The 55,459-nt window shown below is 70.6% G+C and carries 50 protein-coding genes (1 of these 50 cut by a window edge); 27 read left to right on the top strand and 23 right to left on the bottom strand.

The window, feature by feature from the left end; genetic code table 11:
• The 3 genes from B9O00_RS29110 to glgP form a co-directional block, all read left to right on the top strand.
• A protein-coding gene (locus B9O00_RS29110; RefSeq protein ID WP_085126414.1) for an NAD-dependent epimerase/dehydratase family protein crosses the window boundary here: on the top strand, window positions 1-140 show its 3' portion. It extends 655 nt beyond the left edge of the window; 140 of the gene's 795 nt are visible here — the last part of the coding sequence; the start codon falls outside the window, past its left edge; it ends in the stop codon at window positions 138-140.
• 101 nt (window positions 141-241) lie between these two features.
• A complete protein-coding gene (locus B9O00_RS32815; RefSeq protein WP_143596391.1) occupies window positions 242-1,420 on the top strand; it encodes a YaaC family protein in 1,179 nt (392 codons plus the stop codon).
• 263 nt (window positions 1,421-1,683) lie between these two features.
• A complete protein-coding gene (glgP, locus tag B9O00_RS29105) occupies window positions 1,684-3,390 on the top strand; it encodes an alpha-glucan family phosphorylase (protein ID WP_085126412.1) in 1,707 nt (568 codons plus the stop codon).
• Window positions 3,391-3,403: 13 nt separating this feature from the next.
• Here glgP and B9O00_RS29100 read toward each other — a convergent pair whose 3' ends face one another.
• Window positions 3,404-3,913: a BCAM0308 family protein gene (locus B9O00_RS29100; protein WP_085126410.1), complete on the bottom strand. Its 510-nt coding sequence runs from the start codon at window positions 3,911-3,913 to the stop codon at window positions 3,404-3,406.
• A 60-nt stretch (window positions 3,914-3,973) separates the two neighbouring features.
• Window positions 3,974-4,432, bottom strand: coding sequence for a DUF2267 domain-containing protein (locus B9O00_RS29095; protein ID WP_085126408.1), 459 nt, complete (start codon window positions 4,430-4,432; stop codon window positions 3,974-3,976).
• Window positions 4,433-4,595: 163 nt separating this feature from the next.
• Between B9O00_RS29095 and B9O00_RS29090 the strand changes: the two genes are divergently transcribed.
• Window positions 4,596-5,801, top strand: coding sequence for a winged helix-turn-helix domain-containing protein (locus tag B9O00_RS29090; RefSeq protein WP_085126407.1), 1,206 nt, complete (start codon window positions 4,596-4,598; stop codon window positions 5,799-5,801).
• A gap of 209 nt (window positions 5,802-6,010) precedes the next feature.
• Here the strand turns inward: B9O00_RS29090 and B9O00_RS29085 are convergent, their stop codons facing one another.
• Window positions 6,011-6,385 (bottom strand): MmcQ/YjbR family DNA-binding protein, encoded by a 375-nt coding sequence (locus B9O00_RS29085; protein WP_085126405.1) that lies wholly within the window; start codon window positions 6,383-6,385, stop codon window positions 6,011-6,013.
• A gap of 232 nt (window positions 6,386-6,617) precedes the next feature.
• Here B9O00_RS29085 and B9O00_RS29080 point away from each other — a divergent pair, with 232 nt between their 5' ends.
• The 5 genes from B9O00_RS29080 (at window position 6,618) to B9O00_RS29060 (ending at window position 12,931) form a co-directional block, all read left to right on the top strand.
• Window positions 6,618-8,150, top strand: coding sequence for an MBOAT family O-acyltransferase (locus B9O00_RS29080; protein ID WP_085126403.1), 1,533 nt, complete (start codon window positions 6,618-6,620; stop codon window positions 8,148-8,150).
• Window positions 8,110-9,315 (top strand): hypothetical protein, encoded by a 1,206-nt coding sequence (locus B9O00_RS33250; RefSeq protein WP_159460366.1) that lies wholly within the window; start codon window positions 8,110-8,112, stop codon window positions 9,313-9,315. The genes B9O00_RS29080 and B9O00_RS33250 overlap by 41 nt, the downstream gene beginning before the upstream one ends.
• 110 nt (window positions 9,316-9,425) lie before the next feature.
• Window positions 9,426-10,415 (top strand): TAXI family TRAP transporter solute-binding subunit, encoded by a 990-nt coding sequence (locus B9O00_RS29070; protein ID WP_085126399.1) that lies wholly within the window; start codon window positions 9,426-9,428, stop codon window positions 10,413-10,415.
• Between the two features lie 152 nt (window positions 10,416-10,567).
• Window positions 10,568-12,379, top strand: a complete 1,812-nt coding sequence (locus B9O00_RS29065; RefSeq protein WP_085126397.1) for a TRAP transporter permease — start codon at window positions 10,568-10,570, stop codon at window positions 12,377-12,379.
• 192 nt (window positions 12,380-12,571) lie between these two features.
• Complete coding sequence (locus B9O00_RS29060) at window positions 12,572-12,931, top strand: hypothetical protein (protein ID WP_085126395.1); 360 nt, start codon at window positions 12,572-12,574, stop codon at window positions 12,929-12,931.
• Between the two features lie 160 nt (window positions 12,932-13,091).
• Here B9O00_RS29060 and B9O00_RS29055 read toward each other — a convergent pair whose 3' ends face one another.
• Window positions 13,092-13,775, bottom strand: a complete 684-nt coding sequence (locus tag B9O00_RS29055; protein WP_159460365.1) for a Fe2+-dependent dioxygenase — start codon at window positions 13,773-13,775, stop codon at window positions 13,092-13,094.
• 187 nt (window positions 13,776-13,962) lie between these two features.
• On the opposite strand from B9O00_RS29055, the gene B9O00_RS29050 reads away from it, so the two are divergent.
• Both B9O00_RS29050 and B9O00_RS29045 read left to right on the top strand, forming a co-directional pair.
• A complete protein-coding gene (locus B9O00_RS29050) occupies window positions 13,963-14,433 on the top strand; it encodes a hypothetical protein (RefSeq protein WP_085126391.1) in 471 nt (156 codons plus the stop codon).
• 120 nt (window positions 14,434-14,553) lie between these two features.
• On the top strand, window positions 14,554-15,822 hold the full coding sequence (locus B9O00_RS29045; protein ID WP_085126389.1) for an EAL domain-containing protein: 1,269 nt from the start codon (window positions 14,554-14,556) through the stop codon (window positions 15,820-15,822).
• Window positions 15,823-15,892: 70 nt separating this feature from the next.
• Here B9O00_RS29045 and B9O00_RS29040 read toward each other — a convergent pair whose 3' ends face one another.
• Genes B9O00_RS29040 through B9O00_RS29030 form a run of 3 tightly spaced genes read right to left on the bottom strand, consistent with a single transcriptional unit; the run spans window position 15,893 to window position 17,491 of the window.
• On the bottom strand, window positions 15,893-16,222 hold the full coding sequence (locus B9O00_RS29040; protein ID WP_218822968.1) for a hypothetical protein: 330 nt from the start codon (window positions 16,220-16,222) through the stop codon (window positions 15,893-15,895).
• Window positions 16,206-17,048, bottom strand: a complete 843-nt coding sequence (locus tag B9O00_RS29035; RefSeq protein ID WP_085126387.1) for a competence/damage-inducible protein A — start codon at window positions 17,046-17,048, stop codon at window positions 16,206-16,208. The genes B9O00_RS29040 and B9O00_RS29035 overlap by 17 nt, the downstream gene beginning before the upstream one ends.
• Window positions 17,045-17,491, bottom strand: a complete 447-nt coding sequence (locus tag B9O00_RS29030; RefSeq protein WP_085126385.1) for a hypothetical protein — start codon at window positions 17,489-17,491, stop codon at window positions 17,045-17,047. The genes B9O00_RS29035 and B9O00_RS29030 overlap by 4 nt, the downstream gene beginning before the upstream one ends.
• A gap of 119 nt (window positions 17,492-17,610) precedes the next feature.
• Here B9O00_RS29030 and sfsA point away from each other — a divergent pair, with 119 nt between their 5' ends.
• Entirely contained in the window at window positions 17,611-18,309 is a 699-nt protein-coding gene (gene sfsA, locus B9O00_RS29025) for a DNA/RNA nuclease SfsA (RefSeq protein WP_085126418.1), read from the top strand.
• Window positions 18,310-18,325: 16 nt separating this feature from the next.
• Here the strand turns inward: sfsA and B9O00_RS29020 are convergent, their stop codons facing one another.
• On the bottom strand, window positions 18,326-19,174 hold the full coding sequence (locus B9O00_RS29020) for a polyphosphate kinase 2 family protein (RefSeq protein ID WP_085126383.1): 849 nt from the start codon (window positions 19,172-19,174) through the stop codon (window positions 18,326-18,328).
• A 194-nt stretch (window positions 19,175-19,368) separates the two neighbouring features.
• Here B9O00_RS29020 and map point away from each other — a divergent pair, with 194 nt between their 5' ends.
• Together map and radC are read left to right on the top strand one after the other, a co-directional pair.
• Window positions 19,369-20,190 (top strand): type I methionyl aminopeptidase, encoded by an 822-nt coding sequence (map, locus tag B9O00_RS33950; protein WP_235017224.1) that lies wholly within the window; start codon window positions 19,369-19,371, stop codon window positions 20,188-20,190.
• Window positions 20,191-20,207: 17 nt separating this feature from the next.
• Window positions 20,208-20,900 carry a RadC family protein gene (radC, locus tag B9O00_RS33945; RefSeq protein ID WP_235017223.1) on the top strand — a complete coding sequence of 231 codons (693 nt, stop codon included), beginning with the start codon at window positions 20,208-20,210 and terminating at the stop codon, window positions 20,898-20,900.
• A 15-nt stretch (window positions 20,901-20,915) separates the two neighbouring features.
• Here radC and B9O00_RS29010 read toward each other — a convergent pair whose 3' ends face one another.
• The 5 genes from B9O00_RS29010 to B9O00_RS28990 form a co-directional block, all read right to left on the bottom strand.
• A complete protein-coding gene (locus B9O00_RS29010; RefSeq protein WP_085126381.1) occupies window positions 20,916-21,791 on the bottom strand; it encodes an isocitrate lyase/PEP mutase family protein in 876 nt (291 codons plus the stop codon).
• 273 nt (window positions 21,792-22,064) lie between these two features.
• Window positions 22,065-23,075: a 5'-methylthioadenosine/S-adenosylhomocysteine nucleosidase family protein gene (locus B9O00_RS29005; protein WP_143598807.1), complete on the bottom strand. Its 1,011-nt coding sequence runs from the start codon at window positions 23,073-23,075 to the stop codon at window positions 22,065-22,067.
• Window positions 23,076-23,187: 112 nt separating this feature from the next.
• Window positions 23,188-23,517: a hypothetical protein gene (locus tag B9O00_RS29000; RefSeq protein WP_143596389.1), complete on the bottom strand. Its 330-nt coding sequence runs from the start codon at window positions 23,515-23,517 to the stop codon at window positions 23,188-23,190.
• A 372-nt stretch (window positions 23,518-23,889) separates the two neighbouring features.
• Window positions 23,890-25,455 (bottom strand): sensor histidine kinase, encoded by a 1,566-nt coding sequence (locus B9O00_RS28995; RefSeq protein WP_143596388.1) that lies wholly within the window; start codon window positions 25,453-25,455, stop codon window positions 23,890-23,892.
• 14 nt (window positions 25,456-25,469) lie between these two features.
• Entirely contained in the window at window positions 25,470-26,306 is an 837-nt protein-coding gene (locus tag B9O00_RS28990) for a substrate-binding periplasmic protein (RefSeq protein ID WP_085126372.1), read from the bottom strand.
• Between the two features lie 150 nt (window positions 26,307-26,456).
• Between B9O00_RS28990 and B9O00_RS28985 the strand changes: the two genes are divergently transcribed.
• From B9O00_RS28985 to B9O00_RS28970, 4 genes are all read left to right on the top strand, one after another.
• Window positions 26,457-27,407: a DMT family transporter gene (locus B9O00_RS28985; protein WP_085126370.1), complete on the top strand. Its 951-nt coding sequence runs from the start codon at window positions 26,457-26,459 to the stop codon at window positions 27,405-27,407.
• Between the two features lie 58 nt (window positions 27,408-27,465).
• Window positions 27,466-28,770 carry an adenylosuccinate lyase gene (purB, locus tag B9O00_RS28980; protein WP_085126368.1) on the top strand — a complete coding sequence of 435 codons (1,305 nt, stop codon included), beginning with the start codon at window positions 27,466-27,468 and terminating at the stop codon, window positions 28,768-28,770.
• Between the two features lie 195 nt (window positions 28,771-28,965).
• Entirely contained in the window at window positions 28,966-30,918 is a 1,953-nt protein-coding gene (locus B9O00_RS28975; protein ID WP_085126365.1) for a methyl-accepting chemotaxis protein, read from the top strand.
• Window positions 30,919-31,104: 186 nt separating this feature from the next.
• On the top strand, window positions 31,105-32,445 hold the full coding sequence (locus B9O00_RS28970; protein ID WP_085126363.1) for an NAD(P)/FAD-dependent oxidoreductase: 1,341 nt from the start codon (window positions 31,105-31,107) through the stop codon (window positions 32,443-32,445).
• 41 nt (window positions 32,446-32,486) lie between these two features.
• Here B9O00_RS28970 and B9O00_RS28965 read toward each other — a convergent pair whose 3' ends face one another.
• A complete protein-coding gene (locus tag B9O00_RS28965) occupies window positions 32,487-32,804 on the bottom strand; it encodes a DUF1476 domain-containing protein (protein ID WP_085126361.1) in 318 nt (105 codons plus the stop codon).
• Window positions 32,805-32,998: 194 nt separating this feature from the next.
• Between B9O00_RS28965 and B9O00_RS28960 the strand changes: the two genes are divergently transcribed.
• Window positions 32,999-33,763: an NRDE family protein gene (locus B9O00_RS28960; protein WP_085126359.1), complete on the top strand. Its 765-nt coding sequence runs from the start codon at window positions 32,999-33,001 to the stop codon at window positions 33,761-33,763.
• Between the two features lie 34 nt (window positions 33,764-33,797).
• On the opposite strand, the gene B9O00_RS28955 is transcribed toward B9O00_RS28960, so the two are convergent.
• The gene (locus B9O00_RS28955) at window positions 33,798-34,517 is read right to left on the bottom strand and encodes an SOS response-associated peptidase (protein WP_085126357.1); all 720 of its coding nucleotides are present in this window, start codon (window positions 34,515-34,517) and stop codon (window positions 33,798-33,800) included.
• A gap of 242 nt (window positions 34,518-34,759) precedes the next feature.
• On the opposite strand from B9O00_RS28955, the gene B9O00_RS28950 reads away from it, so the two are divergent.
• From B9O00_RS28950 to B9O00_RS28935, 4 genes are all read left to right on the top strand, one after another.
• Window positions 34,760-36,763, top strand: coding sequence for a ribonucleoside-diphosphate reductase subunit alpha (locus B9O00_RS28950; RefSeq protein WP_085126355.1), 2,004 nt, complete (start codon window positions 34,760-34,762; stop codon window positions 36,761-36,763).
• A 119-nt stretch (window positions 36,764-36,882) separates the two neighbouring features.
• On the top strand, window positions 36,883-37,842 hold the full coding sequence (locus tag B9O00_RS28945; RefSeq protein ID WP_085126353.1) for a ribonucleotide-diphosphate reductase subunit beta: 960 nt from the start codon (window positions 36,883-36,885) through the stop codon (window positions 37,840-37,842).
• 400 nt (window positions 37,843-38,242) lie between these two features.
• Window positions 38,243-38,548, top strand: a complete 306-nt coding sequence (locus B9O00_RS28940) for a hypothetical protein (protein ID WP_179243992.1) — start codon at window positions 38,243-38,245, stop codon at window positions 38,546-38,548.
• Window positions 38,549-38,695: 147 nt separating this feature from the next.
• Window positions 38,696-39,187 carry a hypothetical protein gene (locus tag B9O00_RS28935; RefSeq protein ID WP_143596386.1) on the top strand — a complete coding sequence of 164 codons (492 nt, stop codon included), beginning with the start codon at window positions 38,696-38,698 and terminating at the stop codon, window positions 39,185-39,187.
• A gap of 33 nt (window positions 39,188-39,220) precedes the next feature.
• Here the strand turns inward: B9O00_RS28935 and B9O00_RS33245 are convergent, their stop codons facing one another.
• The 3 genes from B9O00_RS33245 to B9O00_RS28925 form a co-directional block, all read right to left on the bottom strand.
• A complete protein-coding gene (locus B9O00_RS33245; RefSeq protein ID WP_089229833.1) occupies window positions 39,221-40,339 on the bottom strand; it encodes a nucleotidyltransferase domain-containing protein in 1,119 nt (372 codons plus the stop codon).
• Window positions 40,336-41,487 (bottom strand): PqqD family peptide modification chaperone, encoded by a 1,152-nt coding sequence (locus tag B9O00_RS33240; protein WP_089229834.1) that lies wholly within the window; start codon window positions 41,485-41,487, stop codon window positions 40,336-40,338. The genes B9O00_RS33245 and B9O00_RS33240 overlap by 4 nt, the downstream gene beginning before the upstream one ends.
• A 182-nt stretch (window positions 41,488-41,669) precedes the next feature.
• Complete coding sequence (locus tag B9O00_RS28925) at window positions 41,670-42,620, bottom strand: GlxA family transcriptional regulator (protein WP_085126349.1); 951 nt, start codon at window positions 42,618-42,620, stop codon at window positions 41,670-41,672.
• 106 nt (window positions 42,621-42,726) lie between these two features.
• Here B9O00_RS28925 and bcoG point away from each other — a divergent pair, with 106 nt between their 5' ends.
• Window positions 42,727-43,635 carry a 3-dehydrocarnitine:acetyl-CoA trimethylamine transferase BcoG gene (gene bcoG / locus B9O00_RS28920; RefSeq protein WP_085126347.1) on the top strand — a complete coding sequence of 303 codons (909 nt, stop codon included), beginning with the start codon at window positions 42,727-42,729 and terminating at the stop codon, window positions 43,633-43,635.
• A gap of 40 nt (window positions 43,636-43,675) precedes the next feature.
• On the opposite strand, the gene B9O00_RS28915 is transcribed toward bcoG, so the two are convergent.
• From B9O00_RS28915 to B9O00_RS28895, 5 genes are all read right to left on the bottom strand, one after another.
• Window positions 43,676-43,978 (bottom strand): YciI family protein, encoded by a 303-nt coding sequence (locus tag B9O00_RS28915; protein ID WP_085126345.1) that lies wholly within the window; start codon window positions 43,976-43,978, stop codon window positions 43,676-43,678.
• Between the two features lie 18 nt (window positions 43,979-43,996).
• The gene (locus B9O00_RS28910; protein ID WP_089229835.1) at window positions 43,997-44,860 is read right to left on the bottom strand and encodes a TauD/TfdA dioxygenase family protein; all 864 of its coding nucleotides are present in this window, start codon (window positions 44,858-44,860) and stop codon (window positions 43,997-43,999) included.
• 94 nt (window positions 44,861-44,954) lie between these two features.
• Window positions 44,955-46,199 carry a pentapeptide repeat-containing protein gene (locus tag B9O00_RS28905; protein WP_085126341.1) on the bottom strand — a complete coding sequence of 415 codons (1,245 nt, stop codon included), beginning with the start codon at window positions 46,197-46,199 and terminating at the stop codon, window positions 44,955-44,957.
• A 179-nt stretch (window positions 46,200-46,378) separates the two neighbouring features.
• Complete coding sequence (locus B9O00_RS28900; protein ID WP_085126339.1) at window positions 46,379-47,623, bottom strand: pentapeptide repeat-containing protein; 1,245 nt, start codon at window positions 47,621-47,623, stop codon at window positions 46,379-46,381.
• Between the two features lie 168 nt (window positions 47,624-47,791).
• Window positions 47,792-51,475, bottom strand: coding sequence for a hydantoinase B/oxoprolinase family protein (locus B9O00_RS28895; RefSeq protein WP_085126338.1), 3,684 nt, complete (start codon window positions 51,473-51,475; stop codon window positions 47,792-47,794).
• A 406-nt stretch (window positions 51,476-51,881) separates the two neighbouring features.
• On the opposite strand from B9O00_RS28895, the gene B9O00_RS28890 reads away from it, so the two are divergent.
• The 3 genes from B9O00_RS28890 to B9O00_RS33235 form a co-directional block, all read left to right on the top strand.
• On the top strand, window positions 51,882-52,448 hold the full coding sequence (locus tag B9O00_RS28890; RefSeq protein ID WP_143596385.1) for a hypothetical protein: 567 nt from the start codon (window positions 51,882-51,884) through the stop codon (window positions 52,446-52,448).
• 16 nt (window positions 52,449-52,464) lie between these two features.
• A complete protein-coding gene (locus B9O00_RS28885) occupies window positions 52,465-54,132 on the top strand; it encodes a methyl-accepting chemotaxis protein (RefSeq protein WP_085126333.1) in 1,668 nt (555 codons plus the stop codon).
• Window positions 54,133-54,384: 252 nt separating this feature from the next.
• On the top strand, window positions 54,385-55,459 hold a 1,075-nt coding region (locus tag B9O00_RS33235; RefSeq protein ID WP_085126331.1), incomplete at its 3' end, for a globin-coupled sensor protein.

Genomic DNA, 55,459 nt, shown 5'->3' with positions numbered 1-55,459 from the left:
TCCTCGGCTGGGTCCCGCAGGACTCGAGCGAGCAGTTCCGCGCCAAGGTCGAGGCCGCCAGCCCGCGCCAGGACCCCGAGGACCCGGCGGTGCGCTTCCAGGGCGGCGGCTTCGCCGCGGCGGGGCATTTCGAGGACTGAGACGGTCACCTCGATTGGTGGGTTGTTTCGCAGACATATGCGAGAAAAAGGGGTATTGTCCGCAAGTTAACGCCTCTTTTGAAGAACAGTAGAGTGGCTACATGACGCCCCCTCGCGTCACAAAAATCAGTCGCCCCAAGTCGGTTGAATACGCCTGGAGCGGACTCAGGCGATTTCACAACACTCGCCGCACGACGGACATATTAATCAAAAGACACAAAATACCGGTTGAGCATTTTGCAAACGCAAAGAAACAAGCCGATCAGATACGATCCTGCCTTTTGCAGGCCAAAGAATATTTTGATGCGTTCCAGATCTCATCACTTGCCACAAAACCAGTTCATTTATACTATGCTTGCATGCTTATGGCCCTAGCTGAGATCTTAACAAAAGGAAGTGGCAATCAGAGTCTCGACAAACTACGAGATACACATCGCCATCACGGGCTCCTAACTAATTTTGATATCAGAAGGACTGAGAGAGGAGGTTTAGATCCAGGGCTGTTACGCGCGAAAGCACACGTTTCAGGCGACGTTAAGCTAGGTACATTTGCAGTTTGGCAAAATCTGGCAAAACATCCACCACTTACCGGTGCTGTCATTCGTAGGTTCGCCGGGGGCGGACAGTCTGAAAGTGTCGAGACTATTCTCGAATCCGACACAAGGGTAGATCAGAATTTCCCAGTCGACGGCCTGTCACTAATCGACTGCGTTACTCACATTCCATACCTCTGGGAGCACATGAGGCCGCTTGGTATATCAGTTGATCTGGCACGAACGAGAATTCAACTCATGGCGATGGAGAGTGCCAACGAAGTCACGCTACGAGAAAGCTTCGACATACAGCCTGGAAATCCTACTAGCATAGCCCGCGCAGTGGAGAAAATTAAAATCGACCCAAACTTAGCTGCCCATACAGAGATCGTAGAATTTCGGAATGGCGGTATCTCATTCAGGGTAACGTCGCATATATACAAAAAATATACGTATGAAAATATTGAGAGATATCGAATCGAAACACCGCATGGTATGAACCTTACATCAAAAGATGTATTCTTGCTCGGCAGCCATGATTTCCTGAATGAATTTGGTTTTCTATACTGCGGCTTATATATACTAGGAATGATATCTCGATATTATCCAGATCTGTGGATGAAGGAAATTCAGGATTCGACTGATTTTTCTATCATTGCCGAATATTTTCTTGATGCAGCGTGCCATCGACTGCCGATATTAGTTCTCGAACAGTTGTCTGAGGAGATAATACTCTACGATGATTAATATGGATAAATCGCTTTCGTAGATCTGCGCACCTTGTGTCCATGTTTCGATTCGTCGATTTCTATTTCTCTGCTCCCGTTAGCTCAAGTCTTTCCGACATCAGGGTCATTGCGTATGCAGTCCGCCAGCAACCGCGCCGCGGCGAGCCACTTCGAGGACTGACAACCCGGAACCGTCGCAATTCGCCGCTGGCGAGAGCCCGCGCTACTCTGCTAGACGAGCGATCGAAATCGTCCGCCGCATCGGAAAGAGCGCAGGACCGCATGCCGCACACCCCCTTCGTCGGCCGTACGCGCATCGCCTATTTCTCCATGGAGATCGCGCTCCGCCCGGAGATCCACAGCTACGCCGGCGGCCTGGGCGTGCTCGCCGGCGACACCGTGCGCTCCTGCGCCGAGCTGGAGCTGCCGGTCGTGTTCGTCACCCTGGCCAGCCGCGCCGGCTACTTCCGCCAGACCATCGACGCCGAGGGCCGACAGGGCGAGCAGCCCGACTGGTGGCAGCCGGCCGACTGGTGCCGGCCGCTCGGTGCCATGACCGCTGTGATGATCGAGGAGCGGCCGGTCTGGGTGCGCCCCTGGCTCTATCTCCACGAGGCGCCGCACGGGCACGCCGTGCCCGTCCTGCTGCTCGACACCGACCTGGAGCAGAACGACCCGGCCGACCGCGAGATCACCCATTCCCTCTACGGCGACGGCAACGACTACCGGCTGAAGCAGGAGATCGTGCTCGGCCTCGGCGGCATCCGCATCCTGCGCGCGCTCGACTTCGAGATCCGCACCTACCATCTCAACGAAGGCCATGCGGCGCTGCTGACCCTGGAGCTGCTCAACCGCTCCCGCATCGAGCCGGAGGACCGCATCGCCGGCGAGCCCTCCTACGACGTCGCCGAGGTCCGCAGGCGCTGCGTCTTCACGACCCACACGCCGGTCGAGGCGGGCCACGACCGCTTTCCCTACGCCCTGTTCCAGCGGATGCTGCCCGACTTCGTCGAGATCGACACGCTGAAGGCGCTGGCCGGCGCCGAGCAGCTCAACATGACCCGGCTCGCCTTCAGCCTCTCCGGCTACGTCAACGGCGTCGCGCGCCGCCACGCCGAGACCACGCAGCATCTCTTCCCCGGCTACCGGGTCCACGCCGTGACCAACGGCGTCCACGCCGGCACCTGGGCGCACCCGGCCTTCGCCGCGCTGTTCGACGCGCAGATCCCGCAGTGGCAGCACGAGCCCGAGGTGCTGGTCCGCGCCCTGCAGCTCGGCAAGGACGAGATCTGGCGCTGCCACTTGGCGGCCAAGGCGGAGCTGGCCGAGCGGGTGCAGGCGATCTCCGGGACGGCGCTCGACCCCGACCTGCCGATCCTCGGCTTCGCGCGGCGCATGACCGGCTACAAGCGGCCGCTGCTGCTGTTCAGCGACCTCGACCGGCTGGCCCAGATCGCCGCCGAGCGGCCGTTCCAGCTGGTCCTGGCCGGCAAGGCGCATCCGCGCGACGACAGCGGCAAGGCGGCGATCCAGCGGATCCACCAGGTCATCAGGCAGCTGGACGGCAAGCTCCGCTGCGTCTTCCTGCCGGACTACGACATGGCCCTGGCCAGGATCCTGGTCTCCGGCTGCGACGTCTGGCTCAACACGCCGCAGCCGCCGCTCGAGGCCTCCGGCACCAGCGGCATGAAAGCGGCGCTGAACGGCGTCCTGAACCTCAGCGTGCTCGACGGCTGGTGGATCGAGGCCTGCGTCGACGGCGTCAACGGCTGGGCGATCGGCACGGACGGCTCCACCGGAACCGGCACGTCGGACGGCGACCACGCCGCCGCCCTCTATGCCCTGCTCGAGAAGACGGTGCTGCCGCTCTGGCACGACGACCCAGCGCAGTGGCGCCGGATGATGCGCCAAGCGATCGGCAGCATCGCCTACTACTTCAACAGCCAGCGCATGATGCGCCGCTACGCGACCGAGGCCTACCTGCGCTGAGCCGCGGCCGGTCTCAGTCGCGCGACCAGCGGGCCCGCAGGAAGTAGCCGTCGGGCTCGTAGTCGAGGGCCAGCTCGCCGCCGAAGGCGTGGTGCAGCGCCTCGCCGATACGCCGCGGCAGGTGGATGTCGGTCGTGGCGATCTCGATCGCCCCGGCCTCCTCCTTGACGCGCATGATGCGGTTCAGCGGATGCTCGGGCTTCTCCAGCTCCTCCTGGCGCCGGGCGAGGCCCAGGATCTCGTCCCGGTGCCCGGCGACGTAAGCTCCCGCCAGCGTCACGATGCCGGCCGGCAGGTCGTCGGCGATGCGGCGGCAGGCCGGACAGGCCTCGCTCTCCGCGCCCTCGGGCGTATCGCCCCACTGCCAGCGGCCCTGGTGGAAGATCGCGCCACAGTCCGGGCAGGCCGTCGGCTCGTGCAGCTTGCGCTGACGCTGGTAGGGGTCCGCGATGTGGTCGTCCTGGGCGTGGCCGGCGATCCGGCGTCCCGCGGGCTGCGCGCCCTGCTGTCTGCTTGCTGTCATTCGGTCCGTCCTCCTGAGGCCCGCCACCGCGGCAGGGCCGTCGTTGATCCCGCGAGCCGCTCAGGCCCGCTGCTGCGCCCGCACCTGGGCGCGCTCCGGCCAGAGATCGTGCAGCTCCTCCGGCAGGATGTGCATCAGCTTGCAGACCGCGCCCGGATCGAGCTTCTCCCAGATGACGAAGCAGACGGCGCGCGCCGCCGCCTCGGCGTCGAGCGGCAGCCGGTCCGGCATGTCGCGGCGCACGTGCTCGACGAAGGCCTGCTTGTGGCGCTCGCGGCTCGGCGCGCGGTCCGGGTGCCAGCCCTCGTAGTAGAGGCCGCGCACCAGGGTCGGCAGCTGGGCGCCGAGGTGCGCCGCGTTCTCCGGCCCGATGCGATCGCGCAGGGCGTGCAGCGTGCCGCGCAGCGCCGTCAGCGCCAGCTGGGCGTCCGGCGTGTCGAGATGGGTCATCACCGCCTTCAGCCAGAGGTTGGCGTCCTGCAGCGCACCGTCGAAGACGTGAAGCCCGCAACCGCTCATCGTCGTTTCCTCCCGCGACCCTGGCGCCATGCTCGCGCCGGCGCGGCGGCGGCGCCTTGATTCACCTCAAGCTGCCCCCTAGGGAATCGGAGCGGGATCGGCTAGTCTTCCGTACCGCTTTCGTTCCCGCCAGGCTCGCCGCTCCCGCCCATGTCCCCCGCCCATGCCCTCTGACGCCCTGCCGCTGATCGCCAACCGCCAGGCCCGGCGCCTGCTGCTGCAGGCCCAGGGGCTGGCCGAGCCGCCGAACCGCAGGCTCGACCTCGCCGGCCTGCAGGCCCTGATCGAGCAGCTCGGCTTCGTCCAGGTCGACTCGATCAACGTCGTCGAGCGGGCGCACCACCAGATCCTCTTCTCGCGCAACCAGACCTACCGGCAGAAGCAGCTGACCCGGCTGCTCGAGCGGGAGCGCAGCCTGTTCGAGAACTGGACCCACGACGCGGCGATCCTGCCGAGCCGCTTCTGGCCCTGGTGGCAGCCGCGCTTCGAGCGGGCGCGCGAGCGCCTGGCCGAGCGCTGGCGCAGCTGGCACGGCGCCGACTTCGAGGGCTACGTCGAGCATGTCGCCGCACGCATCGCTGACGAGGGCCCGCTGATGGCCCGCGACTTCGGCAGCGACCAGCCCAAGGGCAGCCAGGGCTGGTGGAACTGGCACCCGGAGAAGGTGGCGCTGGAGTACCTCTGGCGCACCGGCGTGCTGGCGGTGACCAAGCGGGTCGGCTTCCAGAAGGTCTACGACCTCTCGGAGCGGGTGATCCCCGAGGCGCACCGCGGCGCGGCGCCCGATGCCGAGGCCTTCCGCGACTGGAAGTGCCGCAGCGCCCTGGAGCGCCTGGTGTTCGCCACGCCGGGCGAGATCGCCCGCTTCTGGGACGCGCTGACGCCGGCCGAGGCGACCGACTGGTGCCGCGCGCGCCTCGCCGCCGGCGAGCTGGTCGAGGTCGCGGTCGAGAACGCCGACGGCAGCACCCGCCCGGCCTTCGCCTTCGCCGGCCTGCCCGAGCGCCTCGCCGCCGAGCCGGAGGTCTGCCAGCCGCCGGCCCGCCTGCGCGCGCTCAGCCCCTTCGACCCGCTGATCCGCGACCGCCAGCGCCTGGAGCGGATCTTCGGCTTCGACTACCGCATCGAGGTCTTCGTGCCGGCCCCGAAGCGCCAGTACGGCTACTACGTCTTCCCGCTGCTCGAGGGCGAGCGCTTCGTCGGCCGCGCCGACCTCAAGGCCGACCGCCAGGCCGGCACGCTCAGGGTCCAGGGCCTGTGGTGGGAGCCGAAGGTGCGCAGCGCCAGGGGCCGGGAGCAGGCGCTGGAGGCCGAGCTGGAGCGGCTGCGGCGCTTCGCCGGCGTCGAGCGGCTGGCGCCGCCGGGATAGCTCGTCCCTTCCCTTCTCATCCCACTTTCTTTCGTCATCCCCGCGGAAGCGGGGATCCAGAGGAAGGCGCCACGCGCGCGGACGGGTGGCGGTCCGTGCTGGTGGCTTCGTTCTCTGGATCCCTGCTTCCGCAGGGATGACGGAGAAAGGAAGCGGGATGGCGAGGGGAAGCAACGCCAGCGGACCCCGGCCAGCAGCCAGCCCCACCCCTACACCAGCGCCGCCAGCGTCTTCGGCGCGATCAGGCGGTAGCTGCGCCGGACCACGACCGCGACCTCGGCCCAGTCGACGCCGGCGTCGTCGAGGCGCATGCCGATCCAGCCCTTGGACCCGACGTAGGGCGGCACGAAGAAGCGCTCGGGGTCGGCCCCGACCAGGATCTGCTGGCTGCCCGGCGGCGCCTTGGCCCAGAGCGAGAGCCGGCCCCCTGATCTCCCACTGGCCCCGCGCTTCGGCATGGCGAAGATCCTGTCGCGGACCCGGAAGGTCGGGTCGCCCCAGGCCTGCTTCTCGACCGCCTCGGGCAGGGCGAGGCAGAGCGCGCGCAGGCGGGCGACGGGATCGGAAGGCGCAGTCTCGCTCATCACGCAAGCCTAGTCCGCGGCGCCGCCGGGGTCGACCGCCGCGGCGATCCGGAGGCATCTGCGGCGCGCCCTCCCTTGACAGGGCACCGCGCTTCGGCAAAGACCCTGGGCGGGTCCTCTCGGACCGCCTTTGCGCCAGCCCTCCGCTCGAGCCTCCGCCGCCAGGATCGGGCGACAGGGGCCCGACCCCAAGCGGAAGCGGTGCCGCCGCCACTGCCCGGGCCTGCGTCGAATGCTGTTCTATTCAGGCGTGTTCCTTCTGGCCTTCCTGCCGGCCACGCTCTACGCCTACCTGCTGCTGAAGCCCTGGCTGCGCGCCCGGATGCTGCTGCTGATCGGCGCGTCGCTGGTGTTCTACGGCTACTGGGAATGGCGCTACCTGCCGATCCTGGGCGGCTCGATCCTGGTCAACTACCTGGTCCACCACTGGCTGACGCGCACTGCCCAGGCCGGCCCGCGCGCGCACCGCGTGCCGCTGATCGTCGGCATCACCGCGAACCTGCTGCTGCTCGGCTGGTTCAAGTACGCCGGCTGGCTGGCCGCGATGGTCGGCCTGGCGGAGCGCAGCGGCGGCGGCTTCAGCCTGGCCAGCGCGGCGCTGCCGCTCGGCATCTCCTTCTTCACCTTCCAGCAGGTCTCCATGCTGGTCGACACCTGGCGCCGGCCGACGCGCTACGATCTGGCCGACATCGCCGCCTACGTCTCCTTCTTCCCCCAGCTGATCGCCGGCCCGATCGTCCGGCACAACGACCTGATCCCGCAGTTCCACAATCCGCCGGAGCGGCGGCGCCACCTCCAGATGGCGGTGCTCGGCCTGGTCTTCTTCCTGGCCGGCTACCTCAAGAAGGTCTATCTGGCGGACAACCTGGCGGTGCCGGCGAACCTGCTGTTCGCGGCGGCCCAGCACGACAACCTGAACCTGCGCGAGGCCTGGGTCGCCGCGCTGTCCTACACCTTCCAGCTCTACTTCGACTTCTCGGGCTACGCCGACATGGCGATCGGCCTGGGCCTGCTGTTCGGCTTCAAGCTGCCGACCAACTTCGACTCGCCCTATCGCGCGACCTCGATCAGCGACTTCTGGCGGCGCTGGCACCAGACCCTGTCGTCCTTCCTGCGCGACTACCTCTACATCCCGCTCGGCGGCTCGCGGCGCGGCACGCCGCGCATGCTGCTGGCCCTGATGGTCACCATGCTGCTCGGCGGCCTGTGGCACGGCGCCGGCTGGACCTTCGTGCTGTGGGGCGGCTTCCACGGCCTGCTGCTCTGCGTCAACCACCTGTGGCGCAAGCTCGGCCTCGCCCTGCCGCGGGCGCTCGCCTGGGCCGTGACCTTCTTCGCCGTGGTGCTCGGCTGGGTGCTGTTCCGCGCGCCGGATCTTTCGACCGGCTACGGCGTGCTGCGCTCGCTGTTCACGGTCAACGCCCGCCAGCTGGCCGAGGTCAGCGAGGCCTGGCACCACTTCCTGGCCCAGGCCGGCACGCTCGGCCTCGACCTGATCAGCCCCTACTGGGGCGCCGACCAGGACGTCGGCCGCTCGATCGCCTTCATCCTGCTCGGCCTGGTGATCAGCCTCGCCCTGCCGAACCTCAACCGCCTGCTCGAGGTCGAGCGGCTGCTGCCGCCCTTCCGGATGCCGCGCCTGGCCCTGGCGACGGCCTGCCTGCTCGCCTTCTGCGTGCCCCTGACCACGGTCGTCCTGGTCGTCCTCTCCGACATCTTCTCCCATGCCTTCGCACCGCCCCAGTTCATCTACTTCAACTTCTGAGCCGACCCCCTGGGGGCTGGACTGGGCCGCGCAGGGCTGGCGCCGCGCGCTGCTGGTGCTGGTCGTCGGCCTGCTGCTGGCCGGCGGCTTCCTGGCCGCCGACGGCATCGTCCGCCGGCTGATCCGCGACCTCGCCATCGCGCCCGAGGAGTTCGTCGGGCGCGAGGCCGGCGGCCGCTACGCGGTCAACGACCTGCTGACGGTGCGGCCGGGCCAGGTCGGCCGGGCCGCCGTGATGTTCTCCGACAGCACCAACGACTCGGTGCCGCCGAGCGACCCCGACAAGCGGACCCTGACCGGGATGCTGCGCGACGACCTGGCGCCGGCCGGCATCGCGGGCTACGGCGTGTCCTTCCCGGGCGCCGGCATGGACTGGATCGTCACGCTGCTGCACTACTGGACCGAGCGCTTCCCCGGGCTCGACTACGCGGTGCTGCCGATCAACCTGCGCTGGGCTTCGCCGGCCTGGCGCGGCCTCGACCTCAACGACAATGCCCGCCGCCCGCTGGAGTTCTACGCCGCGAGCCAGCGGCTGCTGCCCTGGCTGATCGACCTCGGCTACCACTCGCCGCCGGTGCGCGCCGACCACCTCGCCAAGACCGCCGGGACGGTGATCGGGCCGGTGCCCTTCGACATCGCCACGGTCGATGCCGACGACTTCGCCGAGAGCCGGCACGTCAGCCTGCACGCGGCGAAGCGCGAGCTGCACCGCCTGCGCTTCGCGCTCGCCTACGGCAACCGCCTGGCCGCCGACGACCCGATCTTCCACCTGATCGACCGCGCCCGGGCGATCTGCCGCGCGCGCGGCCTCCGCTGCCTCTTCGTCCTGCCGCCCTTCAACGAGACCCGGCTCGGCGAGCTGTCGCCGCCGGTGGCGGCGGTGCTGAAGGCCAATGTCGATCTCGTGCGCCGGCATTTCGACGGCAGCGAGGCGCCCCTGCTCGACCTCAGCGCCACGCTGCCGCCCGAGCGCTTCCACGACGTGGTCAACGAGCACGTCGACTGGCAGGGCCGCCGCTTCATCGCCGGCTGCGTCGCCGGCTATCTGATCGACGGCCGCAGCGGCGCCGGCGAATCCTGCCCCGGCGGCACGCTGGTCGGTGGCAGCCAGCCGCCGGCGCAGCAACCCCCGGACGCCGACGGTCGCCAGATCGCCAAGCCCTGAGGCCGCGCGCGCCGCGCGAGCAGCCCTGCCCGCCGGCTGCGCAGGCTTTTCCTGGCGCCGCCGAGCAGCTATGCCTGCCGGCAGGCAAGAAACCTCTGGGGAGACGTTCCATGGACAGCAGCACCGGCGCCCGCGCGCGCCGCCTCTTCGGCAGCCTCGCGCTGCTCGCCCTCGGCACCGTCGCGGTCGGCGGCATCGCGGCCGGCGCCGCGCAGGCCGAGACCCGGGTGACCTACAAGTCGGCCAAGTCGACCTCGTCCTACTACCAGATGGGCGTGCAGATCGCCGAGGCGGTCGGCAAGGCGACCGACGGCGCGGTCGTCGTCACGGTCGAGGAGAGCCAGGGCTCGGTGCAGAACGTCAAGGAGGCGCCGAAGCGCGGCGGCTCCTACGTCTTCACGACACCGCCGGGCCTGGTCAAGCTGGCGATCGCCGGCAAGGCGATGTTCAAGGACGACGACCCGGCCGGCTACAAGGCGATCCGCGGCCTGTTCCCGATCCCCTTCCTGACCATGCACATGGTCGTGCGCGCCGACGCCGGCATCGACAGCTGGGACGACCTGGCCGGCAAGACGATCCTGCTCGGCAAGGGCAGCTTCGGCGCCAAGGAGGGCGAGAAGTACCTCGAGCTGTTCGGCCTGAAGGACAAGGTCAAGCTGGCCGACGCCGAGCTGAACTCCGCCGTGCCGGCCCTGCAGAACGGCCAGATCGACGGCTTCGTGACGGCCGGCAGCTATCCGGCGCCGAACGTCATGGAGGCGGCCGCCGGCACCGGCATCAAGATCCTCTCGATGACCGACGCCCAGATCGCCGAGACCAAGCGCGACAAGCTAGTGATCCCGGCCGGCACCTACGACGGCGTCGACACGCCGGTCACGACCACGACCCTGCCGGTCGGCGCCTACGCGACCACGGCGATGGACGACGACACCGCCTACCAGCTGACCAAGGCCTTCTGGGAGACCAAGAAGGAGATGGCCGAGACGGCGCCCTGGTGGAACGCGATCACGCCGGACCAGCTGGCGGTGCTCGGCGTGCCGCTGCATCCCGGCGCGGTCAGGTACTACAAGGAAGCCGGGATCGCGATTCCCGGCATGTGAGGCACCAACCTTCCGGACGAACCGTCGGGCTTCATCCTGAGCTTGTCGAAGGGTGAAGCCCGATCCGGCGCCGGCGGCTCCGCCGACGCGCTTCATGGTTCGACAGGCTCACCATGAAGCGACCCGTGGATCCGGCGAAACCGTCAGGCCTCATGAACAGCAAAGCGGCATCCGAAGGCACCCTGCGCTGGGCGGCCGGCCTGCTGGCCCTGGCCTGCGTCGTCTTCCATCTCTGGCTGGTGTTCAGCGGGCTGGTGCCGAACCTGGTCAGCCGGCCGGTGCACCTGGCGCTCGCCCTGCCCTGGGTGTTCCTGCTGGTGCCCTACCGCAGCGCCGCCGCGCGCTGGGCGAGCGGCCTGTTCTGCCTCGCCGGCATCGCCGCCTGCGCCTGGGTCGCGCTCGACCACGCGGCCCTGGAGGACCAGTACGGCAGCCTGGAGGGCTGGCGGCAGACCGCCGTCGCCGTCCTGCTGCTGGCGGTCGTGCTGGAGATGGCGCGGCGCGCCGTCAAGCTGGCCCTGCCGGTCGCCGCCCTGGTCGCGCTGGCCTACGGCCTGTTCGGGCAGTACCTGCCGGGCCGGCTCGGCCACCCGGGTTTTCCGCTGGACTCCTTCCTCGGCACCCTGACCATCGCCGAGGGCGGCATCTGGGGCCCCCTGACCGGCATCTCGGTCAACATCGTCGCGGTCTTCGTGATCTTCGGCGCGGCGGTCAGCGCCGGCCTCGGCGGCGAGGCCTTCATGTCGCTGGCGACGAAGCTGGCGGGGCGCCTGGAGGCCGGCGCCGCCAAGGTCTCGGTCCTGGCCTCGGCCCTGTTCGGCTCGATCTCCGGCTCGGCCTCGGCCAACGTCGCCTCGACCGGGGCGATCACCCTGCCGGCGATGAAGCGGCTCGGCTATCCGGCCGCCTTCGCCGCGGCGGTCGAGGCCACGGCCTCGACCGGCGGCCAGATCATGCCGCCGCTGATGGGCGCCGGCGCCTTCGTCATGGCCGAGCTGCTGCGCCTGCGCTACACGCAGATCGTCGAGGCCGCCTTCTTCCCGGCGATCCTGTTCTTCCTGTCGGTCTGGTTCGGCATCGCGCTCTTCGCCCGGCGCTACGGCCTCAAGCCGATGGCGGCCGAGGAGATCCCGGCCTGGCGGCGGGTTCGGTGGCTCGCCCCCTTCTTCCTGATCCCCTTCGCGATCCTGGTCTGGACGATGTTCGCGGCCGGCCGCACGCCGCAGTATGCGGCCGCCCTCTCGACCTTCGCGGCGGTCGCCCTGCTGGCCGTCGACGCGCGCTGGCGGCCGGCGCTGAGCGGCCTGCCCGTGCGGCTCCGCGACGCCGCGATCGAGGCGGCGCGCCAGATCGCGGTCATCGCCTCGATCATCATCTGCGCCGGCATCGTCATCGGCGTGCTCAACCAGACCGGGCTCGGCGTCAAGATCACCTCGGCGATCCTGACGCTCTCGGGCGGCTCGCTCTACCCGGCCCTGGTGCTGACCGCGCTCGCCTGCCTGATCCTCGGCATGGAGGTGCCGACCACGGCGGCCTACGTGATCTGCGTCTCGGTCGCCGGCCCGGCCCTGCAGAAGCTCGGGCTGCCGCCCCTGCAGGCGCATCTCTTCGTGTTCTGGTACGCCCTGCTCTCGACCATCACGCCGCCGGTCTGCGGCACGGTCTTCATCGCCGCCGGCATGGCCGAGGCGCCCTGGCTGCGGGTCGCGGGGCAGGCCATGCGGCTCGGCCTGGGCCTCTACGTCGTGCCGCTCGCCTTCGTCGCCAGCCCGAGCCTGATCGACCCGCTCGGCCGGCCCTTCTGGGCGACGCTCGCCTTCCTCAAGACCGCCCTCGGCCTCTGGCTGCTGGCCCGCGCCCTGGTGCGCCGCGACGATCCCTGGTGGCTGCGCCTGCTGAGCGCCGCGGTCGGGCTCGCCATCGCCTTCCTGCCGACGCGGGGCCTGCTCGGCCTGGCCTTCTGAGATCTCGGGCCACGCTTCCGGCGGCTTCGCCCCGGGGCCATCGACCGCCGTGCTCGGGGATGCCGTCGTCGAGCGGGAGGCGCTCGGACCGAACACCCGGGCGACCGGCGACCGGACTCCTGATGCGACGCAGCCGGGCAGGAGTCACCTTGTTCTCGTTCTGTCCAACAGCTCGGGAAAGGAGACATCACCATGTCCTGCACCGGTACCGTTGCCCTTCAGGCGGTTCCCGTCCTCGGTTCCAGCCAGGCGTCCGGAACGGGCACCAACCAGGAGGTCACGCTCGTCACCGCCGAGGAGAACACGGCCGGCGTCCTGGTCGTGCTCGCCAACGTCTACGCGGAGGCCACCCCCACCGATCCCCACGTCAGCGCGACGTTCCGTACGACGGACCAGCACCTGCTGCAGGCCTTCGCCCAGGGGACGGAGACCAGCACCAGCAGCGCGTCGACCAGCGGCGGCCCCTTCATCGTCCCGGCCGGCAAGAAGCTCATCGTCAGCGGCACCACCGAGCGCTGCGGCTACAACATCAACTACGAGATCCTGAGCTGACCGCCCGGCCGATCTGACGCGAGGCTCCGGGCCGGCGGCATCGCTGCCGGCCCGGTTGCCTGGTGGGCGGAAGAACGCGTGCGGGAGCGCGCCATAGGGTTCCGTCCCGGCCTCGAAGGAAGCCGGCTTCGCGACGGTCGCAGGCGTCGGCAGGCGCCCCCTACGGCTCGCCCCACATCTGCATCAGGTTGCTGTAGACCTTCTGCAGGCGGATCGCCTGGGGATGCTCCAGGCCCTCCTTGGTCGCCTTCATGAAGAAGTCGAGCGACTGGGAGAGGTCGATCAGCACCTGGCGATGGGCGGCGGCGCGCACGGTCGACTGGATCCAGCAGAGCGCGACCCGGCGCTCGCCGGCCGTGACCGGGTTGACCCGGTGCAGCACCGTCGTCGGGTAGAGCGCGGCCGCGCCGGCCTGGAGCTTGATGGGCTGCGGCCGCATGTCGGTGTCGAGCACCAGCTCGCCGCCCTGGTAGCTGTCGGGCTCGTTCAGGAACACGGTCATCGAGAGATCGGCGCGGAAGCGGTGCGGCGGGCCGCTCATCATGACGTTGTCGCTATGGTCGCCGTAGAACTCGCCGGGCCCGTAGCTGGAGAACAGGAAGGGACCGATCAGCGAGGGCAGCGCGATCAGCTGGAAGTCGTTGCTGCGCGTCACGGCGGCCCGCACGATGGCGTCGATCTGCTCGCGCTCCGCCGAGCGCGCGACGACCTCGCGGTTGCGCTTGCGCTGCTTGATCGCCATGCCGACGGTCTGGCGGCCGTCGACGAAGGAGGCCGCGTCGAGCAGGCCGCGGATGCGGGCCAGCTCCTCGTCGCTGAGCAGCTTGGGCAGGCAGAACAGCATGGTCGTGGGCTTCCTCGAGGCCGGACGTGCCGCCTGCCTTAGCGCCGACGGCGCGAATAGGCCAGGACGATTCTCAGGCTGACGCGTCCCGACCGGCCTCGTGGTACTATCGAGGGGCGAGCGGCCGGACGCGAAGGCGCAGCGCAGACACCCCCACCGGCCGCGGTGAGGAGGACCGTCCACGACCATGCAGATCGTTCTCGAAGCCGGCGACTTCCGACGCCTTTCGGCGACCGCCCAGCAGGAGCTGCTCGCGCTGTTCGGCGGCGGCGCCGGCGCCCCCGCGCCAGACAGCGAACTGCGCTGGCGCGCACCCTATCCGCTGACCCACGAGCAGGCCGCGCGCCTGGTCCGCAGCCTGCCCGGCAACGCGCAGCGACGCCTCGCGCTGTTCGCCAACCGCAACGGCCGGGTCAAGATGAAGGAGCTGATGGCGGTCGACGAGTCCAAGGACCTGCGCACCACCACCCGCTTCGTGCGCGACATGGCGACCCGGCTGCGGCGCATGGTCGACGATCCCGAGAAGAAGGCCCAGCTGATCCAGTGGGACTTCGACGCGACGCGCTGGGACAAGACCCAGCAGACCATCGTCGACGGCGTCTACTACGTCGCGCCGGAGACCGCCCAGGCCCTGCGCGAGGCCTTCGATCAGTCCTGAGCGGCCGGCGCGGACGCCTGCAGGTCCGCGGCATTGCGGTTAAATGCTTCTTAATCGCTGGCCCCCTAGCTTCAGCGACGTTTGCCAACGCATTTCGCCGAGGAGGGAGTCGGCCGAGGCATGGACATCGCCGCCCGCTATGGACTGCAGCAGAACCGGCAGGCGACGCTGCTGCTGGAGAGCGTGCAACGCTTGGCCAAGCGCCGGCACGGCCGTCTCGCCGTGCATCTGCGGCTGTCGCAGCTGGTCTCCGATTCGACGCCGCCGCAGCACATGCGCATCGCCGTCTCGGTCTTCGAGACCGGCATCCAGGGCCTGCAGGGCGAGCTCTTCGTGCTCGACAACTTCGACGTCGTGTTCATCGGCCTCGCGCGCGAGGCGACGGCCCTGCAGAAGGCCGTCGAGAAGGTCGATTTCCTGCTCCAGGGCGATCCCCTGGCCGACAGCATGCGCAAGGCCAACGGCCTGGCGCGCTGGTTCGACCTCGGCCTCGACTACGAGGAGTTCCTGAGCTACGCCCGCCAGCTGGCGGTCGAGGAGGAGCAGCGCCGGCTCAGCCGGGCCAGCATCGAGGCCCAGAGCACGCGCCGCCAGCCGCGCCAGGAGCTCGACCTCAGCGGCCTCGCCCAGCTGGAGCGCGCGCTCAACTCGGCGGACATCTCCTCGCTGGTCCGCCAGCAGGCGGTCTGCGCCATCGGCAAGAACATGCGGCCGAGCCGCGTGCTGACCGAGTTCTTCACCTCGATCCGCGAGGTCGAGAAGGTGCTGTCGCCGGACACGGACCTGGCCCAGAACCGCCTGCTGTTCCAGTATCTGACCCAGATCCTGGACAAGCGCATGCTGGCCTATCTGCGCCATGCCGGCGACCGCCGCTTCGGCCGCTACATCTCGCTCAACCTCAACGTCGCCTCGCTGCTCAGCCCGTCGTTCCTGTCGTTCGACGCGGACCTGCCGGTCGGCGTGCGCGGCAAGATCATCATCGAGCTGCAGCAGCCCGACGTCTATGCCGACCTGCGCGCCTACAGCTTCGCGCGCGACCTGGCGCGCCAGCAGGGCTACCGCCTGTGCCTCGACGGCGTGACCCGCCACAGCCTGCCGCTGATCGACCGCGCCCACCTGGACATGGAGTTCGTCAAGCTGGTCTGGAACGACGAGCTGCGCGGCGCCGTGGAAGGCAAGGGCCGCGCCGAGATCCGGGCCGCGGTCGAGCGGGTCGGCCTGCAGCACCTGATCCTGCACCGCTGCGAGACCGAGGAGGTCGTGCGCCAGGGCCAGGAGCTCGGTATCCAGCTGTTCCAGGGCCACTACATCGACGCGCTGCTGCCGCTCGAGGAGCAGAGGGCGGGCCGCTCGGCACTCGACGAGCCGCAGAGCAGCCGGAAGGCCTGACCCGCGCAGCGGGGCCGTGGCCGCTGCGGGATGCGTGGCTGCGGGGTGCGTGGCTGCGGGGCGCAGCGGGTCAGGCGCGCGGATCGCGCTCCAGGCCCATCACGCCGATGCCCATGGCGACCGAGCCGAAGGTCACGGCCAGGCCGAACAGCAGCAGCCCGCCCGCCAGCCAGCCCTCGGCGTCGCCGAGCAGCAGGCCGCGCAGCCCGAACAGGTCGAAGGCCAGCAGCGCGGCGCAGAACAGCACGGCGGCAAGCAGCCCGACGACCAGGTGGCCACCGAGGTAGAGCAGCAGCTGCGCGCCGCTCTCGGGCCGGCCGGCGCCCTGCCTGCGAATCCCGGGCCTGCGAATCCCGGCCCTGCGAAGCCGGGCCTTCCAGATCTCAGACGGTTTCGCCATCGGCTTCCGCCCCGGCGCCCGCCCCACCGGGCGCGGTCGGCTCCGGCAGCCGCTCGGCCCGGAGCTCCTGCAGCAGCAGCTGCAGCTCCGCCTCGGCCTGGTCGAGCAGGGCCGGATCGGTCGCGCGCAGCACCAGGGAGGTGCCGAAGCGGCCGCCGCGCTGGAAGGGGTAGCTGCCCATCTCGACCTTCGAGAAGCGGGCCTGCAGCGCGGTCAGGCCCGGCGCGATCACCGATTCCGGCACCGCCACCGGGAAGCTGCGCGACAGCAGCGGCCGGCCGCCGACCAGCTCGTGGGCCAGGCTGTCGAACTGCGCCTGCATGATGCGCGGGATGCCGGCCAGCACATAGACGTTCTCGATCTTCAGCCCCGGCGCGATCGACACCGGGTTGTCGACCAGAGAGGCGCCCTCGGGCGCGCGCGCCATGCGCATCCGCGCCTCGTTGATGTCGGCGCCGTAGTGCGCCTCGAGCAGGCGCCGCGCGTCGGGGTGCACCACGACCGGCCGGCCGAAGGCGGCGGCGACGCAGTCGACCGTGATGTCGTCGTGGGTCGGCCCGATGCCGCCGGTCGTGAAGACGTAGTCGTAGCGCGCGCGCAGCGTGTTGACCGCCTCGACGATCGCCGCCTCCAGGTCGGCGACGACCCGGCCCTCCATCAGCCGCACGCCGAGCGCGTTCAGCCGCTCGCCGAGGAAGGCCAGGTTGGCGTCCTTGGTCCGCCCGGACAGGATCTCGTTGCCGATGATCACCACGCCGGCGGTCACGGTGCGCTCGCCGGCGCCCTCTCCAGCCGCCCCCGGCGCCCCGGCCTCGGCCGCGGTCATTGCTTGCCGTAGCCCTTGGCGGCCATGCAGGAGGCGTAGGCCCGGTCGAAGGTCGAGCCCTCGCCGACCCTGGACAGCTGCGACGAGATGGCGCCGACGTCCGAGCCCAGGCTGCCGAAGCCGAACGAGCTGCCGCGGTCGCGCTCGATGCGCCGGTCGTGCTCGACCGTCGCCTTGGCGTAGCGATAGCAGTCGGCGACGTCCTCCTCGCTCGGCTGGCCCGGCTTGGCCGGCGCAGCCTGCCCAGTGTCCGGGGCCGGTGCTGCGGCAGGGGCGGTGCCGCTGCCCGCCGGTTCGGCGGCGCCGGGCGGCGGCGCCACCTTCGCGGGTGCGGAGGGCGGCGGCACGGCAGTGCCGGCCGGGCGGGTCGGACCGCGTTCGGCGCAGGCCGTCAGGCCGGCGACGAGCAGGATCGCGAGGAGCGGGGTAAGGACAGCGCGCATGACTGATAACCTGTAACGCCCGCGCCGCTTGGACAAGCGCGGATTTGTGACGCTCGTCCCGCGGCAGGCGCTCGGCTGTGGCCTTGCAGGCCCGGCACGGCCGTGCCAACAAGCCGGCGATGCTCTTCGCCGAACCCCTGGTGGCAGCCCTCCTGCTGCGCCGCTACAAGCGCTTCCTCGCCGACGTCGTGCTGGCCGACGGCACGGAGCTCACCGCGCACTGCCCGAATCCGGGCGCCATGCTCGGACTGCGCGAGCCCGGCTCCCGCGTCTGGCTGGCGCCGGCGCGGCCCGGCAACAAGCTCGCCTTCTCCTGGGAGCTGGTCGAGGCCGACGGCACGCTGGTCGGCATCAACACCGGCCGGCCGAACCGCCTGGCCGAGGAGGCGATCGCCGGCGGCCTGATCCCGGCCCTCGCCGGCTATTCGAGCCTGCGCCGCGAGGTCCGCTACGGCCGCAACAGCCGGATCGACCTGCTGCTCGAGGAGGCGGGCCGGCCGCCCTGCTACATCGAGATCAAGAACGTCCACCTGCGCCGCGAGGCCGGCCTGGCCGAGTTCCCGGACTGCGTCACGGCACGCGGCGCCAAGCATCTGGTCGAGCTGGCCGAAGCGGTCGAGGCCGGCGCCCGCGCGGTCATGCTCTACGTCGTGCAGCGCGGCGACTGCGAGCGCCTCCGACTCGCCGCCGACCTCGACCCCGGCTACGCCCGCGCCTTCGCCGAGGCCCGGGCCCGCGGCGTCGAGGCGCTGTGCTGGGCCTGCGAGGTCTCGACCGACGGCATCGCCCTGGTCCGCCCGCTCGCCCTCGAGTCGTGAGCCGCGGCGTGGGCGGCTAGCCGCGGGCCTTCTTCTGCTTCGCCGCCGCCTTGTGGTAGCGGCGGCGGATGTCAGCGAGATCGACGGCGGTCGGCGGCAGCTTCAGGTCGAGCTCCTCCATGGTCTTCGTCAGGATCTGCGAGATCGCCAGGTTGCGGAACCACTTGTGGTTCGCCGGGACGACGTACCAGGGCGCCCAGTCGCTGCTGGTGCGGGCCAGCGCCTCCTCGTAGGCCTCGAGGTACTGCGGCCAGCGCTCGCGCTCCGTGTAATCGCTCTCGCTGATCTTCCAGCGGCGCGTCGGGTCGTCGAGCCGCTGCTTGAAGCGGCGCAGCTGCTCCTCGGGGCTGATGTGCAGATAGAACTTCAGCACGCGCGTGCCGTTCCGGGTCAGCATTCGCTCGAAGTCGTTGATCAGCTCGTAGCGCTGCGACCAGACGGCCTCGGGGACCAGGTCGTGGACGCGCACGACCAGGACGTCCTCGTAGTGCGAGCGGTTGAAGATCACCACCTCGCCGCGCCCCGGTGCCCGCCGGTGGGCGCGCCACAGGAAGTCGTGGGCCAGTTCCTCCGGGCTCGGCTGCTTGAAGCAGGCGACCGAGACGCCCTGCGGGTTCATGCCGCTGAACAGGTGGCGGACCGTGCCGTCCTTGCCGGCCGCGTCGAGGCCCTGCAGGACGACCAGCAGCGACTGCCTGCCATCGGCGTAGAGCAGGTACTGCAGCGCGTCCATGCGCTCGACGTGCCGGCGGATCTCGGGCTTCGCCTTGTCGTGCGACCTGTGCCCGCCGGTGAAGCCGGGGTCGATGTCGGCGAGGCGGACGCCGATGCCCGGCCTGACGACGAAGTCCCTGCGATAGTCCATCGGCTCCCTCCTGCCGGCCACTGCGCGGCGGCCATGATCGCCCGGCGGCGCGCCGCGCGACAGGCGGCATGGCGTCCCGTCCTGCCATCCAGGCTTGAAGACGCGGCCAGCCGTGGCAAACTAGACAGATCACATGGGCCGCCGAGCGTCACCTGCGCCGGTGGCTGGCGTCGTTTCTTTCGGAAAGAAGTGCCATGCAGGATCAAGCCGCCGCCCTCCAGGAGTCCCGGCGGATCACGCTTCACACGGCCGACGAGTTCGAGGCCATGCGCCGTGCCGGCCGCCTCGCCGCCGAGGTGCTGGACTTCATCACGCCGCACGTCGAGCCGGGCGTGACCACCGAGGCCCTCGACCGGCTGTGCCACGACTACATCGTCGAGCACGGCGCGGTGCCGGCGCCGCTCGGCTACCGGGGCTTCCCGAAGTCGATCTGCACCTCGGTCAACCACGTCGTCTGCCACGGCATTCCCAGCGAGTCGAAGCGCCTCGCCAACGGCGACATCCTGAACATCGACATCACGGTGATCCTCGACGGCTGGCACGGCGACACGAGCCGCATGTTCTTCGTCGGCGACCGGGTACCGGTGAAGGCCAAGCGCCTCGTCGACGTGACCTTCGAGGCGATGTGGCGCGGCATCGAGATGGTCAGGCCGGGCGCCACGCTCGGCGACGTCGGCCACGCCATCCAGTCCTTCGTCGAGAAGCAGCGCTTCTCGGTCGTGCGCGATTTCTGCGGCCACGGCCTGGGCCGCGTCTTCCACGACGCGCCCAGCGTGCTGCACTACGGCAAGCCCGGCACCGGCGTGGTCCTGCGCGAGGGCATGTTCTTCACCATCGAGCCGATGGTGAACAGCGGCACCTGGCAGGTGAAGCTGCTCGACGACGGCTGGACGGCGGTGACCCGCGACCGCCAGCTCTCGGCGCAGTTCGAGCACTCGATCGGCGTCACCGCCGAGGGTTACGAGGTCTTCACGGCTTCGCCCAAGGGCTGGGACCGCCCGCCCTACCCGGCCTGAGCCGCCCGGCCCGTCCCGTGGGCGAGGCCGAGACCAAGCCCGACTATCTGAAGCACCGCAGCCGGGTGCGCGACCGCCTGCTGAACGGCGGCGCGGAGACGCTGGCCGACTACGAGATCCTGGAGCTGCTGCTCGCCGCCGGGAATCCGCGCGGCGACACCAAGCCCCTGGCCAAGGAGCTGCTGCGGCAGTTTGACAACGACCTGGCGGCCGTGCTGACCGCCCCGCCCGACCGCCTGCGCGCGATCAAGGGCCTGGGCGAGGCCGGCATCGGCGCGCTGCGCATCGTCTCGGTCGCCGCGGCGCGTCTCGCCCACGCGCAGGCGCGCGAGCAGCCGGTCATCGGCTCCTGGGACCGGCTGCTCGACTACCTGACGATCCGCCTCGCCCACGAGCCGGTCGAGTGCTTCCACGTGCTGTTCCTCGACCGCAAGAACAAGCTGATCGCCGACGAGCGCCAGCAGCGCGGCACGGTCGACCACACCCCGGTCTACCCGCGCGAGGTCGTCAAGCGCGCCCTCGAGCTCAACGCCTCGGCGCTGATCCTGGTGCACAACCACCCGAGCGGCGACCCGACGCCGAGCCGCGCCGACATCGAGATGACCCGCGAGCTGGCCGAGGCGGCGGCCAAGCTCGGCATCGTGCTCCACGACCACGTCGTGATCGCCCGCGGCGGCCATGCGAGCTTCCGGGCCAAGGGGCTGATCTGAGTCCGGCTCTCGGCGTCAGCCCATGCGCCGGACCGACGAGCGGTAGGCGGCCGAGGTCGCGTAGTAGTCCTCGAAGCCGATGCGCCGCCTGAGCTCGGCGAAGTCCATCAGCCGCTCCGGGCCGACCGGCCCCTGCTTCAGGGCCGCCAGCGCCTCGACCATCGCCTGCATCGCGGCGGCCATCAGGGTCAGCGGATAGGCGGCGATGCGGTAGCCGATCCCGGCGAGGACCTCGTGGGGCAGGGTCGGCGTCTCGCCACCCTCGAGCAGGTTCGCCATCTTGGGGCCGGGCAGCGCGGCGCAGATCTCGCGCATCTCGGCCTCGCTCTTCGGCGCCTCGACGAACAGGATGTCGGCGCCCAGCTCGTGGAAGCGGGCCGCGCGCTCGATGGCCTCCGACAGGCCGTGCTCATGGCGCGCGTCGGTGCGGGCCAGGATCAGGATGTCGTCCTCGGCGCGGGCGTCGACCGCCGCTCTGATCCGGTCGAAGGCCTCGTCGCGCCCCACGACTTCCTTGCCCGGCGTGTGGCCGCAGCGCTTGGGCGCCAGCTGGTCCTCGATCATCACCGCCGCGCAGCCGGCACGCGCGAAGCCGCGCACCGTGCGGCGCACGTTCATGGCGTTGCCGTAGCCGGTGTCGCCGTCGCCGATCACCGGGATGTCCACGGCCTCGCAGATCGCCCGCGCCTGGTCGACGACCTCGCCGTAGCTCATCAGGCCGAGGTCCGGCGCGCCGATCCGCGAGGCCGAGGCGGCGAAGCCCGACATGAAGGTCAGCGGGAAGCCTGCCTGCGCGATCAGCTTGGCCGAGAGCGCGTCGAAGCAGCAGGGCATGACGAGCAGCTCGTCCCCGGCCAGCAGCCGGCGCAGCTCGTCCGCTTTCTGATTCATGGGTCGGGACTCGCGGCTCGAGAGGACCGCGGCGGCTCTGCCGTCACCACCGCAGGTGAAAGGCAGGCAGAGTGGCCGCCGGACCATCCGAAATCAACGAGCTTTCCGAATCCGGCAGCGCCGTTCGCAGCACGCCCGCGAGATGCGCCCAGCTAGAGCCTGATCCGATCGCATCGCCGCGATGCGATCGGTGAATCAGTCTCTAATCAGATGATTCTAGAGGGCGATTCACCGATCAGGTCAATTCGACCTGATCGGATCGCGCTCTAGATCTCACCGCCGAAAATCGTCCGGCGAAAGCCTCTTCAGAAAATCAATCACCGCCTGTGCCGCATTGAACATCGCGACCTCACGCCATTCCTGCGGCTCGCTGCCCTTGTCGTGACAAAGGTCGGTGATGCCCCTGAAGACGAAGCCGACCGTATCGCTCTCGATCACCTGTCGTGCGGCTCGAGCCCTCCGAGTGACCTCCTCGTTTCGGCGCGCGACCGCAGCTGCGAACCCCGCACCTTCCATCTCGATCGCCTTGCCACCGTAGGGATCGTGGAAGATCGCATCGCGGACTTCCGAGTCACTCAGCACATACTCCCAGGAAACGATGTCGCCACAATGGAGACGATTGCTGTAGGGCTCGTCGGCCTGCAGCTCGCTGCGAAGCGCCAGCAGCCTCCGATCGATGTTCGACCGGAGCAGGTCCTGATGATCGTCCACGAAGCGAGCCAGACGACGATCCCAGAACTTGTCCTGCTTGCCTTCGGCCCGTATATCCTTTCGGAAGAAATGATCGCCCAGCGAAAGATACTTGGCCGGCCCCTCTTCCTCGACCTTCGCGGCCTCCCGAGTGAGTTTGTTCAGGTTCCACCAGTTGATTTGTCTCGCGACGACGACATCGCCCAGCCGGATCCTGTCCGGGCAGAGAGATCCGGCAATGCCGCAGAGGAAGATGAACTTCGGGGAGATGCGCTCGAGGAACAGCAGCGTCTCCATGGCGCTGCGCGCGTTGCCCATGCCGTTGATAAAGGCCGTGGCGACCTCGAAACTGAGCTTCGGGCCGACCTTGAGGTGCCATCGCTCGATCTCGAGCAGTCTGTCGGTCTCTGTTTCCGGCTCCCTCTGAAGCCCCGCCTGGGGCAGGAGATCGCAGATCCGCCTGTGCTCGGGATCGATGATGACAGAGAGGATGAGAACGGGGACACGGAGTGCAGGCCGCCCGGGCTTCACCGCTCTCCTCACCCGGGTGGTCGTCGCTCTGTTCGGCACCGCCTCGATCCAGCCGATAGGCACAACTTCCAGATGATAGGGATCGGGGTCGACACCCGCAACCCCAACCTCCGCACACGGAACAGCACCGTCAGGTCAGCGCCAGCATGCCGTCACGAATCGACGGCTTCGGCTTTCATCCTGGCAGGCTAAGTCCGCAGGTCGGCGCCTCGCCGTAGTCCACCGTCAGCTGGATGGCGTGGCCTGGAAAGTTGAACAGCGTGACCGTAATGATGCGGTATTTCGCGACGAGGTCGTCGAAATCCGACTCCTGCATGACCCGCCGGACAACACCTTCGAGCGCCTCAGGCCTGCGGTCGGACGGTTCGAAGTCGGCTTCAAAACAGCCGTAGTAGGCGTCGGTGATCCGTAAAGCCTGACCAAACACCGGAAGCGCATCGTGATCGAAATCACGAACGAGATTGACCATGTCCCAGCTCGGCTCGTGGTCGAAGGTGACTCGCATGATCGGCCGATCCGTCGGCAGTCGAAGCCGGTGGTGCTCGATCGAATGCTCAACCGCGCTCAGGGCTCTGTCGAAATACGAGCTAGCCAACCGCCAAGCTCCCCGTCGACGTGATCCGATGCCTACCTACGACTTTACGGCACGGCAGACCGTAGGCTACAGGGCCAATCCTTCCCGACTCGCTAACGTTGCAGCGATCTGCATCGCGAGCCGTTCCCGCCACCGCCCGCCGAGACCAGACACCCGGCGACTGCCCCGGCACCGTCGCATGGGTTGTAGCCCACCTGCCTAGGTTGCGGCGCGACATGAGCTTACGACGGCAGTTAGCAGGCCGCAAGGGCAGTGCTCCTCGGACGCCGCTTCGCCCTCCGGTCACGCCCGGCGGATCACCGCGACCTTGGCGCCGCCGGCCGGCCGGCCCGGAAAGACCAGGCTGGCGCAGGTGCCGCGGCCGGGCGCGCTGTCGATCTCCAGCCGGCCGCCGTGCAGCTCGATCAGCGCCTTGACCAGCGGCAGGCCGAGGCCGGAACCCTCGCGGCGGTGGAGCGGGTCGTGGTCGGCCTGCTGGAACGGCAGCATCGCGGTCTCCAGCTGCTCGGCGGTCATGCCGACCCCCTCGTCGGTGACCGAGACCCGGACCGCATCGTCCTCGGCCGCGAAGCCGAGCCGGCAGGACCGGCCGGGGGGCGAGAACTTGCAGGCGTTGCTCAGCAGGTTGACCAGCATCTGGCGGGCCGCGCGGCTGTCGGCCAGCAGCGGCGGCAGGTCGCTCGGGATCTCGACCGTGATCGGCACGCCGTGCCGATCGGCCGTCGCCTGGGTCAGCGTCAGGCAGGCGTCGGCCAGCTCCCGCGCGTCGATCGGCTCGACCTTGAGCGCCAGGTGCCGGGCGTCGATCTTCGAGAGGTCGAGCAGATCGTTGATCAGGCCGAGCAGGTGCAGCCCGGCCTCGCGGATGTTGTCCGCCGGCTCGCCGTAGGTCGACTCGACGCCGGCCGCGCGTGCGCGCCGTTCGATCAGCTCCGCGAAGCCGATGATGGCGTTGAGCGGCGTGCGCAGCTCGTGGCTCATGTTGGCGAGGAAGCGGCTCTTCGCCTGATTCGCCGTCTCCGCCTCCATGCGCAGCGCGACGGCTCGGTCGCGCGCCGTCGTCAGCTCGCGGGTCCGCACCGCCACCTCGGCCTCGAGGCGCTCCCGGTGCCCGGCCACTTCGTCGAGCGCGATCCGTCGCTCGCGCACGGCGTCGGCGACGCGCCGGGCCATGGCGTTCAGCGTCTCCTCCAGGATCTTCAGCTCGTTGCGCTCGGTGACGCCGCTGTCGACCGGCTCGGCCACCACGCCGTGCTCGTCGATCCGGCGGACCGCCGCGGTCAGCCGGCCGAGCGGGCGGTCGAGCAGGCGGCGGCTGAAATAGAGGAACAGCCACCAGAGGACCACCGTCTTGACCACGGCGGTGCTCAGCAGCAGCAGGACTCCGGGCCAGATTCGCCGCCAGATCAGCCAGCGGCTGCGATAGACCTCCAGCTCGCCGACCTGGGTCTCGCCGACGTCGTGGCGGTAGACCAGCGGGAAGCGGTCGACGCTCAGCCAGTCGTCGACGTCGGTGTCCCCGGCCCGGGCCTCGACCTCGCCGGTGCTCGGCTCGACGACGCGCACGCCGGCGATGCCCGGCAGGCGCGCCATGCCCTGCACGGCCGCGACCAGCTCCTCGCGATCGAGCGACCACATGTAGTTGGCCAGCGGATCGTGGAAGGCGCTGCGGTAGATTTCGAGCTCGTTGGCCAGGTCCCGCGTCGCCCTCAGCCAGATCTCCGCGAGCAGCAGGCCGACGATCACGACGGCGACCAGGATGTAGCTGCCGAGCACCAGCAGGAACAGCCGGCGCGCCAACGGCGCGGCGGGTCTCTCGCTCTCGCCGGCTGCCTTGCGCGCTGGCATGCTGCCCCAGGTGCTCACTCGTAGGTCTCGACGATGGCCTTGAATTCGGGCGACGCGTTGACCGAGGCGATGGCGTCCCAGATCCGCTCGGCCAGCGCCGGCGCCGCATCCTGGAACTGGTGGCTGAAGGTCAGGAAATAGGGCTTGGTGCGCAGCGGCGGCTCCAGCTTCTCGATCTGGACGGCGATCTCGGGATGCCGCCGGATCTCCGGGTCGGCCATCGTCTGCAGCTCGGCGTCGGCGGCGATGCGTCCCTCGATCAGCTTGCGCAGGTTGATGATCGTCGAGCGCTCCTCCTCGACCTGGACGCCCAGGCGGCGCAGATCGTCGGCCACCGCATAGCTCGCCACCGCCCCGACCGGTCCGTCGAGCGCTTCGAAGGCCTTGCCGTCCCAGCGCAGCGGCGAGCCCTTCTTCACATAGAGGACGTAGCTCTGGCTGAAGATCTGCCGGGAGTCGTCGATCGAGCCGTCGGGCCGCCGCGGATAGGTCAGCAGCGGCTCGCGCTCGGCGACGTAGCTGGTGTGGAAGAGGCCGTCGGCGAAGCCGTGCTGGACCATGAACAGGCCGCGCTTCCAGGGCACGCGCTGGAAGACGAAGTCGACGTCGAGCCGCTTGCCGACCAGACGCAGCAGCTCGAGGGTCAGGCCCGGCTTGCTCCAGTCGACGGCCGTGCCGGTGCCCAGGGTCCGCGGCGGGTTGGGGTCGACCTCGTAGACCAGTCGGACCTGGGTCGGAGCGCCGGGATTCGATCCCTGGCCGAAGCCTTCGTCGGCCGCTGCCGACGTCGCCGCCGCGATCAGCCCCACCGAAAGAAACGCCAGGCCCGTCAGCGCCGCCCGTCGCAGCATGCGAACCCCCATATCCTCACTCTCCGCAAACGCTGAAGCCCGGTGCGCCATTGTAGTCAAAGGCCCGTTAAAAAGGCTTTGCATTCTCCGGACGGCAGGCGGCGCCGACCGCGCTTCCCCTCTTCGCCCTTTGCGCGTAGAGGGAAAGTCATGCAGGGATCCAGATTCGGCCTCGGCGCGCTGCTCTTCGTCGTCCTGGCCTGGGGCACGCCGGTGCCCTTCATGACGCTGCTGCTCGAGCGCTGGGATCCGATGCAGGTCGCCGTCTCCCGCTATCTCTTCGCGCTGCCGCTGCTGCTCCTGCTGCTGCTCTGGCGCGAGCCGCCGCTGCGCTGGACGGGCGCCCTGCGGCCGCAGGGCGTCGGCTGGCGCAGCCTCGCCGAGCTCGGCTTCGCCATGGCCGGCTTCTCCTGCTGCTTCGTGCTCGGCCTCGCCGCGACCGACCCGGTCACCGCCGCGATCCTGTCCGCCGCGGCGCCGATCATCGGCGCCCTGCTCGACCGCCTGCTCCACGGCCAGCGGCTGGCGCCCGGCCTGGGCCTGGCGATGATCCTGTCGGTGCCCGGCGCGGCGCTGGTCGGCATCGACTTCGGCCACCTCGACGACGGCCTGGCCTTCGGCGGCGGCGAACCCCTGATCCTGCTCGCCCTGCTGTTCTGGGCCTGGTACTCGATCGCCGTCGCCCGGCGCCTGGGCGGCGTCTCGCGGCTGCGAGCGACGACCCTGACGATCCTGCCGGCCGTGCTCTGGCTGCTCGCCGCCTATCTCGCGGCCGACGCCGCCGGCCTCGTCGCCCCCCTGCCGAGCGATCCGCCGCTGCTCGATCTCGCGCTGATGGTCTGGATCTCGGCCAGCGGCGTCACGCTCGGCGTCGTCGCCTGGCACCTGGGCGTCCAGCAGTTCGGCATCGTCGTCGCCTCGCTCTACCTCAACCTGATCCCGATCGCCGCGACCGTGACCGCCGCCCTGCTCGGCCTGCCGCCGCGCTGGGAACAGGTCGCCGGCGGCCTGCTGGTCGTCGCCGGGGTCGCCCAGGCGCAGCTGCGCAACCTGCGCCGGCGGCGGGCCGAGGCCGCGGCGGCGGACGCCGCCGCCCGTTGACAGCGCCGGTCCCGGCGGCGACAAGGGGCACCTCACGCACGTCGACGAGACCATCCGCATGATTCCGCGCTATTCCCGCCCGGAGATGGCCGCGCTCTGGGAGCCGGCCAGCCGTTTCCGGATCTGGTTCGAGATCGAGGCCCACGCGACCGACGCCCTGGCCGAGCTGGGCGTCGTGCCGAAGGCCGCGGCCGCGGCGGTCTGGGCGCGCGGCGACAAGCCCTACACGGCCGAGCGCATCGCCCGAATCGACGAGATCGAGCGCGAGACCAAGCACGACGTCATCGCCTTCCTGACCGAGCTCGCCGAGCAGGTCGGCGAGGAGGCGCGCTTCGTGCACCAGGGCATGACCTCCTCCGACGTGCTCGACACCTGCCTCGCCGTGCAGCTGACCCGGGCCGCCGACCTTCTGCTCGCCGACCTCGACCGGCTGCTGGAGGCGCTGGAGAAGCGGGCGCGCGAGCACAAGGACACCGTCACCATCGGCCGCAGCCACGGCATCCACGCCGAGCCGACGACCTTCGGCCTGAAGCTGGCCGGCCACTGGGCCGCCTTCGCGCGCTGCCGGACGCGGCTGCAGACGGCGCGCGCCGAGGTCGCGACCTGCGCGATCTCCGGCGCCGTCGGCACCTTCGCCAACATCGACCCCCGGGTCGAGGCGCACGTCGCCGCCAAGCTCGGCCTTGCGCCCGAGCCGGTCTCGACCCAGGTCATCCCGCGCGACCGCCACGCCGCCTTCTTCGCCGCGCTCGGCGTCGTCGCCGGCTGCGTCGAGAACCTGGCGATCGAGATCCGCCACCTGCAGCGCACCGAGGTGCGCGAGGCCGAGGAGTTCTTCTCGCCGGGCCAGAAGGGCAGCTCGGCGATGCCGCACAAGCGCAACCCCGTGCTGACCGAGAACCTGACCGGCCTCGCCCGGATCGTGCGCTCGGCGGTCGTGCCGGCGCTCGAGGACGTGGCGCTGTGGCACGAGCGCGACATCTCGCACTCCTCGGTCGAGCGCATGATCGGGCCGGACGCGACGGTGACCCTCGACTTCGCCCTGGCGCGCCTCGCCGGTGTCGTCGAGAAGCTGCTGGTCTATCCCGAGGCGATGCAGCGCAACCTCGACCGCCTGGGCGGCCTGGTGCACTCCCAGCGCGTGCTGCTGGCCCTGACCCAGGCCGGCGTCAGCCGCGAGCAGGCCTACCGCCTGGTCCAGCGCAACGCCATGAAGGTCTGGGAGCAAGGCGCCGACTTCCTGACCGAGCTCAAGGCCGATCCCGAGGTGACGCTGGGTGACGAGGAGCTCGAGAAGGTCTTCGACCTCGGCTACCACACCAAGCGGGTCGACGAGATCCTGAAGCGGGTGTTCGGGCGCTGAGCCGGCCGCTCAGCGGCAGGCGGGCGGGCCGCCCGGCGGACCGTCGAGCGGCGCGGCGCTGCAGCGAACTTCGGCCGGACAAGCGGCCCCGCGCAGCGGGGGCGCCGTCACGGTTCATTCACAGTTAAGCGCCTTTTAGGAAATTGGGGCACTAACTCGGTGGCCCTCCCTACCGAGTTCGTGCGGAGCCTACCCATGGCCGCTCTCAAGATCTCCCAGAAGCTCGGCATCGCCTCGCTTCTGTTCGTGGTGCCGATCGCCTACCTGATCTGGGCCTTGATCGGCCAGCAGAACATCGCGATCGACTTCGCCGGCAAGGAGATTGCCGGGACGCTCTACCTGCGCGGCCTGGACGGCGTGCAGGCCGAGCTGGCCAAGGCGGTGCTGGCGGAGACGAACCCGGTGCCGCCGGCCGAGCGCGTGCGGGCGCTCGAGACGCGCTACGGCGAGGGCATGGAGAGCGCCGAGCTGGCGAAGCAGGCCGGGGATGCCCTGGCGGCAGCCGGTGAGACCCGCTCGGCCGAAACGCTGGCCGCCGCGCAGCACAGCCTGCGCGCCCTGATCGGCCGGATCGGCGACAAGTCGAACCTGATCCTCGATCCGGACCTCGACAGCTTCTACGCGATGGACCTGGTGCTGCTGAAGCTGCCCGACCTGATCGACCGCGTCGCGGACATGGGCGTGCTCAGCCGCAGGATCTGGGCCGACGGCAGCATCGGCAACGACGAGAAGGTCGACTTCTACCTGGCGCTCGGAGCCATCCGCTCTCTGGGCGACGGCATCGACGGCTCCGTCGCCTCCGGCTACAGCGGCAATGCCGACGGCAGCCTGAAGGCCAACCTGGACGCCAGCTACCAGGCCGCGAAGCAGGCCGACCTCCAGTTCCAGCAGAAAGTCGAGAAGGCGGCGGTCGACGCCGCCGAAGCCGGGAAGACCCTGGCCACGCTCGACCGCTTCTACGGCATTGCGTCGGCCGAGCTGGAGCGCCTGCTAAACCGTCGAATCGAGGGCTTCGTCGCCAGCCAGCGTCTGACCCTGGCGATCACCGCGCTGCTGTTCCTGATCGCCGCCGGTGCCGTGCTGTCGCTGGTGCGCGTCGCGGTGATCCGCCGGCTGCGCCGCCTGACCGAGACCATGACCGCACTCGCCGGCGGCGCGCTCGACACCGAGGTCGCCGACGGCGAGGCCCGCGACGAGGTCGGCGACATGGCGCGCGCCGTCGCGGTCTTCAAGAGCGGCCTGATCAAGGCTCGCGAGCTCGAGGAGGAGCACGTCCGGGCCGAGGCCGCGCGCACGGCACGCGCCGAGCGCATCGACGCCCTGACCGCCGGCTTCGAGAAGAGCGTCGCCGCGCTCGCCGACACCCTGTCGTCGGCCACCAGCGAGATGCAGCGCAGCGCCCGGTCGATCGACGCCGCCTCGGAGACGAGCGCCCGGCAGAGCACCGCGGCGGCGGCCGCCTCCGAGCAGGCCTCCGGCAACGTTCAGACTGTCGCGAGTGCCGCCGACGAGCTGACCGCCGCGATCGACGAGCTCGGCCGCCAGGTCGACACGGCCTCGGGCGTCGCCAGCGAGGCAGCCGGCGAGTCCGAGCGGACCAACAAGCTGGTCGGGAGCCTGGCCGAGACCGCGAGCCGAATCGACACCGTCACCTCGCTGATCAACGAGATCGCCGAGCAGACCAACCTGCTGGCGCTGAACGCGACGATCGAGGCGGCGCGCGCCGGCGAGGCCGGCAAGGGCTTCGCCGTGGTCGCCTCCGAGGTCAAGAACCTCGCGACCCAGACCGCCAGGGCGACCGAGGAGATCGGCACCCAGATCGCCGCGATGCAGGGCGTCACCGGCCAGACCGTCGAGGCGATCGGCTCGATCGGCGCGACGATCACCCGGATCAACGAGATCGCCGCGACCATGGCGGCCACGGTCGACCAGCAGGGCTCGGCGACGCGCGAGATCGCGCGCAGCGTCCAGGAGGCGGCGACCGGCACGCGCTCGGCGACGAGCAACGTCGAGGAGGTCAAGCAGGCCACCGGCGAGACACGGACCGCGGCCGGCCAGGTGCTGACCGTCGCCGACCGCCTGACGGGCGAGGCCGAGGCCCTGTTCCGCGAGGTCGAGCAGTTCCTGGCCGCCGTGAAGGCCGCCTGACCGCCCCGGCCGGGAGCCCTCGCGAGGGCCCTGGCAGCCGCCGGCGGGGCCGCTATACTCCCGCGCCGGAACGGACGGCGGGGCGGCGGAAGCGGTGATGATCGGCAATCGGAAAAGCGGGCGGATGTCCGGCGGGACCGGCGACGGGCGCCCTGCCCGGCCGGCCCGCTAGCCCGGAAGCCGCCCTTGGGCCCGATCACCGCCCGCAGCCCGCTGCAGTTCCGAGACCGGCTGCCGGAGGCCGCCGATGTCGTCGTCATCGGCGGCGGCGTCGCGGGCGTCGCGACCGCCTGGCATCTGGCCCGCCAGGGCGTCAGGGTCGTGCTCTGCGAGAAGGGCCGGATCGCCGGCGAGCAGTCGAGCCGCAACTGGGGCTGGGTGCGCCGGCTCGGCCGCGACCCCGCCGAGATGCCCCTGATGATGGAAGCCAACCGGATCTGGCAGGGTCTCGCCGAGGCGACCGGCGAGGATCTCGGCTTCCGGGCCGAAGGCGTCGTCTACCTGCACGAGACCGAGGCCGAGGAGGCGGCGCACCAGTCGGTGGTCGACACCGCCCGGGAGCACCAGCTCGAGATCCGCCTGCTCGGCCCGCGCGAGATCGACTCGCTGATCGACGGTCGGCCGGGGCGCTGGCGCAGCGCCATCCACTGCCCGGGAGACGGCCGCGCCGAGCCCTGGCAGGCCGTGCCGGCGCTGGCCCGGGCGGCGCAGCGCGAAGGCGCGGCCATCGCCGAGGACTGCGCGGTGCGGGCCCTCGACCTGGCGGCAGGCCGTGTCGCCGGCGTCGTCACCGAGCGGGGCCGGATCCGCGCCGAGCGGGTGCTGCTGGCCGGCGGTGCCTGGTCGTCACTCTTCCTGCGCAACCACGATCTCTCGCTGCCGCAGCTGGCCATGCGCGCCACCGTTGCCCGCACGGCGCCCGGCCCCGCGGTCTTCGGCGGCGGCGCGGTCGACGGCCGGCTGGCCTTCCGCCGGCGGCTCGACGGCGGCTACAGCCTCGCGCTCGGCGACCGGCACGACCACTTCATCGGGCCCGATTCCTTCCGCTTCCTCCGGCCGTTCCGGCAGACGATCCGCGAGTCCTGGCGGGAGACGCGGCTGCGTCCCGCGGCGCCCCGCGGCTATCCCGACGCCTGGGGAACGCCGCGGCGCTGGCAGCCCGACGAGGCCAGCCCCTTCGAACGGATGCGGGTGCTCGATCCGCTGCCCTCGCCCGGCGCAGCGGATCTGATGAGGCGACGTCTCGCCGAGCGCCTGCCGGCACTGGCCGGACTGGCGCTGACCGACGTCTGGGCCGGCATGATCGACACGCTGCCCGATGTCGTGCCGGTGCTCGATTCGCTGGCCGACCTGCCCGGCCTCCATGTCGCCACCGGCTTCAGCGGCCACGGCTTCGGCATCGGTCCGGCCGCTGGCCGGGTCATGGCCGACCTCCTGCAGGGCCGGCCGGCCGGGCACGACCTCTCGCGCTTCCGCTTCGCACGCTTTTCCGACGGCACGCCGATCCGGCCCGGGCCGGCGCTCTAGGGAAAGACGGCCCGGGCCCGCCGGTCCCGGCGGGCCGCCGACTACTCCGTCATCACCTGTCGCTTGGCGACGTCGCGCAGCTCGTCCATCTTCTTGCGCAGGCGGTGCTCGGAGAGCTCGATGTCCCTGGCCTTCAGGTCGCCCAGCACCTTGCGGACCACGTCGTCGTCGCCGGCCTCCTCGAAATCCGAGGAGATCACGTCACGGGCATAGGCATCGGCTTCCTCGCCCTTCAGACCGAGCATCTCGGCGACCCAGAGCCCGAGCAGCTTGTTGCGGCGCACCTCGACTCTGAACTGCAGCTCGGAATCGTGGCTGAACTTGTCCTCGAAGGCCTTCTCACGGTCCTGGAAGCTCATCTCGGGTCCTTCCTCGCGAAGCCGCCGTCGGGCAGGCTCGATATCTGTCGGTCGTCAAATCGGCAGCGCCAGGGGCGCGTCACGCCTGAGATAGGCGTCGCGCCCCGGCGCGGCTAGGTTATAGCGACAAGCTCTGGTTCCGTGAACCTCGTGCGGAGCCGTTCCCGGTTCTTTTCTGAGGCCCCTCCTTTCCCATGTGCACCCTCGTCCTCCTGCGCCGGCCCGACCACGACTGGCCGCTGATCGCCGGCACCAATCGAGACGAAATGACCGATCGTCCGAGCCGCCCCCCGGGGCGCCACTGGCCGGAGCGGCCGGACGTGGTGGCCGGACAGGACGCGCTGTCCGGCGGCTCCTGGCTGGGCCTCAACGACCACGGCGTGATGGCGGCGGTGCTCAACCGGCGCGGCAGCCTGGGCCCGGCCCCCGGCAAGCGCAGCCGCGGCGAGCTGGTGCTGGAGGCGCTCGACCACGCGGAGGCCGCGGCGGCGGCCTGGGCGCTGGCCGACCTCGACCCGCGGGCCTACCGCAGCTTCAACCTGGTGATCGCCGACGAACGGGACGCCTTCTGGCTGCGCAACGTCGGCGAGGCGGCCGAGGGCATCGAGGTGACCCCGCTGCCGCCCGGCCTGACCATGCTGACCGCCTTCGACCGCAACGACCCGGTCAGCCCGCGGATCAGGCGCTTCCTGCCGCGCTTCGAGGCGGCGCCGGCGCCCGATCCGGGTGCGGGCGACTGGTCGGCCTGGCAGGCCCTGCTTGCCGAGCGCTCCGAGGAGATGGGCAGCGAGGAGGCGGCGATGACCGTGGTCCGGCACGACGGCTTCGGCACGGTCTCCTCCTCCCTGCTCGCCCTGCCGAGCATCGAGAAGCGCCACGCCGGCCCGCCGGTGCGGCCGGTCTGGCTGTTCGCCGACGGCCGGCCGGGCGAGGCGGAATACCGGCCGGTCGGCGACTGAGCGGACGGCCCCCGCCCCCGGGAGGGACGGCGCCTCAGAACAGGCTCTGCTGCCGCGGCGGCGGGGCGGCTGCCCCCGGCTCGACCTCCTCGAGCAGCGAGAGGTCGTCGTTGGCGACCTTGTTGACCCGGGGCGAGACCGGATAGGCCCGCCAGCCGGCGGGATCGAGCGGCGTCAGCAGGGCCTGCAGGGCCGCCGGCCCCGCGTCGGGCGCCAGCCAGGCGGCCTGGGCCGCCGGCGGCAGGATCACCGGCATCCGGTGGTGGATCGGCCGCAGCAGGTCGTTGGCGTCGGTGGTCAGGATCGTGCAGCTCTCCACGGCCGGCGCCTCACGCGGCTCCTGCGGGTCGTGCCAGCGCTCCCAGAGGCCGGCGAAGGCGAAGGGCGCGCCGTCGCCGCGGCAGATCCGGAAGGGCTGCTTGCCGGCCTCGCGCACCTGCCACTCGTAGAAGCCGTCGGCCGCGATCAGGCAGCGGCGCGCCGCGAAGGCCTTGCGGAAGGCCGACTGGGTCGCGACCGTCTCGGAGCGCGCGTTGATGAACCTGGCGCCGATCTTCCGGTCCTTGGCCCAGGGCGGCAGCAGGCCCCAGCGCAGCGAGACGGCGTGCCGCTCGCCGTCCTCGCCGAGGCGCACGACCAGGACGTCCTGGGTCGGCGCGATGTTGGCCCGCGGCTGCAGGTTCGGCCGCTCGACGAAGCCGAACAGCTCCTTCAGCGCCTCCAGCGGGCTGGTCAGGGTGAAGCGTCCGCACATGCCGCCATTGCCCACGGCCCGGCGCGTGCCGTCAAGGGGGCCGGACCGGAACCGGTGGCCCGGAGTCCCTGCGAGCGACGTTGCGACAGGCCCGCGGTTGCCTTAATCGCTGTTCTCTGTATGTTCTAGCTGACACGAAGCCGTAACCTCCTGCATATTGTGTCGGCTCAGTGCGGCGGCCCCATATCTGGGTCTCTTGTGGATAACACGGCGCCCGAAAAGGGTGGAAAACGGGGGCAAGCATGGACGGATCCGGCTTTCTCGGCGCGACGCGCGACTCGGCGGCCCAGGACCAGGCCGACCAGGCGGTGGACAAGTCTGTCGACAAGTCGCGCCACGCACTCGAAGAGCCGAGCCTGTTCAACGGCCAGGTCGCCGACCACTTCCAGAACGAGCGCGGCATCTCGGTCTTCATCGACCGCTCGCGCGACGCCCGGCTGACCGACTTCGGCAAGCAGACGCTGGACGACCGCTATCTGATGCCCGGCGAGTCCTACCAGGACCTCTTCGCCCGCGTCGCCGCCGGCTTCGCCGACGATTCCGCCCACGCCCAGCGGCTCTACGACTACATCTCGAAGCTCTGGTTCATGCCGGCGACGCCGGTGCTGTCGAACGGCGGCCTGGACGAGGACAAGCAGCGCGGCCTGCCGATCTCCTGCTTCCTCAACGAGGCCAACGACAACCTGGAATCGATCGTCGGCCTCTGGACCGAGAACGTCTGGCTGGCGGCGCGCGGCGGCGGCATCGGCAGCTACTGGGGCAACCTGCGCTCGATCGGCGAGAAGGTCGGCCAGAACGGCAAGACCAGCGGCATCGTGCCCTTCGTGCGGGTCATGGACTCCCTGACCCTGGCGATCAGCCAGGGCTCGCTGCGCCGCGGCTCGGCCGCCGTCTACCTGCCGATCGACCATCCGGAGATCGAGGAGTTCGTCGAGATCCGCCGGCCGACCGGCGGCGACCCGAACCGCAAGGCGCAGAACCTGCACCACGGCATCACGGTGCCCGACGCCTTCATGCGCGCCGTCACCGAGGACGGCGAGTGGGCGCTGCGCAGCCCGAAGGACAAGTCGGTGGTCAAGAAGATCTCGGCGCGCGCGCTGTGGATCCGCATCCTGACCGCGCGGATCGAGACCGGCGAGCCCTACCTGATCTATTCCGACCACGTGAACAAGGCGATGCCGGAGCACCACAAGCTGTCCGGCCTCGAGGTCAAGATGTCGAACCTGTGCAGCGAGATCACGCTGCCGACGGGGCTCGACCACCTGGGCAACCAGCGCACCGCCGTCTGCTGCCTCTCGTCGCTCAACCTCGAGACCTACGACGAGTGGCAGGACGCCGAGGGCTTCGTCGAGGACGTCATGCGCTTCCTCGACAACGTGCTGTCGGACTTCATCCGCCGCACCGAGGGCATCCCCGGCTTCGAGCGCGCGCGCTACTCGGCCCAGCGCGAGCGCTCGGTCGGGCTCGGCGTCATGGGCTTCCACTCCTACCTGCAGAAGAACGGCATTCCCTGGGAGTCGGCGCTGGCGAAGTCGTTCAACCTGCGCGTCTTCAGGAAGATCCGCGGCGAGGCCGACGCCGCCAGCCGCAAGCTGGCCGCCGAGCGCGGCGCCTGCCCCGACGCCGCCGAGCACGGCTTCCAGGAGCGCTTCTCGAACAAGATGGCGATCGCGCCGACCGCCTCGATCTCGATCATCTGCGGCGGCGCCTCGCCGGGCATCGAGCCGAACGCCGGCAACGCCTACACCCACAAGACGCTGTCCGGCTCCTTCGCGGTGCGCAACCCCTACCTGGAGCGCCTGCTGGAATCGAAGGGCCGCAACGACGCCGCGACCTGGACCTCGATCACCACCGCCGAGGGCTCGGTGCAGCACCTCGACTTCCTGACCGACGACGAGAAGGACGTCTTCAAGACCGCCTTCGAGCTCGACCAGCGCTGGCTGATCGAGCATGCCGGCGACCGCGCGCCCTTCGTCTGCCAGGCCCAGTCGCTGAACCTCTTCCTGCCGGCCGACGTCCACAAGCGCGACCTGCACCAGCTGCACCTGATGGCCTGGAAGCGCGGCGTGAAGTCGCTCTACTACTGCCGCTCCCGCTCGCTGCAGCGCGCCGAATCGGCGCACAGCCACGCCGCTGCCCTGGCCGCGGCGGAAGGCAGCGCGCTGCCGCTGCGCGGCCGGGTCAACGGCGCCGACCGTCCGGCGCCGGCCCAGGTCGACTACGAGGAATGCCTGGCCTGCCAGTAGGCGGGCAGGCCACCACCGGCCCGGCGGGGCCCGCTCTGCCAGGGGCAGGCGCCCGCCGGGCCGGACCAACACCGGAAGGACGGGCAGGCCCGTCCGCAGAAAGAGACGCGGAAGACTCGATGTCCCTGCTCGACGCCGATCCGATCTACAAGCCCTTCCGCTACCCCTGGGCCTACGACGCCTGGCTGATCCAGCAGCGCGTGCACTGGCTGCCCGAGGAGGTGCCACTGGCCGAGGACGTGCGCGACTGGAACCGCAAGCTGAGCGAGTCCGAGCGCAACCTGCTGACCCAGATCTTCCGCTTCTTCACCCAGTCGGACGTCGAGGTGAACAACTGCTACATGCGCCACTACTCGCGCGTGTTCAAACCGACCGAAGTCCAGATGATGCTGGCGGCCTTCTCCAACATGGAGACGATCCACATCGCCGCCTACAGCCACCTGCTCGACACCATCGGCATGCCGGAGAGCGAGTACTCGGCCTTCCTCCACTACAAGGAGATGAAGGACAAGTACGACTACATGCAGGCCTTCGGGGTCGAGACCAAGCAGGACATCGCGACCACACTGGCGGTGTTCGGCGCCTTCACCGAAGGGCTGCAGCTGTTCGGATCCTTCGCGATCCTGCTGAACTTCCCGCGCCACAACAAGATGAAGGGCATGGGCCAGATCGTCAGCTGGTCGGTGCGCGACGAGTCGCTGCACACCCAGTCGATCATCCGCCTGTTCCGCACCTTCTGCGAGGAGAACCCGGAGATCTGGAACGATGCTCTCCGGCATCGGCTCTACAAGGCCTGCGAGACCATCGTCACCCACGAGGACGCCTTCATCGACCTCGCCTTCGAGCTCGGCGGCGTCGAGGGGCTGACGGCGGCCGAGGTCAAGGCCTACCTGCGCTACATCGCCGACCGGCGGCTCGCCCAGCTGGGCCTGCAGCCGCTCTACGGCAGTCAGGAGAATCCCCTGCCCTGGCTCGACGCCATGCTGAACGGCATGGAGCACACGAACTTCTTCGAGAACAGGGCGACCGAGTACTCGAAGGCCGCCACCCGCGGCAGCTGGGAGGAGGCCTTCGACTGAGAGCTGCGTGCCGTTGGCGCGAAGCTGCGGCTTCGCGATCGGGACGCCAGTGCCGCTGCCCGCCTTACCCCGTCGTCGCCGTCCAGATACCTTGCCTTACCCGGGACGGCGGCGGCGCAGGCAGCGGGATCTCCCTGTGGACCACTTCCGGCGGTCGTGCCCCGCGCCCAAGAACGAGACCGACCGCCGGATTTTGTCGACGAGGGGACGGAGCGTCAGGCGGGCATCCGTTCCGGCCCATCGCCGCGCCGGCCACAGGCCGGTCACGGCCTTGTCACAGCCTGACACGCCGGCCACGGCTCGGTCACTTCCCAGCGCCGCTCCGCTCGTGGAGCCTGGATCGGCTCGCCTTCCGTCTTCCTGCGGGAGCCGCGAGCCGATCAGGTACGAGGAGCGATTCATGACTTCCGATCCGAGCAAGACCGACCCGGCCGTCGACTCGACCGTCGAGGCCCGCCGCCGATTCCTGGCGTCCTGTGGCCGCTTCGCGGCGGCAACCCCGCCGGCCATGGCGCTGTTGCTCGCGGACGCCGGCCGCAGCCCCGTCTTCGCCCAGTCAGGCGGCTACGGCGGCGGCGACGGCCACAGCGGCGAGGAGCACGGCGACAACGGCTTCGGCAACGGCGGCTTCGACGGCACGCCGGGCCACTCCGGATTCAGCCACTCCGGCAACGCCCACGAGAAGCGGGACGACCGCATCCGCTGACCGCACGACCGGGCCCGGCGCCGGCTCGCGGGCCGCGCCGGGCCCGCGCGCGTTGCCCGCGCCGCCGTTGCGGCGCAGAGTCTCCGCCGGTCCTGACGCGGGCGAGGCGACGAGGTTGTCATGGTCGGCAAGGCGCGAGCGACGGCAATGATCCGAGCGACGGCCGGGATCGGCGGCTTCGTCGGCGCTGCCCTGCTCGTCGCGGCGAGCGGATCGCCGGCCCGCGCCGCGTCGGCCCTGTCGGGCACCTGGGCCGGCGACGACCGGGGCACCTACTACCTCAGCCAGACCGCGGGCCTGCTCTACTGGTACGGCGAATCGGCCGACCGGGTGCCGCGCCCGGACGCCCTCGAGGCCGACGACACCCGTCCCGCCTGGTCCCAGGTCTTCGCGGGCCGGATCGGCAAGGCCTGCCTGCGCGGCAGCTGGGCCGACGTGCCCAAAGGCGCGGCGAGCGGAGCGGGCACGGCCGACCTGGCGATCCTCGCCGACGGCAACGTCCTGGTCGTGGTCCGTGCGACCGCCGGCTTCCCGGCCAGGCGCCTGACCCGCGCTTCCTTTGCCGACCGCGGGCCGGCGGAACGGCGGCCCGCCATCCCGGAAGAGGCGGCACGCGCCGCCTGCCCGCCCGCCGAATGAGCAGCCCCGACCGCCGCCGCCGGCCGAGGCCCGTCACTGCACCTTGAACAGCCGGTCGACGACGCCACGCAGCGTGCTCTTGCCGAGGAACTGCGCGGCGTGATGGAGCCGGCGGTCGAGCAGCGTGCCGCGCTCTGCGTAGAGCCCCTCCATCCGGTAGCGCGCGAAGGCCCCCCACAGGTTCGCCAGCGGCAGCCCGAGCATGGCCAGCAGCGGCAGGCGCAGCTGCAGCAGGCAGCGCCCGGCCTCCCGGCGGGCGGCCCGGCCGGGCGCGCTCGGCAGCGGCCAGGGCAGGTCGAAGAGCCGTCCGGCCGCCAGCACGTAGGACTGCAGCGGCGTGTCGAGCTGATGCTCCGTCAGGTGGCGGTCGATGAAGTCCCAGTCGATCGCCGGACCGTGCCGGCGGGCCAGGACGGTGAAGTCGTAGAGCTGCCGAAGCTCGATCACGCCGCGATAGTAGTTGCCCCGATGGTGGATCTGGGCGTGCAGCAGGTTGTGCAGCAGCCGGTGGGTCGGCGAGGGCACGAGGCAGGCGCCCTCGGGCAGCCCGAGCGCGCCGGCGTCGCGCCACAGGGCCGACGCCGGCAGCAGATAGGCCGCGTCGATCGGCTCGATGTGCAGGTCGACGGCGGCCGGCTGCCCCGGCTGTGCGAAGTCGCCGTAGGCGTGGTGCCCCTGCGGATAGCGGGAGACCGCCCGGTAGCCCAGCGCCTGCAGGGCGGCAAGCGCGTCGTTCAGCCGCCGGGCCGGCACCATCACGTCGAGATCCCGGATCATCCGCGCGGCCGCATCGGGATAGTCGCCGGCGAACAGCGCGACGCCGCCCTTGAGCAGCAGCGGCGTGACGCCGGCCTCGTCGAAGGCGCGCACCAGCGTCTCGGCCTGGCCGCGCAGGCGGCGGTTGCGCGCGCCGTTGCAGTCGTGCAGCAGCGCCAGGTAGGCACGCAGGTCGTCGGGCAGCTCGCCCAGCCGGCCGGCCTGCGCCAGCGCGGCATGCAGCGCCGGCCCCAGGTAGTGGTCGTTGGCCAGGGCGGACACGCCCAGCCAGTCGACCGCTCCGCTCCGGCGGGCCGACGCCTCGGCGCCGCCGGCATCGGGCCGCAGCGCCTCGGCGACGGTCTGCAGGGCCTCGCGCGAGTGGATGCGGATCATGACGTCAGCTCGAGCAGGCGGGCGACGGCGTCGTCGAGCCCGGCGAGGCGTAGCTCGAAGCAGGGCACCGCCGCGATCCACCCGACCAGCCGCTCCACCTTGCGCGCGTCGAGGCCGTCGCCCAGGGAGTAGCTCTCGCCGAGCAGGCGCGCGAGCGCCTCGGCGCGCGACAGCGGCAGCAGCGCCGCCTCTCCCACCTCGACCCGGCGCGGGAAGACGATCCAGCCGACCGGCAGGCCGGCGCGCGGCCCCGGCGGCGCCGGGGGCGGCAGGAAGCGGACCCGCTTGCCGTCCGGCCGGCGATGCACCGGCAAGGCCGCGAGGCCGGGGAAGCGATCGGCGAGCAGCCTCCAGGCGCCTGGCTTGAGGCAGAGGGCGAAGGGCAGCGGGCGCGCCCGCCCGGCTTCCGACAGCACGAGGGTGTCGTCGCCGAGCAGCGTCATGCCGGCCGCCAGCAGGGCCGCCGTCAGAGTGCTCTTGCCGCTGCCCGAAAGCCCCGGCAGCAGCAGGGCCCGCCCGCCGGCACCGAGGCCGGCCGCGTGCAGCGCCGAGATCCCGGCGCAGCGCTCCAGCGCGAGCTGGACGAGGCCGCCCTTGACCATCGGCACGACCTCGCAGCGCTCCCCGCAGGCGAGCACGACGCGCCCCTCGGCAGCGAGCGCGTATCCCGTCGCCGTCTCGCGCAGCTCGACGGCCAGGGCCTCCGGCCCGGCCGGGCCGGCGGCCAGCGGCCCCAGCAGGTCCGCGAGGGCCGTCTCGAACCCGGCCGGCACGGCGGCGAGCTCGAAGGCGGTGTCGAGCAGGCGGTAGCGGCGGCGCGGCCGGCCGGCCGCGGCGGCCCGCAGCGGCTCGGCCGCGGGCAGCGCCAGCCCGAGCGCCTGCCATCGCCGCAGCATCGCTGCGACGTGGGCGTCGGCCTCGCTCGCCCGGAACCCGAAGGCCTGCTGGAGCCGCCGCGCGATCTCGGCCGCGGCGAGCCGCTCTTCCAGGCAGCACCAGATGTAGGCAGCCGCGGTGTTCAGGCCGAACAGCTGACGGCTCGCGGCGTCGAACAGCACGGCACCGTCGTCGAGCAGATGCAGGCTGACCCCGGGCGACGGACCGGGACCGTCCGCCGGCCGCGACAGCTCGGCAGTATCAGAGGGCATGGCTCGAACCGTCTCTTTCTCTCGCCTGGTGAGCAGGGCGTCGGGGGCGCTCCCGTTTTTGGTCGGGAGTCAAAGCATCCCTGTTTGAGCTGCGGTTGTGAGCATTCGATGACCAAGCTCGGGCGAACAGCGGGCGCCGTGATCTTGTGACGGCTGCTGGAGACCGCCACCGGGCGGGTGGATCAGGTGCCGCGCGCCCGGCGGATCGAGCGGATCGTCGCCTTGAAATGCCCGGAGAAGGCGCGCGACAGGGTGGCGCCCGAGGCGAAGCCGGTGCGCACGGCGATCTCCGCGGCGCCGAAGTCGGTCTCCTCGGCGAGGCGCCGGGCCGCCTGCAGGCGCAGGGACTGGTAGTAGCGGCCCGGCGGCAGGCCGAACTCGCGCTGGAAGGCGCGCGCCAGCGAGCGCGGGGAGGCCCCGCAGCGCCGGGCCAGCTCGGCCAGCGGCAGCGGCGTCTCGAGGTTGCGCCGCATCAGCGCGACGGCGGAGACGAGGCGCGGCGTCAGCTCGACCAGGCGGCGGCTGCGCGCGCCGCGGAACGGCCGGTCGGCGGCGTGCTCGGCGTCGTAGATGAAGAGGTTCATGACGTCGAAGGTCAGCGCCTCGCCGCAGCGGTCGCGGATCAGCCGCAGCATCAGGTCGAGCACGGCCGTCGCGCCGCCCGCCGTGACCGCCCGGCCGTCGATGGCGTAGCGCTCGCCGACCGCCTCGACCGTCGGGAAGGCTTCGTCGAAGGCCTCGAGCTCCTGCCAGTGGATCGTCGCCCGCCGGCCGTCGAGCAGGCCGGCCGCCGCGAGCAGCCAGCTGCCGGTGTCGAGTCCGGCGAGGCGCTGCGACCGCTGGGCGGCGCGGCCGAGCGCGGCGAGCGCTGCCGGGCCGGCGCGCTCGCGGAACCCATAGCCGGCGACGACGAACAGCAGGTCGAGCGGACCGGCCTCGGCGAGCGGCCGGTCCGGATTGACCGCGATGCCCGACGAGGAGGTCGCCGGCGCCCCGTCGGGCGTCAGCAGGCTGCGCCGGAACAGCAGGCGGCCGGACAGCTGGTTGGCCGCGCGCAGGGGCTCGATCGCGTTGGCCAGCACCAGGTTGCTGAAGCCGTCGAACAGCAGGAAGCCGTAGTGCGCCTGATCCATGGCGCTTTATGCAATTCAAATGGCAGGATCAGCAAAATCATTCGGCGCGATCGGCGCTAGGATCGTGCCTCTGGGGGCTGGACGCCCGCCGACGAGAGGAGCCGTCATGAACTGGGAAGTCTTCATCACCTGTGCCGTGACCGGCGCCGGCGACACCGCCGACAAGTCCGACAAGGTGCCGGTGACGCCGAAGCAGATCGCCGAGTCGGCCGTCGAGGCCGCCAGGGCCGGCGCCGCCGTCGCCCACATCCACGTCCGCGACCCCGAGACCGGCAAGGCCGCGCGCAAGACCGCCTACTACCGCGAGGTCGTCGAGCGGGTGCGCGAGGCGAATCAGGACGTCGTGCTGAACCTGACCGCCGGCATGGGCGGCGACCTGGTGATCGGCTCGGCCGAGCAGCCGCTGCCGCTCAATCCGGAGGGCACCGACATGGTCGGCGCCGAGGAGCGGCTGGAGCACGTCGCCGAGCTGCTGCCGGAGATCTGCACGATCGACTGCGGCACCATGAACTTCGCCGCCGGCGACTACGTCATGACCAACACGCCCTCGATGCTGCGCGCCATGGCCAGGCAGGTGAAGGAGCTCGGCGTGCGGCCCGAGATCGAGGTCTTCGACACCGGCCACCTCGTCCTGGCCAAGCAGCTGGTCAAGGAAGGCCTGATCGAGGATCCGGTCATGATCCAGCTCTGCATGGGCATCCCCTACGGGGCGCCCGACGATCCGCTGACCCTGCTCGCCCTGGCCAACCAGGTGCCGCAGGACTGGACCTTCTCGGCCTTCTCGATCGGCCGCATGCAGCTGCCCTTCGTCGCCATGGCGGCGCTGGCCGGCGGCAACGTCCGGGTCGGGCTGGAGGACAACATCTATCTCTCGAAGGGCGTGCTGGCGAGCAACGGCGACCTGGTCGAGCGCGCGCGCACGATCCTGGAGGCGATGAACGTCAGGGTCCTGAGCCCCGCCGAGGTCCGCGAGAAGCTGAAGCTGACCAAGCGGCCGGTCGCGGCCGCCGCCTGATGCGTGGCAGGCGGCTGTCGCCGCCCGCTCGCTCCGCTGGTCAGTCCTGTTCCTCGCGGTTCAGGATCGCAGCGTTGAGGTAGCGGATGCTGGTCCTGCCGCGCAGGCCGGCCTTCGTCGCGGGGTCGTTCGCGAAGAAGGCCTCGGCCTCGGCGCGGGTCGCCACGTCGAGCACCAGCAGGGAGCCGGTCTTGGTGAGTCCGTCGTCGTCCCTGAGGCTGCCGGCGGCCAGGATGACGTCGCGGTTGGCCAGCTCGTACTGCCAATGGGCGTCCATCACCTCGGCATCGCCCCGGATCGCGGGGCCCTTCTCGTTGTCGTCGCTGACGATCAGCCAAGCCATGTCGCGTTCCGTCTCCCCTCAAGGTCTCGCGCTGGCGATCCCGTCGCTCTCCCGTGCCGAGGACACGAAGCTGGCGAGGGTGCGCTCTTCGCGGTAGTCCCAGGGGGTACCACGATGCAGCGTCGCGCGCTCGTCCCAGATCAGGACGTCGCCGACCCGCCAGCGGTGCGAATAGATCGCCTCGGGCCCGGTCACCGCGGCGGTCAGCTCCTCGATCAGCCGCGCGCCCTCCTGCGGCATCAGGCCCCGGACACCGGCGGCGTGGGCGCCCAGGAACAGCGCCTCCGCGCCGTTGCGCGGATTGCGCCAGGTCATGCGCCAGCAGGTCGGCCGGAACTTCGTGTAGATCGGCTGCTCGGCCAGCCGCGCGTCGACCAGCGCCCGGGAATGGGCGAAGCTGTGCACCGCGATCCGGTCGCGCGCCCGCGCCTTGAGATCCTCGGGCAGGCGCGCCCAGCCGGCCCGGGTCGAGACGAACTCGGTGTCGCCGCCGGCGGCCGGGATCGTGCAGCCGAGCAGGATGTTCGAGATGGCCGGCGTCGGCAGGAAGGAGCTGTCGGTGTGCCAGAAGAAGTTGGACTTCAGGTCCAGCAGGCGCAGCTCGGCATCGTCCGTCAGACCGCCCCCGCCGCCGGCGTTCGACACCATGGGGCGGGTCGGCGGCACGCCGTCAGGGGCGTCGCGCAGGTCCTCGAGCGGGCCGAACAGCTCGGCCAGGGCGCGGTGCGCCGGCTCGTCGAGCCGCTGGCCGCGAAACAGCAGCAGGGAGTGCTGCTCGAACAACGCCCGGATCTCCGGATAGAGCCGCGAGGCGGTCACGTCCCGCAGATCGACGTGGAGCACCTCGACACCGAAATCCGGGTGCAGGCCGACCGTCTGCATGCGCGCCTCCGACCCGCCGGTCACGACGATCCGGCTCGAGCGACGATAGGCACGCGCCGGCGGGCCGGCAAGCCCGGCGCCGCGCTCCGCTCGGCTAGGCGATCAGCTGCTCGTCGAGGATCGTGCCGACCAGGGTCGCGCCCTCGGCCCGGAAGCCCGAAAGGCGCGCCTCGATCAGGTTGGCCATGGTCAGGTCGGCGCCGCTGGCGTCGGCATCGCTGAGATTGGCGCCCGACAGGTTGGCCGGCCACTTGCGGCCGATCGTGCGGCCCTGGCTGTCCTTGAGGTCGACCGCGCTCAGCTTGCACTCGCGCAGGTTCGCCTCGGCGAGGTCGGCGTCGGTCAGGTTGACGCCGTCCATCATGGCGCCCTCCATGTTGGCGCCGACCAGACGCGCGCCCGAGAGGTCGGCCATGACCAGCGAGGCCCCGGACAGGTCGGCGCCGGTCAGGTTGCAGCTGCGCAGGGAAGCGCCCGACAGCTCGCAGCCACGCAGGTCGATGTGACTGAGGTCGACCTCGGTCAGGGTCGCGCGCTCGCCCTCCGAGCCCTGGGAGCGGACCCAGTGCATGTGGTGGTTGAGGGCGGTCCGGACGTCGCGCGGCAGCGTGTCCCGCGACAGGTTGAGCGTCGCCCCCGCGATCGAGGCGGTCGAGAAGTCGAGCCCCTCGATGCAGGCGCCGGTCATGTTGGCGCCGTCGAAGGTGCAGCCTTCGATGACCGCGCCGCTGAGGTCGGCGCCGACCAGCGACACCTCCTTGAGGCTGGCGCCGCGCAGGTCGGCGCCGCGCAGGTCGCAACGCGCCAGGCTGCCGCCGTCGGCGACCACGCCCGAGAGGTCGGCGCCGCGCAGCAGCGAGTAGGCGACATTGGCGCCGGTCAGGCGCGCGCCGCGCAGGTTGGCGCCCTTCATGTTGGCGCGCTTGATCATCGCCTTGTCCAGGTCCGAGCCGGACAGGTCGCAGGGCTCGAACACGATGGTCTCGCCGCCGCCGGTGATCAGCGAGCCGCCGCGCAGGTCGGCGCCCTGCAGATTGGCGTTGTGGAGCGTCGCCTGGGCCAGCTCGGCGCCGCGCAGGTCGGCCTCGATCAGCCGGCTCTCGGTCAGGTCGGCACGGCTCAGGTTCGCCGCGAAGAGGTCGGCGCGGCTGAAGTTCGCCCGGCGCAGGTTGGCCCGGCGGAAGTCGCAGCCGGACAGCAGGGCCTCGCGCAGGTCGATGCCGGTCAGGCTGGCGCCGGAGAGATCCTTGTGGCGCAGGTTGGCCCGGCGGCCCTGGCCGCGGTTGCGCAACCACTGCTCGTGGCCCTGAAAGGCTTCGACCAGTTCCTGCGGCGTCATCAACGGTTCCTTCTCTGTCGGCCGGCGCCGGGCCCGCGCCGGACCCGTCCGGGGCGCAGGCCGTCTGCCCCGTTCAGCAGCTTTTGCTTCAAACGGAAAGAACCCGTTAATCCGGACTCGACCGTGGGGTGAATCGGCCGCGCAGGGCCGTGGAATCGACCCGGCCGCGGGCCCGTCGCTCAGGCGATCAGTTGCTCCTCGAGGAAGGTGCCCTCGAGCTTGGCGCCTTCGCTGCGCAGGCCGGCCGTGTCGGCATCGACCAGGTTCGCCATCGTCAGGTCGGCGCCGCTGAAGTCGGCGTTGCGCAGGCAGGTCCCCGAGAGGTTGGCCGGCCACTTGCGGCCGATCGGCCGGCCGGCGCCGTCCTTGAGGTCGACGGGGCCGATCTGGGCGGCGCGGAAGTTGGCGCCGGTCAGGTCGGCGTCGGCGAGATTGACGCCGTCCATGATCGCGCCTTCCAGGTTGGCGCCGATCAGCCGCGCCCCGGACAGGTCGGCCATGACCAGGTAGGCGCCCGACAGGTCGACCGAGGTCAGGTTGCAGCGGCGCAGCGAGGCCCCCGACAGCTCGCAGCCGCGCAGGTCGATGCGGCTGAGGTCGACCTCGGTCAGGGTCGCGCGCTCGCCCTCCGCGCCCTGGGAGCGCACCCAGTTCATGTGCTGGTTCAGCACGCTGCGGATGTTGCGCGGCAGGGTATCGCGGGACAGGTGCAGCTTGGTGCCCTGGAGCGAGGCGGCCGAGAAGTCGAGGCCCTCGACGCAGGCGCCGGTCAGGTCGGCGCCGTCCAGGCGGCAGCCCTCGATGTTGGCGCCGGTCAGGTCGGCGCCGACCAGCGAGGCGTTCCTGAAGCTGCCGCCGCGCAGGTTCGCCCCGCGCAGGTCGGAGCGCGCGAAGCTGCTGCCGTCGGCGACGACGTCGCTGAGGTTGGCGCCGCGGAGCAGCGATTCCGACAGGTTGGCGCCGGTCAGGCGGGCCGCCTGCAGGTTGGCGCCGTTCATGTTGGCCTTGGCGATCAGGGCCTTGTCCAGGTCGGAGCCGGACAGGTCGCAGGGCTCGAAGACGACGGTCTCGCCGCCGCCGGTGATCAGCGAGCCGCCGCGCAGGTCGGCGCCCTGCAGGTTGGCGTTGTGCAGGCGCGCCTGGCTGAGCTCGGCGCCGCGCAGGTCGGCCTCGATCAGCCTGGCCTCGGACAGGTCGGCGCGCGACAGGTTGGCGGCGAAGAGGTCGGCGCGGCTGAAGTTCGCCTGGCGCAGGTTGCAGCGGCGGAAGTCGGTGCCGGACAGCAGCGCCTCGCGCAGGTCGATGCCCGTCAGGCCGGCGCCGGAGAGGTCCTTGTGGCGCAGGTTCGCACGGCGGCCCTTGCTGCGGTTGCGCAGCCACTGCTCGTGATCCTGGATGGCCTTGACCAGTTCCTGAGGCGTCATCTCGGGTCCGTCTCTCTCCTGCGGCCGGGCACGCCGCCACGGCACGTCGGCCGCAGCCGGCGAGGCACCGGCCTCCCCGCCGTCTAGGATTTGCCTCAAAGGAAAAAGAACTGGTTAACCGCGCCTCAACCGGCGGCGAATTCGCCGCCGGCCGAGGCGCGGCCGCCGCTACTCCGCGGCCGCCCGTTGGGGCGCCGGCTCGCTGCGCTCGGCGACCGCGCCGTAGCCGCCGCCGGTCGGCGTCTGGATGACCAGCACGTCGCCGACGCCGAGCTCCTTCTTGTCGGTGCCGCTCATCGCCTCGCGCGTGCCGTCGGCGCGCTCGACCCAGTTGGCGCCGCACTGGCCGTCCTCGCCGCCCTTCAGGCCGAAGGGCGGCACGGTGCGGTGGCTGGCCAGCACCGCCGCGGTCATCGGCTCCAGGAAGCGCAGGCGGCGGATCGTGCCGTCGCCGCCGTTGTGCTTGCCGCGGCCGCCCGAGCCCTTGCGGATGCCGAAGGACTCGAGCAGCACCGGGAAGCGCCACTCCAGCACCTCCGGGTCGGTCAGGCGCGAGTTGGTCATGTGGGTGTGGATCGTGACGCCGTCGAAGTCGGGTCCGGCGCCCGAGCCGCCGCAGATCGTCTCGTAATACTGGTAGCGGGCGTTGCCGAAGGTGACGTTGTTCATGGTGCCCTGGGCCGCGGCCTGGACGCCGAGCGCGCCGTAGAGCGTGTCGGTCACGCACTGGCTGGTCTCGACGTTGCCGGCGACGGTCGCCGCCGGATACTGCGGATTGAGCATTGAGCCTTCCGGAATGATCAGCTCGAGCGGCTTGAGGCAGCCCTCGTTCATCGGGATGTCGTCGTCGACCAGGGTGCGGAAGACGTACATCGTCGCCGCCCGGCAGACGCTGGAGGGAGCGTTGTAGTTGTTGTCGAGCTGCGGGCTGGTGCCGGTGAAATCGATCAGGGCCGAGCGCCGCTTGCGGTCGATGGTGATCTTCACCTCCAGCCGCGCACCGTTGTCCATCGGATAGACGAACTCGCCGTCGCTCAGCACCTCGAGCACCCGGCGGACCTGCTCCTCGGCATTGTCCTGCACGTGGTCCATGTAGGCATGCACGACCGGCAGGCCGAAGTGGTCGACGGCGCGCATCAGCTCCTGCACGCCCTTGTTGTTGGCGGCGATCTGCGCCTTCAGGTCGGCGATGTTCTGCTCGGGATTGCGCGCCGGATAGCGCCCCGAGCCGAGCAGCTCGCGCAGCGCCTGCTCGCGGAAGCGGCCCTGGTCGACCAGCTTGAAGTTGTCGATCAGCACGCCCTCCTCCTCGACGGTGCGGGAGTCGGGCGGCATCGAGCCGGGCGTCGTGCCGCCGATGTCGGCGTGGTGGCCGCGGCTGGCGACGTAGAACAGGATGCGCTGGCCGGCCCCCTCGCCCTCGGGCTGGCCGAAGACCGGCGTCACCACCGTGACGTCGGGCAGGTGCGTGCCGCCGTTGTAGGGCGCGTTCAGCACGTAGACGTCGCCCGGCTTGATCCGGCCCTCGTTCTCGCGGATCACCGTGCGGATCGACTCGCTCATCGAGCCCAGGTGCACCGGCATGTGCGGCGCGTTGGCGACCAGGGCGCCGTCGGGCGCGAAGATCGCGCAGGAGAAGTCGAGCCGCTCCTTGATGTTCACCGAGTAGGCGGTGTTCTCCAGGGTCGAGCCCATCTGCTCGGCGATCGACATGAAGAGGTTGTTGAAGACCTCGAGCATCACCGGGTCGACCTCGGTGCCGACCGCCTTCTCGCGTTCGACCGGCACGACCCGGTTCAGCACCAGGTGGTTGCGCGCGGTCAGCTCGGCGCGCCAGCCGGGATCGAGCACCGTCGTCGAGGTCGCCTCCAGCACGATCGCCGGGCCGTCGATCGTGTCGCCGGGCTGCAGGACGTCGCGCTCGTAGACCGGGGTGTCGTGCCAGGCGCCGTTGGCGTACATCGGCCGCACCGCCTTGGGCGCCGGCCGCGGCCGGCTCTCGTCCCGGCTCAGCTGCGGGTCCTCGCCGGCCTCGGCGGCGCCGATCGCCTCGACCGAGACCGCCTCGACGATCAGCGGCTTCTCCTCCATGACGAAGCCGTAGCGCTGGCGGTAGGCCTGCTCGAAGCGCTCGACGATCTCGTCCCGGCTGCCCTGCTCGACGATGAGCGCCGAGTCGGTGCCCTCGTAGCGCAGGTGCACGCGCTTCATGACGGTGATGCGCTCGGGCATCACGCCCTGCTCCAGCATCTCGTCGTGGGCCGCCGCGCCGAGCCGTTCGAAGATCTCCCCGAGCTGCGCCAGCGAGGCCTCGAGCCGGGCCTCGACGGCCTCCTCCTTCATCAGGCGCAGGTCGGCGAGGCCCATGCCGTAGGCCGAGAGCACGCCGGCGTAGGGATGCAGGAAGATCCGGGTCATGCCGAGCGTGTCGGCGATGTCGCAGGCGTGCTGGCCGCCGGCGCCGCCGAAGCACTGCAGGGTGTATTCCGTGACGTCGTAGCCGCGCTGGGTCGAGATCTTCTTGATGGCGTTCGCCATGTTCTCGATGGCGATGCGCCGGAAGCCGTCGGCGACCTGCTCGGGGGCGCGGCGGTCGCCGGTCGCCTCGTGGATCTCGCGGGCCAGGGCCTCGAACTTGCGGCGCACGACCGCGCCGTCGAGCGGCTCGTCGGCATGGGGGCCGAATACCGCCGGGAAGAACTCCGGCTGGATGCGCCCCAGCATGACGTTGGCGTCGGTCACGGCCAGCGGGCCGCCGCGGCGGTAGCAGGCCGGCCCCGGGTTGGCGCCGGCGGAGTCCGGGCCGACCCGGTACTTGGCGCCGTCGAAGTGCAGGATCGAGCCGCCGCCCGCGGCGACCGTGTGGATCTGCATCATCGGCGCGCGCATGCGCACGCCCGCGACCAGCGTCTCGAAGGCGCGCTCGTACTCGCCGTCATAGTGCGCGACGTCGGTCGAGGTGCCGCCCATGTCGAAGGTGATGATCTTGCCGAAGCCGCCCATCGCCGCGGTACGCACCGCGCCGACGATGCCGCCGGCCGGGCCCGAAAGGATCGAGTCCTTGCCCTGGAAGGCGCGCGCGTCGGTCAGGCCGCCGTTCGACTGCATGAACATCAGGCTGACCGCGTCGGGCGTGCCGGCGCCGAGCTGGCCGGCGACCTGGTCGACGTAGCGGCGCAGGATCGGCGAGAGGTAAGCGTCGACCACGGTCGTGTCGCCGCGGCCGACCAGCTTCATCAGCGGGCTGACCTCGTGGCTGACGCTGATCTGGGTGAAGCCGATCTGCCCGGCGAGCGCCGCGACGGCGCGCTCGTGCTCGGGATAGCGGTAGCCGTGCATGAAGGCGATGGCGACCGAGCGGATGCCGTCGTCGTAGGCCTGCTGCAGGCCGGCGCGGGCGGCCGCGAGGTCGACCTCCTTCAGCACCTCGCCGTCGGCCTTGACGCGCTCGGAGATCTCGACGACGCGCTCGTAGACCAGCTCGGGCAGCTCGATCCTGCGGGCGAAGATCTTCGGGCGGTTCTGGTAGCCGATGCGCAGCTGGTCGGCGAAGCCTTCGGTGATCGCCAGCACGGTGCGGTCGCCCTTGCGCTCGAGCAGGGCGTTGGTCGCGACGGTCGTGCCCATCTTCACGGCGTCGATGCGCTGCGCCGGGATCGCCGCCTCGCGGGCGACGCCCAGGATGTCGCGGATGCCCTGGATGGCGGCGTCGCGGTACTGCTCCGGGTTCTCGCTCAGCAGCTTGTGGGTGCGGATCGAGCCGTCGGGCGCGCGCCCGACCACGTCGGTGAAGGTCCCGCCGCGGTCGATCCAGAACTGCCAGCCACCGACGCCCGAAAGGCCTTCCGCCATGATCGCTCCCTCGTCTTGAGAAGCCGGGATTGACGACGGTCGCACCCCAAATGTCAACGCCGGAGCCGGCGCCCGGGTCGTCGCGGACGGCCGGCGGCCGAGGCAGGAAAGCCCCTCGCGGCCCGGCCGCCCGCGCCCCGGCCTTCCGGACGGATCGCCCCCTGCCCGATCGCCGGAGCCGATCGCCGGCGACCGCGGGCCCGGCAACCGCGCAGGCGGGAAATACAGCGCCACCCCCTGACAGTACCGAGAGCCCCGGAGCGCTCGGCATTGTCCGGCGCGGCCAGAAATATGGAATGCGAATAGGTCGCATATGCGTCCATTTACGCCTCGTTCACGGTTAGATGCTTCTGTGCCTCATGAACGACCCCTGCGGGGGCAGTTGTTGCGGAAGATGGAGCATGAAATGCGGTACCTGTTATTTGGCCTGACGATGGCCCTCCTGCCATCCGTCGCACTGGCGTCGGACGACGTGCCGGCGAGCCTGATCGCCAAGCTGAAGGCCGACCTGGAAAAGCCGGTCACGGTCATCATGCTGCGCGCCCAGAACGAGCAGCACGCCAAGGTGACCCAGGCCGAGATCGACACACTCGACAAGAAGTGGCGCGCAGAGCGCGAGCAGCAGGAGCAGCCGCTGATCGCGCAGCTGATGGGCAACCCGATGACCTCCTACGTGACGCGCCTGGCCGCGCGCTCGGACGGCGTCATCGCCGAGGTCTTCGTGATGGACGACAAGGGCCTGAACGTCGGCCAGTCGTCGGTCACCAGCGACTACTGGCAGGGCGACGAGGCCAAGTACCAGAAGACCTACGCCGTCGGCCCCGACGCGGTCTTCGTCGACGAGATCGAGGTCGACAAGGCGACCGGCCGCCGCCGCCGCCAGGTCAGCTTCACCCTGACCGACCCGGCGACCGGCGAGAAGCTCGGAGCCGCCGCCATCGACATCAACCTCGACGAAATCAAGCGCCAGTAACCAGGAGCCGCCCCCCATGAAGATTTCCAGCAAACTGGCGCTCGCCTTCGGCGTCCTGGTCGCGACCGGCCTCGCCTCGGGCGCGGTCACCTACTGGTCGACGTCGCAGCTCGATTCGGCTGCCGCCTCGCTGGAGCAGGCGCGGCAGAACCAGCTCGACACCCGCTCCCTGCTCGGCAACGTCGAGTCCGCGCTCAACGACGTGCGCGCCTACCTGCTGACCGGCGATCCCAAGTTCGTCGGCAGCGTCGACCAGGAGCGCGCCGCCTACAAGCAGACGGTCGATCGCCTGAGCCAGGTCTACGCCGACGACGCCGGGCGCACCGCCGCCCTGGCCGCGCTCACCGAGGGCGCGCGCCGCTGGTACGAGGACGTCGGCTCGGTCCAGATCAAGCTGATGCAGCGCCCGGACACCGTCGAGCAGGCCAGGGCGATGACCTTCGCCGGCTTCGGCGACCGTGCCTATTCGAAGATCCGAGAGGCCTCCCAGAAGCTGCTGCAGATCGAGGCGGCGCACATCGAGGTGCTGACCGCCGAACGCGCGACCGCCAAGTCGATCGCCTTCGGCTCGGTGATCGGCGGCGCGCTGGCCGCCGTCGCCATCGCGCTCGGCCTCGGCCTCTGGCTGACCCGCGGCCTCGCCGGCCCGGTCGTCTCGATGACCGCGGCCCTGCGCCGCCTCGCCGAGGGCGACAAGGCCGTCGAGATCCCGGCCCAGGACCGCGGCGACGAGATCGGCGAGATGGCCAAGGCCGCCGAGGTGTTCAAGCAGAACATGCTGGAGGCCGAGCGCCTGACCGCCGCCCAGGCGGCCGAGCAGCAGGCCCGGGTCGAGCGCGCCGAGCGGCTGCAGAAGCTGACCGTCGACTTCGAGGGCGCGGCGGTCGGGCTGCTCGACCGCTTCGCCACCGCCGCCGGCAGCCTGCAGCGCACCGCCGGCGAGCTGTCCCAGCTGTCCGAGGAGACCGACCACGAGGCCGCGGCGGTGGCCCGCGGCGCCGAAGAGGCCAACGGCAACACCGAGACGGTCGCCGCGGCCTCGGAAGAGCTGGCCAGCGCGATCGCCGAGATCGGCCGCCAGGTCCAACAGTCGAGCAGCGTGTCCCAGCGCGCCAGCGAACGGGCCGCCAGCACCAACGAGCAGGTGCGCTCGCTGGCCGCGGCCGCCGAGCGGATCGGCGAGGTCGTCAACCTGATCAGCGAGATCGCCGAGCAGACCAACCTGCTGGCGCTGAACGCGACGATCGAGGCGGCCCGCGCCGGCGAAGCCGGCAAGGGCTTCGCGGTGGTGGCCTCGGAGGTCAAGAGCCTGGCGACCCAGACCGCCAAGGCGACCGAGGAGATCTCCTCGCAGATCGCCTCGATCCAGTCCGAGACCGGCAGCGCGGTCAAGTCGATCGGCGAGATCAACACCGTGGTCACCGAACTCAGCGACATCGCCACCGCGATCGCCTCGGCGGTCGAGGAGCAGTCCGCGGCGACCCAGGAGATCTCCGGCAACGTCGCCCAGGCCTCGGCCGGCACCGCCGAGGTCAGCCGGGCGATCGAGGGCGTCGCGACCGCGACGCGCCGGACCGGCGCCGCCGCCGGCGAGGTGCTGAGCTCGTCGCAGCAGCTCAACCAGGAGTCCGAGGAACTGCGCCGGCTGGTCGACCGCTTCCTGGGCAACGTCCGCGCCGCCTGAGCGACGGCTCCCGGCCTTCCGGAGCCGAGCATCTCTCGACGACAGGGAGCCGCCGGCCGAGCCGGCGGCTCCCGGCGTCTTCCGGCGTCGGCCCGAAGCCGGAATCCCTTCGCCATGCCGGAATCCCTTCGCCATGTAAGTGTGCTAAACCGTCGTTTTACACTTTTAAATGTAGAAGCATGTCATCGAGCGGCTGGAATCTTCCGGCCCCCCCCCCAACCTCGGCACGGCGCCGCTGCGCAGGGACCAGAGATGAAATCGAACGAGTATCTGAAGGAAAGGCTGACCTTCTCGCAGATCGACGCCGCGACCGGTGCCACGCTGCGGGCCGCGAAGCCCTGGCTGGAGCGCGAGCTGGCGAACGTCCTCGATGACTTCTACAAGCACGTCGACCGCCACCCGGAGACTGCGGCCTTCTTCCCGAACGAGCAGATCAAGCAGCACGCCCGGCAGGCCCAGCTGACCCACTGGAAGCTGATCCTCGAGGGCCACTTCGACGACAGCTACGTCCAGTCGGTCCGGCGCATCGGCCAGGCCCATCATCGCCTGGGTCTCGAGCCGCGCCTCTATATCGGCGGCTACTCCTTCCTGCTGACCCGCCTGCTGGCCGCGATCAACGCGCGCATCGCCTCGCGCTGGTCGAAGGCCTCGTCGGCCGAGCGCAGCGCGCTGCAGACCGCGGTCACCAAGGCGGCCCTGCTCGACATGGACTTCGCGATCTCGATCTACCTTGAGGCCGGCAAGGCCGAGAAGGAGGCGACCTTGAGCAGGGTCGCCGGCACCTTCGAGCGCGACGTCGGCGGCATCGTCGAGACCGTGTCCGGCGCCGCCAACGAACTGCACAGCACCGCCAAGAGCATGTCCGACATGGCGACGCTGACCAACCAGCGGGCGACCGGCGTCGCGACCTCCGCCGAGGAGGCGACCGGCAACGTCGCGACCGTCGCCTCGGCGGCCGAGGAGATGTCGCACTCGGTGCGCGAGATCTCGAGCCAGGTGCATTCGGCGACGCGCATCGCCCGCCAGGCGGTGACCCGTGCCGAGGAGACCGACCGGACCGTGCGCACCCTGGTCGAGACCGCCGACAAGATCGGCTCGGTCGTGACCCTGATCCAGGAGATCGCCGAGCAGACCAACCTGCTGGCGCTGAACGCGACGATCGAGGCGGCGCGCGCCGGCGAGGCCGGCAAGGGCTTCGCCGTGGTCGCCTCCGAGGTCAAGAACCTGGCGACCCAGACCGCCAAGGCGACCGAGGAGATCGGCCAGCAGATCAACGCCATGCAGGGCATCACCGACAACGCCGCCAAGGCCATCTCGGAGATCGGCA

This window comes from Tistlia consotensis USBA 355 (assembly GCF_900177295.1).
Classification (GTDB): domain Bacteria; phylum Pseudomonadota; class Alphaproteobacteria; order Kiloniellales; family DSM-21159; genus Tistlia; species Tistlia consotensis.
The sequence above is the reverse complement of the archived record's forward strand: the minus strand, read 5'-3'. Positions and strand labels throughout refer to the sequence as shown.

Bases quoted from the DNA above. Each gene is read 5' to 3' on its own strand.
- B9O00_RS29010 (WP_085126381.1), bottom strand. From the start codon at position 21,791: ATGAATCAGAAAGCGGACGAGCTGCGCCGGCTGCTGGCCGGGGACGAG.
- B9O00_RS28960 (WP_085126359.1), top strand. From the start codon at position 32,999: ATGTGCACCCTCGTCCTCCTGCGCCGGCCCGACCACGACTGGCCGCTG.
- map (WP_235017224.1), top strand. From the start codon at position 19,369: ATGCAGGATCAAGCCGCCGCCCTCCAGGAGTCCCGGCGGATCACGCTT.
- B9O00_RS28945 (WP_085126353.1), top strand. From the start codon at position 36,883: ATGTCCCTGCTCGACGCCGATCCGATCTACAAGCCCTTCCGCTACCCC.
- B9O00_RS28955 (WP_085126357.1), bottom strand. From the start codon at position 34,517: ATGTGCGGACGCTTCACCCTGACCAGCCCGCTGGAGGCGCTGAAGGAG.
- B9O00_RS33245 (WP_089229833.1), bottom strand. From the start codon at position 40,339: ATGATCCGCATCCACTCGCGCGAGGCCCTGCAGACCGTCGCCGAGGCG.
- B9O00_RS29080 (WP_085126403.1), top strand. From the start codon at position 6,618: ATGCTGTTCTATTCAGGCGTGTTCCTTCTGGCCTTCCTGCCGGCCACG.
- B9O00_RS29020 (WP_085126383.1), bottom strand. From the start codon at position 19,174: ATGGACTATCGCAGGGACTTCGTCGTCAGGCCGGGCATCGGCGTCCGC.
- B9O00_RS29090 (WP_085126407.1), top strand. From the start codon at position 4,596: ATGCCCTCTGACGCCCTGCCGCTGATCGCCAACCGCCAGGCCCGGCGC.
- B9O00_RS28905 (WP_085126341.1), bottom strand. From the start codon at position 46,199: ATGACGCCGCAGGAACTGGTCGAAGCCTTTCAGGGCCACGAGCAGTGG.
- B9O00_RS28985 (WP_085126370.1), top strand. From the start codon at position 26,457: ATGCAGGGATCCAGATTCGGCCTCGGCGCGCTGCTCTTCGTCGTCCTG.
- B9O00_RS28890 (WP_143596385.1), top strand. From the start codon at position 51,882: ATGCGGTACCTGTTATTTGGCCTGACGATGGCCCTCCTGCCATCCGTC.
- B9O00_RS29050 (WP_085126391.1), top strand. From the start codon at position 13,963: ATGCAGATCGTTCTCGAAGCCGGCGACTTCCGACGCCTTTCGGCGACC.
- B9O00_RS28915 (WP_085126345.1), bottom strand. From the start codon at position 43,978: ATGGCTTGGCTGATCGTCAGCGACGACAACGAGAAGGGCCCCGCGATC.
- B9O00_RS28885 (WP_085126333.1), top strand. From the start codon at position 52,465: ATGAAGATTTCCAGCAAACTGGCGCTCGCCTTCGGCGTCCTGGTCGCG.
- B9O00_RS29060 (WP_085126395.1), top strand. From the start codon at position 12,572: ATGTCCTGCACCGGTACCGTTGCCCTTCAGGCGGTTCCCGTCCTCGGT.
- B9O00_RS28975 (WP_085126365.1), top strand. From the start codon at position 28,966: ATGGCCGCTCTCAAGATCTCCCAGAAGCTCGGCATCGCCTCGCTTCTG.
- B9O00_RS29100 (WP_085126410.1), bottom strand. From the start codon at position 3,913: ATGACAGCAAGCAGACAGCAGGGCGCGCAGCCCGCGGGACGCCGGATC.
- B9O00_RS29095 (WP_085126408.1), bottom strand. From the start codon at position 4,432: ATGAGCGGTTGCGGGCTTCACGTCTTCGACGGTGCGCTGCAGGACGCC.
- B9O00_RS29000 (WP_143596389.1), bottom strand. From the start codon at position 23,517: ATGCGAGTCACCTTCGACCACGAGCCGAGCTGGGACATGGTCAATCTC.
- B9O00_RS29070 (WP_085126399.1), top strand. From the start codon at position 9,426: ATGGACAGCAGCACCGGCGCCCGCGCGCGCCGCCTCTTCGGCAGCCTC.
- B9O00_RS33250 (WP_159460366.1), top strand. From the start codon at position 8,110: ATGCCTTCGCACCGCCCCAGTTCATCTACTTCAACTTCTGAGCCGACC.
- glgP (WP_085126412.1), top strand. From the start codon at position 1,684: ATGCCGCACACCCCCTTCGTCGGCCGTACGCGCATCGCCTATTTCTCC.
- B9O00_RS29085 (WP_085126405.1), bottom strand. From the start codon at position 6,385: ATGAGCGAGACTGCGCCTTCCGATCCCGTCGCCCGCCTGCGCGCGCTC.
- B9O00_RS28990 (WP_085126372.1), bottom strand. From the start codon at position 26,306: ATGCTGCGACGGGCGGCGCTGACGGGCCTGGCGTTTCTTTCGGTGGGG.
- B9O00_RS28900 (WP_085126339.1), bottom strand. From the start codon at position 47,623: ATGACGCCTCAGGAACTGGTCAAGGCCATCCAGGATCACGAGCAGTGG.
- B9O00_RS29040 (WP_218822968.1), bottom strand. From the start codon at position 16,222: ATGGCGAAACCGTCTGAGATCTGGAAGGCCCGGCTTCGCAGGGCCGGG.
- B9O00_RS28935 (WP_143596386.1), top strand. From the start codon at position 38,696: ATGATCCGAGCGACGGCCGGGATCGGCGGCTTCGTCGGCGCTGCCCTG.
- B9O00_RS29035 (WP_085126387.1), bottom strand. From the start codon at position 17,048: ATGACCGCGGCCGAGGCCGGGGCGCCGGGGGCGGCTGGAGAGGGCGCC.
- B9O00_RS32815 (WP_143596391.1), top strand. From the start codon at position 242: ATGACGCCCCCTCGCGTCACAAAAATCAGTCGCCCCAAGTCGGTTGAA.
- B9O00_RS28995 (WP_143596388.1), bottom strand. From the start codon at position 25,455: ATGCCAGCGCGCAAGGCAGCCGGCGAGAGCGAGAGACCCGCCGCGCCG.
- B9O00_RS28950 (WP_085126355.1), top strand. From the start codon at position 34,760: ATGGACGGATCCGGCTTTCTCGGCGCGACGCGCGACTCGGCGGCCCAG.
- B9O00_RS28940 (WP_179243992.1), top strand. From the start codon at position 38,243: ATGACTTCCGATCCGAGCAAGACCGACCCGGCCGTCGACTCGACCGTC.
- B9O00_RS28895 (WP_085126338.1), bottom strand. From the start codon at position 51,475: ATGGCGGAAGGCCTTTCGGGCGTCGGTGGCTGGCAGTTCTGGATCGAC.
- B9O00_RS28965 (WP_085126361.1), bottom strand. From the start codon at position 32,804: ATGAGCTTCCAGGACCGTGAGAAGGCCTTCGAGGACAAGTTCAGCCAC.
- bcoG (WP_085126347.1), top strand. From the start codon at position 42,727: ATGAACTGGGAAGTCTTCATCACCTGTGCCGTGACCGGCGCCGGCGAC.
- B9O00_RS29055 (WP_159460365.1), bottom strand. From the start codon at position 13,775: ATGCTGTTCTGCCTGCCCAAGCTGCTCAGCGACGAGGAGCTGGCCCGC.
- B9O00_RS28910 (WP_089229835.1), bottom strand. From the start codon at position 44,860: ATGCAGACGGTCGGCCTGCACCCGGATTTCGGTGTCGAGGTGCTCCAC.
- B9O00_RS29065 (WP_085126397.1), top strand. From the start codon at position 10,568: ATGAACAGCAAAGCGGCATCCGAAGGCACCCTGCGCTGGGCGGCCGGC.
- B9O00_RS29045 (WP_085126389.1), top strand. From the start codon at position 14,554: ATGGACATCGCCGCCCGCTATGGACTGCAGCAGAACCGGCAGGCGACG.
- B9O00_RS28925 (WP_085126349.1), bottom strand. From the start codon at position 42,620: ATGGATCAGGCGCACTACGGCTTCCTGCTGTTCGACGGCTTCAGCAAC.
- B9O00_RS29030 (WP_085126385.1), bottom strand. From the start codon at position 17,491: ATGCGCGCTGTCCTTACCCCGCTCCTCGCGATCCTGCTCGTCGCCGGC.
- purB (WP_085126368.1), top strand. From the start codon at position 27,466: ATGATTCCGCGCTATTCCCGCCCGGAGATGGCCGCGCTCTGGGAGCCG.
- sfsA (WP_085126418.1), top strand. From the start codon at position 17,611: ATGCTCTTCGCCGAACCCCTGGTGGCAGCCCTCCTGCTGCGCCGCTAC.
- B9O00_RS33240 (WP_089229834.1), bottom strand. From the start codon at position 41,487: ATGCCCTCTGATACTGCCGAGCTGTCGCGGCCGGCGGACGGTCCCGGT.